This window comes from Phycicoccus sp. Soil802 (assembly GCF_001429605.1).
Taxonomy (GTDB): Bacteria; Actinomycetota; Actinomycetes; order Actinomycetales; family Dermatophilaceae; genus Pedococcus.
Genome location: NZ_LMSS01000003.1, coordinates 55,929 through 110,750 on the forward strand (window position 1 = coordinate 55,929; position 54,822 = coordinate 110,750).

Below are 54,822 nucleotides of genomic sequence, written 5' to 3' on the forward strand. Positions count from 1 at the left end.
GCTGCTCGCACCGGGCTTCTTCGAGCTGGTGCGGCTCCCGTGGATGACCAACCCGCTCGGCAACCAGCACGAGGCCGGCGCGATCGCCTGGGGCATCGGGGAGGCGCCGACCGTCATCCTCACCCTGCTCGTCGCCGTCGCCTGGGTGCGCACCGACCGCGCTGAGACCAAGCGCAAGGACCGGCAGGCCGACCGCGACGGGGATGCGGAGCTGGCCGCGTACAACGCACACTTGCAGGAGCTCAAGCGCCGAAACGAGAGGCGGCAGTGAACGTGCGGGATGCGGTGCTGCGGGTGGCCGTGGTCCAGATTGCGTATGGCGACGACGAGTCGATGGACGACCGGATCGAGCGGGTCGCCGCGCTGGTGCGCGCCCAGGCCGGCCACGACCTCGTGGTGCTGCCCGAGCTCTGGGCGCCGGGCGGGTTCTCCTATCGCGAGTGGGCTTCCCGCGCGCAGCCCGTCGAGGGCTCGATCGGGTCGGCCATGTCGGCCGCGGCCCGGGACGCCGGGGTGCTGCTCCACGCCGGCTCGATCATCGAACGAGCGAGCTCAGGCCACGAAGGCTCGAGCGAGGTGGGGTCCGATGGTCGTGGCCTCTGGAACACCTCGCTCCTCTACGGCCCGGACGGCGGGCTCGTCGCGGCATACCGCAAGATCCACCGGTTCGGCTTCGGCTCGGGGGAGCCGAAGCTGCTCGACGCCGGCGAGGACATCGTCGTGGTCGAACGAGAAGGTTTCAGCGCGGGGCTGTCGACCTGTTACGACCTGCGGTTCCCTGAGCTCTACCGTCGCCAGCTCGACGCCGGAGCCACCGTCTTCATCGTGCCGGCCGCGTGGCCGGCCGCGCGGGTGCGGCACTGGACGTTGCTGGCGCACGCCCGAGCGATCGAGAACCAGTGCGTCGTGATCGCCTGCAACACCGGCGGCACCCACGCGGGCACCGAGATGGGCGGCCACTCGCAGGTCATCTCGGCGAGCGGTGAGGCGCTCGCGATGGCCGGCTCGGGCGAACAGGTGCTCAGCGTCGACGTCGACCTCGACGCCATCACCACCTGGCGCGACCAGTTCCCGGTCCTCCAGGACCGCCGGCTCTGATGCGCGCGCGTCATCGGCTCAAGGCCCCACCGCTGGTCGGGCGCGGCTGGCTCAACACCGCCGGCGCGGCGCTGTCGCTGGAGGAGCTGCGCGGCCGGATCGTCGTGCTCGACTTCTGGACGTTCTGCTGCGTCAACTGCCTGCACGTCCTGGACGAGCTGCGGCCGCTGGAGGAGAAGTTCAGCGACTCGCTGGTGCTCATCGGGGTGCACTCGCCCAAGTTCGAGCACGAGGCCGACCCGGACGCCCTGGCGGCCGCCGTCGAGCGCTACTCCGTGCACCACCCGGTGCTCGACGACCCTGACCTCATCACCTGGCAGGCCTACACCGCCCGCGCCTGGCCCACCCTCGTCGTCATCGACCCCGAGGGCTACATCGTCGCGTCGATGTCCGGTGAGGGGCACGCGCACGGACTGGCGGTCCTCGTCGAGGAGCTCGTGGCCGAGCACACCGCCAAGGGCACCCTCCGTCGGGGCGACTCCCCGTATGCCGCGCCGCCGGCTCCCGAGACCGCGCTGCGGTTCCCCGGCAAGGCCGCAGTCCTCGACGACGGGTCGTTCCTCGTCTCCGACACCGCCCACCACGAGCTGGTCTGGCTCGAGCCGGACCTGGTCACCGAGCGACGACGGTTCAGGGAGGACCTCGCGGAGCCGCAGGGCGTGCTCGTGCTTCCGACTGCCACCGCCGACCGGGTGGGGTACGACGTGGTCGTGGCCGACTCGGTGCACCACCAGGTCAAGGGACTCCGGCTGGCCGACGGCGAGTGGATCCTGCTCGCCGGCACCGGCCGCCAGCTCCGCGAACGGTCCGGCAGCGGCCCCGCGCTCAAGCAGGACCTCTCCACGCCCTGGGACCTCGCCTGGTTCATCGACCGGGTGGTCATCGCCATGGCAGGCACCCACCAACTCTGGGCGCTGCACCTGGCCACCGACCCCCAGGACAACACGGTCGCGGTGCTGGGCGGCACGTCGGCAGAGGGGATTCGCGACGGGGCCGCGGACGAGGCGTGGTTCGCGCAGCCGTCCGGGCTCGCTGTCTCGCCGGACGGCTCCCGCCTGTGGGTCGCCGACTCCGAGACCTCGGCGCTGCGCTCGCTCGACGTCGCCGACGAGGGTTTCGTCGTCACCACCCACGTCGGCCAGGGACTGTTCGACTTCGGGCACCGGGACGGCCCCGCGGACCAGGCGCTGCTCCAGCACCCCCTGGGCGTCACCGTGCTGCCCGACGGGTCGGTGGCGATCAGCGACACCTACAACGGCGCGATCCGCCGGTTCGACCCCGCGACGTCGGAGGTCAGCACCCTCGCCACCGGCCTGCTCGAGCCGTCGGACGCAGTGGTCGAGCAGAGTGGGCGGGACGACGACTCGGATGGCTCGGTGCTCGTCGTGGTCGAGTCGGCCGCACACCAGCTGGTGCGGATCCCGTTGCCCGACAAGGCCCAGCGCGTCGACGGTCTCGCGCACCAGACCCAGCGCCCGCGCACCGAGGTCGCCCCCGGAGCGCTCACCCTGACCGTCCACTTCACCCCGCCCACCGGGCAGAAGCTCGACCACCGCTACGGCGACCCGACCCGGCTGATGGTCTCGGCCACCCCGGAGGGCCTCCTGCGTGACGGCGCCGGGAGCGCGCAGGGCCTGACCCGCACGCTGGTCCTCGACCCGGCGGCCGGGGACGGGGTGCTGCACATCTCGGTGCGGGCCGCCTCGTGCGACGGCGACCCGGTGACCGGTGAGGTGCCCGACCACGCGGCCTGCCATCTCTACCAACAGGACTGGGGCATCCCGGTCGTCCTGGTCGACGGCGCGACCGATCGCCTCGATCTCGACCTGCGTGGAGCGTGACTGACCCATCAGGGCTCAGCTCCGCCGGGAGTAGATGACGGACTTCTTCCCGTGGGCGTCGGTGTCGACTCGGTGCCAGTAGCGGGGATCGTGCGCTCGGCGGTGATGGTGTCCGCACAACGGCACCGCGAGCGCGAGGTCGGTGTGACCGCCGCTCGCCCACGGATCCTCGTGGTGCAGCTCGGACCAGGCGTAGGGCCGGTCGCATCCTTCCGCGGCGCAGGTGTCGTAGACCGTCGCGAGCGCGACCCGCTGAGCCTCGGTGAAGAAGCGCTCCTGCCGACCGAGGTCGAGCGGCACCGACCTGCCCCCGAGCACCGCCGGGACGATGCCCGCGTTGCAGGCGAGCCGTCGCGCCTCGCTGGCTGAGAGGTCGTGGCCGGTGTCGAGGTGCGCCGCTCCGAGTGATGCCTTGAGCTGCTCGTGGTCGACCGTCACGACCACCGTCGCCGCGACCTTGCCCGAGAGGGTGTCGGTGGGCAGGTGCTCGAGCAGCTCCACGAAGGCGGAGCCGTAACGGTGGGCCCAGTCGCCGTCGGCGGCGCGGAAGGCGTCCCAGGTGGCGTCGGCGGCCTCGGCTGCGGTCGTGGCACCGGCCGCCCTTGCTGCCTTGGCCGCCTGCTGGGCGAACCTCCGCGGCGAGGCGACATGCTGGACCGTCTTGACGAGGATCGCCGCGGCGAGGGTGGGCAGGGTGAAGTGGCCGCTGGTCGTGCCGTCGCCGTTCTGGTGCCAGGTGAGGCGCGACTTCGCCAGCGCCTCGTCCTCCTGGGTGCGCAGGACCTGGTCCTCGTGGGCGTCGACCTCCGCCTGCGACCGCTCGACCGCAGCCAGCGCCCGTCGGCCGTCGCGACGCAGGGTGCCGGGGTCGACGAGCTTGGCCCGGCGCACCAGCGCGGTCTCGATCGCGGTGCGCTCCGTGGCATCGAGGCCTTCCGGCAGCTGGGCGGTGGCCGTCGCGATCACCTGGGCGTGCTCGGTCGACACCGCACCGGCGGCCAGCGCCTCCCGGGTGGCGTCGAGGCCGTTGTCGAGGGCGGTCGCGAGGCGGACGTCGCGCGCTGCCTGGCTCCCATCGCGTCGCGTGCAGGCCGCCAGCCAGGCACCGGTACCGGTCATCCCCGACTCGGACGCCACCTCGGACCGGTCGGCCTCCGCGACCAGCGAGAGCCGCACCGCCTGCAACCGCGTGATCACCTTGTCCGCCATGCTCAGGGCGGCGCTGGCATCGGCGGCCCCGACCACGTCGCCGTGCGGCAGGCGATCAAGTGCCTCGTCGATCTCGCGCAGCACCTCGACCGTCCCGAGCGGGACGGCGTGGAGGGCGGCGGCTGAGGACATGTAGGCAACTGTAGTCGAACACGTGTTCGAAGACAAGCACGATCCACAGGAAGCTGGCCAGAAAGATGGTCAGGTGCGTGGCAGTGGGTGGGCGAGCCGGCCGAGCCAGACCCCCAAGGCCGGCCCGAGCCCGGAAGGGGCTGTTGGACCCGGGGTCGGTATGCGAAGAATGCGCCGCGTTGCCGCAGGTCAGGGCCTTTCGGCGGATAGAGTCGAGGCAACGGGCGACCAGTGCCCGCAATCCCCCAGGAGTGAAGCATGTACATCGGACTCGGCATCTTCCTGATCGTCGTCGGTGCGATCCTCACCTTCGCACTCAACGCGTCCACCGACGTGGTCAACCTCGAGGTGATCGGCTGGATCTGCATGGCCGCCGGCCTCCTCGCGATCCTGCTCTCACTCGTCGTGACGAACCGTCGTGGTGTCGGTGGTGGTGGCTACTCGGCCCGCCGGGTCAGCCACACCGACCCGGCCACCGGCACGCAGGTCGACGAGGTCGACGTCGACCGTGACGGTCGCGTCTGACACACCCACGCAGTTTCACCGCCACGGGGCGGAGGGGAGAGCTCCCCTCCGCCCCGTCGTGCGTGCCGCGCCCCCGCGGGTAGTGCTCCCCATCGACGGGTGCACGCCAGGTTCCTACCTTCGTCATCAGCAGCCGGTTCCACCAGGGGGACGGGCCGATCCGAAACACGAAGCAGGAGAACGCAATGCGCTCACTCACCCTCAGCCAGAAGCCGGTCCGGCTGGCCCTCGCCGGGGCCCTCGGCCTCTCGGTCGTCGCCGGTGGCGCGGCCATCGCCGATGCGGCCACGGGCACGATCCGGACCAGCGGGGCCACCCTCACGGTCCGCTCCGGCCCGGGCACCGGCTACCAGGCCGTGACCACGATCGCCAAGGGCACCAGGGTCGACATCAGGTGCCAGACCTACGGCACGACCGTCAAGGGCACCTACGGCACCTCGAACATCTGGGACAAGATCGGCACCGGCCGCTACGTCTCCGACGCCTACGTCTACACCGGTCGGGACGGCTTCGTCGCCCCCAGGTGCGGCGGCAGCACCCCGGCCCCGACCGGCGCGATCAAGGACGACTACCCCTACCGCGGCGCCACCTCCGGCGTCGACCCGTGGAACTTCTACAAGGGCCAGTGCACCTCCTTCGCCGCCTGGCGGGTTCGCCACAACCGCGGGGTCGCCTTCTCCAACTCCTACAAGGGCCAGCACTGGGGCAACGCCGAGCACTGGGACAACGCCGCTCGCGCCGCCGGCATCCCGGTCTACAAGTCCCCCAGGGTCGGTGACATCGCGGTCCGCAGCAGCGGCACCTGGGGCCACGTCGCCTACGTGGCCAAGGTCAACAGCGACGGCAGCTTCATGGTGGAGGAGTACAACCACGTGCGCTCCGACACCTACAGCTACCGCCGCGCCACGAAGGGCACCGGCAGCGAGCAGTTCAGCGACTTCATCCGCTTCACGTAGACGGACGCCCGGTCAGCCGTCAGGCTGAGACATCCGTTTGGCTCGCTGATCCGAACCACTGGTGAGTGCGCTCGTCCCCGGAGGGGAGGGCGGGACCACGACTCTGTCCAGACGCAGGGCAGGTATGCCGAAGGGCTGGCTTCCAGGGGAAGCCAGCCCTTCGGTCGTGCTGGGACCACGCGGCATACCTGCGTGGTGCAGTGAGGGACGCGTCAGAAGGCGGACTCGGGGACGTCCATCAGCGCGTTGTCGGTCGACTCGGCGATCTGGCGCTCGGCCGCGATCTTCGGCAGGACGTTGCGCGCGAAGAACGACGCGGCGGCGATCTTGCCCTCGTAGAAGTCGCGGTCCTTGGCCGAAACACCTTCCGTCCCAAGGGCCTTGGCGGCCACCGAGGCCTGTCGCAGCAACAGCCAGCCGATGATCAGGTCGCCGGCGGACAACAGGAGGCGGGAGGTGTTCTGGCCGACCTTGTAGAGGTTGGTGACGTCGCCACCGTCCTGCCGCGGGTCGGACTTCATCAGCTCACCGACCATGTAGCCGAGGATGCCCTGGACGTCCTCGAGGCCCTTGCCGAGCAGCTCGCGCTCGGTGTCGAGGCGCCCGCCGTCGGCCCCGAGGTCCTTGGCGAACTCCTGCACCTGCAAGGCCACGTGGGAGAGGGCCTGGGCCTTGTCGCGGATGATCTTGCGGAAGAAGAAGTCGAGGCCCTGGATGGCGGTGGTGCCCTCGTAGAGGGTGTCGATCTTCGCGTCGCGGATGTACTGCTCGATCGGGTACTCCTGCAGAAAGCCGGAGCCGCCGAGGGTCTGGAGCGACTCGGTGCCGAGCAGCACCCAGGCGCGCTCGGAGCCGACGCCCTTGACGATGGGGAGCAGCAGGTCGTTGACCCGGTTGGCCATCTCGGCCGGGGTGTCTGCGGCGATCGCCTCGGAGCCGGACTCGAGGAAGGCCTGGTGGACGGTGTCCTGCTGGGTCGCGGTGTACATCACCAGGGCGCGCAGGCCCTCGGCGTAGGCCTTCTGCGTCATCAGGGAGCGGCGGACGTCGGGGTGGTGGGTGATCGTGACGCGCGGCGCGGCCTTGTCGGTCTGCTGCGTCAGGTCGGCGCCCTGGACGCGCTCCTTGGCGTAGTCGAGCGCGTTGAGGTACGCGGTCGACAGGGTCGAGATCGCCTTGGTGCCCACCAGCATGCGCGCGTGCTCGATGACGCGGAACATCTGCGCGATGCCGTCATGGGTGTCGCCGAGCAGGGTGCCGACAGCGGGCGCCTTGTCGCCGAACGTGATCTCGCAGGTCGTGGAGACCTTGAGGCCCATCTTGTGCTCGAGGTTGGTGACGTTGGCGCCGTTGCGCTCGCCCAGCTCACCGGTCTCGAGGTCGATCTGGAACTTCGGGACGATGAAGAGCGACAGTCCCTTGGTGCCGGGGCCGGCGCCCTCGGGGCGGGCCAGCACGAAGTGGATGACGTTGTCGGTCATGTCGGACTCACCGGAGGTGATGAACCGCTTGACGCCCGTGACGTTCCAGGTGCCGTCGGCGTTCTCGGTGGCCTTGGTGCGGCCGGCGCCCACGTCGGAGCCGGCATCGGGCTCGGTCAGCACCATCGTGCAGTGCCAGCCCTTCTCGACGATCCAGTGGGCGAGCTTCTTCTGCTCGTCGTTGCCGAGGATGTAGAGGAGGTTGGCGAACGAGTAGGAGGCCGCGAACATCGCGATCGCCGGGTTGGCGCCGAGCACCATCTCGTTCATGGCCCACTTGAGGCTGGGGGGAGCGACGGTGCCGTCGAGCTCGGCCGGCACGTCGACGCTCCAGAAGCCGGAGTCGACGTACGCCTGGTAGCTCTTCTTGAACGACTCGGGCATGGTCACCGAGTAGGTCTGCGGGTCGTAGACCGGCGGGTTGCGGTCGGCGTCCGAGAAGGACTCGGCCAGCTCGTGCTCGGCGAGGCGCGACACCTCCTTGAGCATCTCGCGGGCGGTGTCCGGGTCCACCTCCGAGTAGTGGCCCTGACCCAGCACCTCGCCGCGGCCGAAGACCTCGAAGAGGTTGAACTCCAGGTCGCGCAGGTTGCTCTTGTAGTGGCCCATCGCGGGCACCTCCACGTCTCGAAACGTCGTTGTCGTCGTGCGTTCGTCCTGTACCGGCAGCGTGTACTGGCCGGTAACATCCATGATGCTACTGACGAGTAACGAATGCAAGGCGTCTGTGGGATTCCCCACCAAACGGACCACCCGGAGCAGGGCGATCGGGTATGCCGGGCCCGCACGGGAGGTGCCCGGGCGCCGGTTGGCGGCCACGCGGCATACTCACGAGGGTGAGCGAGGAACCGCAGGAGCAGCCCGCGAGCCAGTCCAGTGGCGCCGTGCAGCGGGCCCGCGCCGACCTCGAGGCGGGTCGGGAGTGGAAGGCGCGCGAGCGGCTGGTCGGCCACCTTGCCGCGGAGTACGACGCGGAGGCGCTGGAGCTGCTCGGTGAGGTGAGCTACGCCATGCGCGACCTGCCGGCAGCGGGGGCGGCGTGGTTCGGCACGACCCGGCGCGGCAAGGACGTCGACGAGTCGGTCGAGGCGTGGCGCGAGCGGCACGGGGACCACTTCGCCCAGATGTGGAGCAGCCTGCCGCGGTCGGTGCGCGAGCTCGAGGGCAACAAGCGGGTGGATGCGCTGCGGCGCCGCGCCGAGCAGGTCGGCAGCTCCGGCGGGGCCGGGGGGGCGAGCAGCCCGGCACCGCCGGGACAGCCGAGGCCGGGCCAACCACGGCCGGGCCAGGCCCGCGCCTCCTCGGCGGACGACTCCGGTGAGGGCACCGACGCGGCCACGGTCATCGCCCTCGCCCTGGGCGTGCTGTTCGTGGCGTGCGCCGTGATCGGGCTCGTCACCGTGCTCGGCTGGCTGGTGCCCGGATGAGCGGCGAGCCCTCGGTCAGCGTGGGAGGTCCGCCACTGGTGCGGCCGGCAGTGGTGGCGCAGGTGGCCGACTCCGTGCCCGTCGCGGTGGGGGAGGACTGCGTGCGGGTGGCGGTCGACGGGGTCGACGGGTCGGGCAAGACGGTCTTCGCCCACGAGCTCGCCGCAGAGCTGGCCGCGCGTGGCCGGTCGGTGGTGCGGGTCAGTGCCGACGACTGGCACCAGGTGCGCGAGCTCCGCTACGCCCGGGGCCGCACGTCGCCGGAAGGCTTCTGGCTCGACTCCTACGACTACCCGCGGCTGCGGGCCGAGGTGCTCGACCCGCTCGGGCCGGGTGGCTCGCGGGACTACCGGCCGCGGGGCCACGACCTCGAGACCGACGACGTGCTGACCGGTCCGACGACCCGCGCACCGGCCGGTTCGGTGGTGCTGGTCGACGGGCTGTTCCTGCAGCGGGCCGAGCTGGAGGGCTGCTTCGAGCTCGCGATCTGGCTGGACGTGCCGTTCGAGGAGACCGCCGCGCGGATGGCGGAGCGCGACGGCACCCCGCCCGACCCCGAGGACCCGACCATGCAGCGCTACGTCGGGGCCCAGCGCACCTACTTCGAGCAGCGCTCCCCGTGGACGCGCGCCGACCTGGTCGTCGACAACACCGATCTGGCCGCTCCCTTCGTCGTCACCGGCCGGTTCGACTGACCGGGGGCGGCTCACGCAGCCATGACTGACGCTGCCGTGACCGACGCTGTGCGCTCCGGCGTGGGTGCTTCGCCGTGTCGGTGCCCCGTGTCACCCTCGGGGCATGGACAACCTCTCGGACGTGCTGCTGCTCCGCGCAGTCCAGGCCTGGTGCGACGTGTGCCTGGGCGAGCGCATCCTCGTGCCGGTCGTCGACGAGCTTCCCGGTGGGTTCTGCTGCACGGTCTGCGACACCGCGGTCTTCTCGGGCCTGGACGACCTGCCCGCCGTCGCCGCACTGCGCCGCTCCGCCTGACCTGACGGCATTCGAGGTGAACCCGCCGGGATTCTCGGCCACGTTTACCTCGAACCGGGGAGCTCCAGGGCTTCGCCGAGGATCCGCGCGGCGTCGGGGAAGGCGCTGGGGTTGGGGCCGCTGTAGTTGAGCCGCAGGAACGGACCGGCCGGCTCGGCCGGGAACCACTCGGTGCCCGGCGCGATGAGCAGACCACCTCGTTCGCAGCGGGTCACGAGGTCGGTGAGGTCGGTGCCGTCGGGCAGGCGCACCCAGAGGTTGAGACCACCCGTCGGCACCTGCTCCACGTGGGCCTGCGGGGCGTGGGTGTGGAGGCTGTCGAGCAGCAGGTCGCGACGGGCTCGGAGCTGCTCGCGGACGCTGCGCAGGTGGGTCTGCCAGGCCGGCTGGGTGACCACGTCCAGTGCGGCGGCCTGGAGCAGGCCGCTGACGTACATCGAGTCGGCGCCGCGGTCCACCAGGATCCGCTCACGCGCGGGGCCACGGGCGATGACGGCAGCGATGCGCAGCGCGGGAGAGACGCTCTTGGTGAGCGAGCGCAGGTAGATCACGTGGCCCGAATCATCCTGCGCCGCAACGGGTCTAGGTGTCGAGGTGATCCCGAAGTCGTGGGCCCAGTCGTCCTCGACCAAGAATGCCCCGTGGTCGCGCACCACCTCCAGCACCTGCTCAGCGCGCTCGACCGACCACTGCGCGCCGGTCGGGTTGGCGTAGTTGGGCTGCCCGTAGAAGAGGCGTGCGCCGCTCTCCTCGAAGGCCCGGGCCAGCTCGTCGGGGTCCGGTCCGTCCGGCCCCGACGGGACCGGCACCACCCGCACCCCCGCCTGGGCCGCGGCGGTGATGGCGCCCCAGTAGGTCGGCGACTCCATGAGCACGGGCTGACCGACGGCGACGAGGGCACGGAAGAGCGAGCTCAGCCCGCTCTGGCTGCCGGGCAGCACGATGACGTCGCTGGGCGAGGGCGGCGTGACGCCGACCGGGCTCGCCGCCCCGAGCTCGTGGGCGAACCACGACTGGAGCTCGGGCAGCCCCGCGACGGGCGGCCTGGACAGCGTGGTGTCCCCGCGCACCGCGCGGGTGAGGGCGGAGCGCACCAGCCGCTCGGGCAGCAGCTCGCGCTCGGGATAGCCGGAGTGCAGGGCGATGATGTCGTTGGGCGCGCTGCGCATCGCGGTCGAGACCGCAGGGGTGCGCGACTGGGGTGCCCGCAGTGCCGCGGTCTGCCAGCCGTAGTCGGAGGGCCGCGCAGTCCGCACGGCCCGCACGAAGGTGCCGACCCCCGGCCGGCTCTCGACCAGCCCCTGCGCGGTCAGCTCGCGCAGCGCCCGCTGCACGGTGACCGGGCTGGCCTGGTGGCGCGCGACGAGGGTGCGGGTCGACGGCAGCCGCGCGCCGGGCGGGGCGTCCGCGATCCAGTCACGGAGTGTCGCCGCGATCCGTGAACTGCTATCGTCGTTCATGACGCAGCATAGTAGCGCTACTCTCCCGGCATCGCTGGTGCTACCCGCTCGTGCCTCGGTGGGCCTCTGGTGGGGTCTGGTCGGAGTAGCAGCCTTTTCGTTCACGGTCCCGTTCACGCGCGTGGCGGTCGGCGGCCTGTCGCCCCTCTTCATCGGGTCCGGTCGCGCTGTGGTGGCTGCCGTCCTCGCCGCCGTCGCGCTCGAGGCGACCCGCCAGCGTAGGCCGCGTGGTCGCCAGTGGACGCGGCTCGCCGTCGTGGGCGCCGGGGTCGTCATCGGCTTCCCGCTGCTGACGTCCTATGCGCTGACCACCGCTCCCGCGAGCCACGGCGCCGTCGTCATCGCCCTGCTCCCGGCAGCCACCGCCACGATGGCCGTGCTGCGCGGGCACGAGCGCCCGCCCGTGTCGTTCTGGGTGATCGCGGTGGTCGGCGCACTCGCCGCGATGGGCTTCGCGTCGGCCCAGTGGGGCGGTCTGGGCCAGCTGCGCTGGTCGGACCTGCTGCTGTTCGGGGCCGTGGTGGCTGCCGCGATCGGTTACGCCGAGGGTGGGCTGCTCGCCCGCGAGCTCGGGGCGTGGCAGACCGTGTCGTGGGCGCTCGTGCTCTGCTCGCCGCTGATGGTCGTCCTGGCTGTCCTGTCCATCAGCCACCAGGCTCCGTCGGCCACCGGCGTGCAGTGGGCAGCCTTCGCCTACCTCGGCGTCGTCAGCATGTTCCTCGGCTTCTTCGCCTGGTACCACGGACTCGCGATCGGCCCGATGGCCCACGTGAGCCAGGTCCAGCTCGTCCAGCCGGTCCTGTCCATCTCGTGGGCGGCGCTCCTCCTGGGCGAGGAGCTGACCTGGACCACGGTCGTCGGTGGACTGGTCGTGATCGCGTGTGCCGGCGCGGCCGTGCGGGTGCGACTCGGCATCCCCACGCTGCCCGGTGCGGGGAGAGGAGACTGACGCCATGTACGTGCCGCACGTCAATGCCCTGGACGACGAGCCGACGATCCGCGCCATGGTCGCGGAGATCGGCTCGGCGCAGCTGGTCACGACCGGTGCCGACGGCTACCCGCTGGCGACGCTGCTGCCGGTGGTCTGGCGCGGTGACACCGTCATCGCCCACTTCGCCCGGGCCAACGAGCACTGGAAGGCGATCGGTGCCGACCAGCCCGCGCTGCTCGTCGTGACCGGGCCGCAGGCCTACATCTCGCCGACCTGGTACGCGGCCAAGGCCGAGCACGGCCGGGTCGTGCCGACCTGGAACTACTCGGTCGTCCAGCTGACCGGGCGCGCGACGGTGCACGACGACGTCGAGTGGTTGCAGGGCGCGCTCGACGACCTGGTCGAGCACCACGAGGGGCATCGCGAGGCGCCGTGGCACCGCACGGATGCGCCCGAGAGGTACATCAGCGGCCAGCTGCGCGCCATCGTCGGGCTCGAGTTCGCGGTGGAGCGCGTGGAGGCCAAGGCCAAGCTCAGCCAGAACCGGTCCGACGCCGACCGCGCCGGGGTCATCGCGGGGCTGGACGCCGAGACGTTACCCGACGCCCACGCCGTCGCCGGGCAGATGCGGACCGGAGTGCTGCACCGCGCCTGAGCCGGCGGGCGGTCCTCAGCCGTCGCTGAAGGGGCCCGAGAACGTCGTGACCACCGGGCGCGGTGCGGTGTCGACGGCCAGCCGGAACACGTCGGGGCGGTGGTAGTGGCCGACCGGGTCGAACATCCGCCGCGCCGACTTGACCTTCCCGAGGTCGAGCTCGGCGACGAGCACCGCCTCCTCGTGGCGCGATGGTCCCGCGAGGACCTCGCCGTTCGGCCCGACGATGACGGTGTTGCCGGGCTCCACCCACTCGGGGTCGTCGGCGTCCACGCGCCACACCCGGTCGCGGTCGGGGAAGTCCTCCGGGATCTGGTCGACCCGCACACAGGGGTTCACGCCGATCACGAAGCAGCGGCCCTCGCGGGCGATGTGGCGCATCGTCGCGACCCAACCGTCACCTTGCGCGAGGGTCGGCGCGACCCAGACGTCGACGCCCTGCGAGTAGAGGTAGAACCGCGCGAGCGGCATGTAGTTCTCCCAGCAGATCAGCCCGCCGAGCCGCCCGAACGACGTCGGGTAGGTGTCGAGCGTCGAGCCGTCGCCCATGCCCCAGACGGTGCGCTCCGAGCCCGTCGGCATCAGCTTGCGGTGCTTGCCCATCAGTGAGCCGTCGGGAGCGAAGTAGAGCACCGTGTTGTAGATCGTGCTGCCGGTCGGCTCGCGCTCGTCGATCCCGATGACGAGGTAGACGCCGGCCTCCTTGGCCGCCGCGCCCATCCGCCGGGTCGCGTCGCTCGGCACGACCACCGCCTGGTCGGCCAGCAGCTCGAACCACTTCTCGTCGCCGTCCCAGATCGGCACCCCGTCGATCCAGATCGGCGTGCCCGGCACGAACGCCTCGGGGAACACGACCAGGTCCGCTGCACGCACCTCCGGGCTGGCCAGCAGTGCCTCGACCTTGGCGAGCGTCGCCGCACGATCCATGAGGACGTATGCCGCCTGCACGGCTGCAACGGTCAGCGTGGCCATCTCGGGCCTCCAGTCCTGCGAAGTGCGGCTCCCTGCTCCGACCACTCAGACGATGACCCTGCCCCGGTCCGCGGTCAAGGGTGGTCCTGGCGGACGCGCCACTCCTCTGCCAGCAGCGCGTAGAGATAGCCGTCCATCCACTCCCCCGAAGGGTGCAGGGCGTCCTTGACGGCGTGCTGTTCACGCCGCATGCCCACTCGCTCCATCAGCCGGTAGGAGGGGGCGTTGCCGACGAAGCAGTCAGCGGTCACGCGGTGCAGCCCCAGGTCCTCGAAGCAGATCCGCAGCGCTGCCTCGACCGCCTCGGTCGCGTAGCCCTGGCCGGTCTCCTCCGGTCGCAGGGCCCACCCGAGCTCGGCCTGGACGCCCTTGGCCCGATCCGCCAGCTGGGGAGGCGCCCACACGTCCCCGATCTTGATCATCAGGTCGCCGATGACCGCTCCCTCGCGCTCGATGACGAGCAACAGGTCGAGTCGTTCGGGCGCCGCGAACCGCTCGTGGAAGTCCTCCGGGGGCTCGCCGAGCCACTCGGTCACCAGTGACGAGCTGCGGTATGACAGAACGGCATCCGTGTCGTCGACCGTCGCCCTTCGAAGCGTCAGTCGCGCTGTGGACACCGGCCATTCGACGTCGGAGAGCTCTCTGGGCACGGTCCATTGTGCGCCACGGTCCAGTTCGTCGCGTCAGGTCAGCGCCAGAAGGTGGCGAGGTGCTCGGCCAGCGCGAACGAGCGGCTAGCCCATCAGCTCCGCGAGGCGAGCGATCCCGGGCGGACCGTACTTCGCGAGACGCTCGGTGGCGTCGTCGAGCGCCTGCGACGGGACGTAGCCCGGAGGGGTGCGCGCCGGGTTGAGGGCGACGCCGGTGGCCCACTCCTTGATGTCCGGCTCGGCGGTGTAGGCCGCGGCGTTGCGACTGCCGAAGACGATCATCTGCGCCCACTCCTGCAACGAGTTCCCGTAGACCGACGGGGAGCAGATCCGGTTCTTCTCGTCGTCGTCGTCGCGGGTCGCCTCGATGTAGCCGGTCACGGCCGCACCGAAGGAGGGGAAGCCGGCCCTGATCGCCTGGAGCGTGATGACGTCGGGACGCCAGACGGGGACGCGCCCGGGGTACTTCAGGCCGTCGGCGGCGCAGTGCACGACGAGGGCGTCCTTGGTGACGGCCACCGACCCGTCCCCGAAGGTGAGCCGCCCGCGGTCGACGGTCTGGATGTGCCCGCGCCGCACGACGTTCTCGAGGGTGCGCAGCTGGTCGAGCTCCCAGGTGGCCAGCGTCGGTGTCTTGGCCATGGTCGGCGTGACCGTGCGGTCGATGCGCAGCACGACGTCGCGCTCCTCGAGCCTCAGCATCACCTCGTCGAGGGTCTCCGCGCCGACCGCCGCCTCCACGATGTCGGCGCTCGCGCCCAGGAAGATCGCGGGGTCGGGCTGGATGAGGGCGCGGTTGTACATCCACGGTTCGCGGGCCCGCACCCAGCAGATCGAGTCAGGGTCGACGCCCCGCGAGAGCAGCCAGATGCAGGCGTCGGTCGCGGTCTTGCCGGCCCCCACGACGACGTACTGGCTGGGCGCCTCGTCGAGCTGCGCCAGCTCGTTGACGGGGATGAGCCGCACGTCGTCGGCGACGCCGAACGGGGCTGCCTTCTCGGCGGGGATGCTCGGGGCCAGGTAGCGGGCGTCGACCACCCGGCACCCGGGACCGACCTCGAACCGCTCGCCGGAGACGCGCGAGGTGAAGCTGCGGTCACCGGCATACTCACTGTTGGGGAAGAACTCGACGCGGCCGGTGTCGACCAGGCGGTCGAGGACCTTGGCGTAGTAGGCGCAGATCTCCGGCTGGCTGGCGCGCTCCTGCAGTCCCTTCTCGGGCCCGCGCTGCTGCAGCTGGCCGCCGCCGAGCAGGGTCGACGCGACCCCGTAGAAGGCGGAGGACTGGTGCAGCCGCACGAACGGGTACGCCGCGAGCCAGTGGCCGCTGACGCCGTGCCGGCGGTCGACCAGCGCGACGCGGACGTCAGCGGCGTGGTCGACCAGCGCATCCGTGAAGGCCATGCCCATGGCGCCGGCGCCGACGACGAGGTAGTCGACTTCGAGCGTGCGCGTCATGCATCCACGCTGTCACCGAGTGGGCCGCTCGTCCATGCTGCAGATGGATGAGGCGTGCTAGTCAAGGCGGGCTGTGGGCGCGGACGTCTCAGGCGTGGCGCGGGCCATGGCTCATGCGGGCAGCGCGGGGCTGGAGATTGTCAGGAGGCCGGTGCCGCCCCGGCCCGTCGCCGGACGGCACGAGCCAGGTGGCCCATGTTCGCCTTCTCGTCGCGACGCAGCATGACCAAGAACAGCGGGAAGGCCAGCCGCAGCCACCCGTGCGGGGTCGGCTCGAAGACAGCGTCCAGGCGAGTGCCGTCCTGCACCGGTTCGAGGTGACACGTGAAGGTCACCTCCAGCGGACCTCCGTTGTGCATCGTCCAGCTACGCGGCCGGTCGAACGCCACCGTCTCCATCTCGATGTATGGGCTGCCCTTCCACTTGGCCTTGTACCGCGTCCCCAGACCCACCGGGCCGTCGGTGAGCTTCTCCATGCTCTGGCACTTGGGGTTCCACTCGAGCTCCGCGCGATGGTCCGACAGGTAGTCGAACGCCACCTCCGGAGTGCAGGCCAGGATCACCGAGTTCCTGATTTCCGGCATGGTGCCCACCTCCCGATGGAAGCCAGTGTCACTACCTGTCACTCACTAGAGCACTCACTAGTGACATCTCTAGTAAACTCCGGCCCATGGCGACGGTCAAGGGGGCAGCGACCACCCGGGCGGAGCGGGCGCGTCAGACTCGCCGCCGGATGCTCGACAGCGCTGGCGAGCTCTTCCTCAGGGATGGGTACGCCGAGACCACGATGGACCGCATCGCCGATCGAGCGGGGGTCGCAGTCCAGACCTTGTACTACACCTTCCGCTCCAAGGGGCAGCTGCTCTGCGAGCTCGTCGAGGTGACTGCTGCGGGCGACGAGGAGGTTGCTCCCGTCGCGCAGCGCGCGTGGGTGGGGGAGATGCTCACGGCGACCTCCGGGCAGCGGGTCATCGCGCTAGCCGTGGAGCACGGAGCCGACATCTTCGTGCGGGCCGCGCCGCTCTGGCCGGCCGTCGCAGCTGCTGCGTCGGATCCGCACGTCGACCGCTACTGGGCGGGAGTGACCGCCGGCCGGCGGGCCGGCCAGGCCCGGATGGTCGCTCGGTTGGACGAGCTGGGCGCACTGCGTCCGGGACTCGACCCGGACCGCGCGACCGACGTGGTCGTCACGCTCTTCGGCCACGAGGCCTTCACCAGTCTCGTCACCCGCGCCCACTGGAGCGTGCCGGAGTACAAGGCGTGGCTGCTCACGACCCTTGCCCAGCAGCTGCTGCAGCGCCCCCGCCTGGCGCCGCGCGCCTACGCGGACCTGTCCTACAGCGCGCAGGTGACCAGGTAGCGCGGTCCAGCATCAGTCGAGGCCTTCGAAGAGGTCGGTCAGACGCAGACGAGGGTGCGGTTCCGCGGCATACGAGCAGTATCGGCTCGGGCCTCGTGGCGGCCTAGATCGCGGCGACGCCGGCGGTGACGGCGAGGGCGAGCCCGAACGCATAGGTGCCCATCGCTCCGGTCATCCGCGGCGCGGACTCGGCGGCGAGACTCGCGCTGCGGAGCATCGAGACGGCGTGCAGGAGTCGCGAGGCGGTCGCCAGGACGATGAGGCCCTGGGCCCACGGCTGCGGGGACTGCCAGCCGACGAGCAGGAACAGCGCGATGAGGGTCGGCACGTACTCGGCCGCGTTGCCGTGCGCGCGCTGCGCGATCAGCAGCGGGTCTGCGGGATCCGTTGGCATCTGGCTGCCTCCGCGCTTCGCGGCGTAACCACGGTTGAGCGAGACGTTGAATCCGAGGACGAAGATCGAGGCGGCCAGGACGGCCGAGCAGATGATGGCTGTGGTCATGACGGTTCCTTCCACGTGGGGTGGGTGAGTACGTGTGAGACGAGGTCGGCGCAGTAGGTCGTGCCGAGCAGGGCATCGGCCTTGCGGAGCGCGCCGGGTGAGGTCACGTTGACCTCGATGAGGTGCTCGCCGATGACGTCGAGGCCGACGCAGCGCAGGCCGTCTCGCTGCAGGGTCGGGGCGAGCCGAGCGACGATCTCGAGGTCGCGGTCGGTGAGCTCGGCCGGCCCGTCGGGGCTGACGATGCGGAAGTCGCCCGGCACCGGGTGCCGCAGGCTGGCGCCGACCGCGACGCCGTCGAGCACGTAGACCCGCTTGTTGCCGGCCTCGACCTCCGGCAGGTAGGGCTGCACGACGACCGCTCTCTGCCCACTGTGCGTGGAGGACTCGACGATCGACGCGAGGTTGGGGTCGCTGCTCGACACGAGGAAGACGCCACGCCCGCTGAAGCCGTCAACCGGCTTCAGGACGATGCGCTCGTGCTCGGCCAGGAAGTGCCTGATCGTCTCGGCGTTCGCGGTGACGACGGTCGGTGGCACGAGGTCGGGGAACGACAGCCCGAGCAGGTGCTCGCTGCAGGCGCGCAAACCCCTGGGGTCGTTGACCATCGCTGTGGGGGCGTCTGCCCTGTCTGTCCTGCCCACGAGGTCGAGGACATAGGTCGCCGCGAGGAAGTCGAGGTCGACGGGCGGCTCGAGGCGCATGAACACCGCCGCCACGTCGTCGATCCGCAGCTGCTCCTCGGGGCCGACGTCGTACCAGGGATCGGGAACGGTCCACCGGCAGCCGTCGGCCGGCGTCGAGGGCGCCAGCTTCAGCGCCCGCGCCCGAGCCATCGGGCGCCCGTCGACGATCTCGAGCTGCCGCGCCTCGGCAGCCCACACCTCGACGCCCATCTCCTGCGCGGCGTGCATGAGGCCGATGCTGGTGTCGAGGGAGGCATCGAGCCGGTCGAGCGGGTCGATGACGAAGAGCGTCTTCACGCCGCCACCTCCTTGGCGTTGACTGCCTCCAGGAGCGCGGTCGGGTCGGCCGTCTGCCACTGGTCCCAGTAGGTCGGGAGGGTGGGTCGCAGGAGCTCGAGCGCCCGACGGCGCGTGTCCGCGTCGTACATCAGCGCCCAGACGGTGCCCAGCAGCTCGATGGTCGGTCGCTGGGAGTCGAGGTACCGGAGCTCGAGGTACCCACCGCGCGGCCGGACCGGCGGAAAGAGCGTGTTCAGGTGGTAGCCGTCGTCCATCGCCTGCGGGATGGGGAGACGTGCGGCGGCGCCGGCGAACGCGGCATACGCCTCGATCGGATCGTGCACGTCGAGGTGGCGCCCGTCGTACCCGGTCCTGGCCGGGTCGATCCCCTGCCAGATGCGGGTGCGTGCGCGGTCGCCGCCGTAGGCCGCGACCAGTGCCGGGCCCGCGAGGTTGGCGACCAGCCACTGCTCGTGGCCGGCCCGGCCGGGCAGCAGGTCGACGCACACCTGCAGGCTCGCGGTGAGCCGCATCATCCGTCGCCCGGCGTCGCCGTCGTGGTCGAACAGCTCCTGCATGGCGAGGTAGCGCGGCGTCTGGAGGGTGAGCGGCACGTCGTCGAGTGATCGCCACGGGTCGACGCCGGTGAGCGCGACTTCCGTTGCGGCTCCGACGGTCGCGAGGCACCAGTCGACCTCGCGGAGCAGTGCGGGGATGGACCGCTGCGGGGGCAGGCTCAGCTCCACCTGCCCGCCGGGCTCGAGGGTCGGGTGCCCGCGACGAGCCAGCTCACCATCGAGCTCCGGTATGCCGTCGCGCACGTGCATCTCGAGCTCGACGCCGATCATGCGGGGTCCCGTGGCGGGGCGGAACGCCCGCTGGACCGCTTCCCTCAGGTGCGCTGACTCAGTCATCGGATCTCCTTATTTCACCGCAGTTGCACTGCGGCCAATTACCGATAGAGTGACGCTCGTGGAAGAAGGTGTCAAGAGGCAGTACCGGTCGGCCGCTCGGACGGCGGCCGCCGAGGAGACGCGCGAGCGCATCCGTCAGGCGGCGAAGGAGCTCTTCATCGCGAAGGGCTACCAGGGCACGACGCTCAAGGATGTGGCGGAGCGTGCCGGAGTGGGGGAGCGCACGCTCTACGACAGCTACGGCAACAAGTTCGGGCTGCTGCGGCACACCATCGCGATGTTGACGATGGGCGACGAGTCACGGGTGCCGGCCGCTGATCGGCCCGACGCAGTTGCGGCGCGCGAGCTGGACGACCCGCGTGCGGCTCTGGCCGCCCACCTCAAGCTCGGGACCGACCTGATGAACCGGGCCGGCGACCTGATCCTGATGGGCGAGGCCACTCCGGGCATGGACCCCGACCTGGAGCGGTCAGTGGCCCGCGGCACCGAGGCCGCCTACGACATCAATCTGCGGATGGCTCAGCGGCTCCACTCGCGCGGCGAGCTCAAGGCCGGGATGACCGCTGCGACCGCCGCAGACATCATGTTCACCCTGACGTCGCCGGGCGTCTTCAACACCCTGCGGCGCAGGCGGCGGTGGGGCCAGCAGCGCTACCAGGAGTGGGTCATCTCCTGTGCCACCCAACAGCTCCTGGCCTGACTTGGCCCGAGGGAGGGGAAACGCTGCAGGTCAGGGGCCTGTGCGGTGGTCGCGAGGCGTAGGGTCGCGCTCATGTGCACCGCTCGAGCCAGGAACTACCTCGACCAGCAGGGGGGGTCGCGATGGCCTTCCTGACCCGTTACTCGGACGATCCTTCCGCGCCGTCGGTCGGCTCGGCCCTGCGCGACCTCGCGGTGCGGGCGGCCGCCCCCGCTGTGGTGCTGTGGGTCCTGATCGTGGGCGGTGGTCTCTTCATCAAGGGGCCGCTCAAGGGGTTGAGCTCCGAGGACACGATCAGCAAGGACGTGCAGGAGACCCGCACCAGGACCTGGGACTCCATCACTATGGTCTTGTCCCACATCGGCAACACCGAGATCGTCATCGGGGTCTGCGTGGTCGCTGTCGGACTGATCTGGTGGCGCACCCGCGAGTGGTGGCGGGCGCTGGTGCCAGCCATCGCGATCTCGCTCCAGGCCACCGTGTTCGTCATCGCGACCGCGGTCGTGGGCCGGCCGCGACCCCACGTCCCGCACCTCGATCCCGCGCCGCCGACCTCGAGCTACCCCAGCGGACACGTCGGCGCGGCGACCGCCCTCTACGTGTCGTTCGCCTTGCTCGCCCAGTCGATCGAGCGGCCTGCGCTGCGACGCCTGGTCACGACGCTGTTCCTGGTGATCCCGGTGCTGGTGGCATACGCCCGGCTCTACCGAGGCATGCACCACCTCAGCGACATCCTCATCGGCGCCGCGAACGGCCTCGTCTGCGCCCTCCTCGCCTGGGCCTACCTCCGCCGCAAGGCCTGACCCGCTCGTCCGCAGGTCGTGCACCTCGACCGCGCTGAGACCTTCGTCATTTCGCCGCGCTGGCGGCCGGCTGTCAGCTGCCCGCGGAGTCCACCAGCTGCAGGTACTGGTGCACCTGCTGGATCGCGACGGACCCTTCTCCGGCCGCGGATGCCACGCGCTTCACCGACCCAGAGCGCACGTCGCCCACGGCGAAGACCCCGGGCATCGACGACTCGAACACGAAGGGCGCCCGGGCCGGCGACCAGCCGTCGCCGGCGACCCCGGTCACGACGAATCCGTAACGGTCGCGGGCGACCTGTGCGGGGAGCCAGTCCGTGAGCGGCGTCGCGCCGATCAGGATGAACACGGCGTCGGCAGGGAGGGTCTCGGTCGTGCCTCGCTCGAAGTCGTGCAGCGTGAGGCTCTCGAGCTCTCCGTCGCCCCTTCCGTCGACGATCTCGGTCCGGTAGCGGACGTCGATGTTGAGCTGTCCCTCGATCTCCTCGATCAGGTAGCGCGACATCGTTTCGGCGAGCGTGGTGCGTCGCACGAGGATCGTCACCTTGCGGGCGTGCGCGGCCAGGTGGACGGCGGCCTGTCCGGCAGAGTTGCCGGCACCCACGACGAAGACCGAACGCCCGGTGAACCGCTCCGCCTCGGAGGCGGAGGCGCCGTAGAAGACGCCTCGTCCGACCAGCTCGTCGAGTGACGGAAGGCCCAGTTTTCGATAGCTGACCCCCATGGCGAGGACGACGGCGCCGGTCGCGATCTCGGCGCAGTTCGACGTGGTCAGGTACAGCCGATCCGCGTCGCTGCGGATCGCCTGGGTCTGGCACATCTGCAGGAACGTCGTGCCGAATACCCACGCCTGCTGGTGCGCCCGGGTGGCGAGGTCGGCACCGGTGACTCCGCGCTGGAAGCCCAGGTAGTTGCGGATGAGCGAGCTCGACCCGGCCTGGCCGCCGATCGTCTCGCGTTCGATCACCAGGGTGCGCAACCCTTCCGAGGAGGCGTACACGGCTGCAGCGAGCCCTGAAGGCCCGGCGCCCACCACGGTGACGTCGTACTCGCGGGAGCCCTGGAGGCGGGTGCGCGCACCGTAGGCTTCGGCGATCTCGCTGTTGGTCGGGTCGACCAGGACCCGCCCATTGCGTTGAACGACGACAGGAACGCCGGTGTCGGTCTCGCGGACCTCCTCCAGGATCTGCCTTCCCGCCGGCGAGCCTGTTGGGTGGAAGACGAACGGCACCCGGTTTCGGCTGAGCAGGCTGCGCAGCTCTGAAGCGCGGGCATCGCCCGCCTCGGCGACGATCGTCAGCTCCCGTGACAGCGATGCGTCTGAGCCGACCCACTCGTGGAGGTTCTCCGTCACCGTCCGGTGGAACAGCTCATCGCCCGCCCGCCAAGGCTTGATCGCGTAGTAGTCGATCTGCCCGAGTCCGATGCCCCGGCGCAGCGGGTGGGCGGTGGCATCCATCGCCCACTCGCCCCACGAGATCAGGAGGAGCCGGCGGGAATGGGGGAAGAGCTCCTTTGCCTGGGCCAGGAGCTCACACCCCGTGCCGTCGGGTAGCCACTGGTCGGACAGGACCAGGGCTACCCGCTCGCCGGTCTCCCGCAGTGCGCTCAGCTGGTCCAGTGCCGAGGTGGCCGCCCGGGCAGTTCGGATCTGGTACGCCCGGCCGTATCGGTCGTTCAGCTCCTCGCCCAGGAGCGCGATGGCGTCCGGGTCGTCGTCGACAGCCAGGATCACCGGACGTTGCTCGGGCGGGTCGACGTCGCGCGGAGCCGGGAAGGGGGCCACGGCCCCATTGTGACGTCATCAAATCGTCAGCGACGAGTCCCGGCTTTCTTGCGACAATGAGGCCATGACCGAGCTCTCGACGGTGCCCGAGGCCAGCGAAGCGGCGTCGCGCTACGCGTGGGGCGAGGCATTCCAGCTCTTCGCGGCAGCGGACGCTGTCCAGCCGCTGGGTCCCGATGAGCTCGACCAGATGGCCGAATGCGCGTGGTGGATCGGAAAGATGCGCCACTGCATGGCGCTCCGTGAGCGCGCCTACGAGACGCACCTCAAGCTGGGCAACCCGCGCCGGGCTGCTCACGTGGCCATCGACCTGGCCCAGCACTACGGCGATCTCGGTGAACGCGGCACGGCCACGGCGTGGCTGCAGAACGCCACCCGCCTGCTCGACGGACAGCCCGAGAGCGCCGAGCACGGGTGGCTCAGCTTCGCGCGCAGCATCGCCGCCCGCGACGATGGCGACCTCGATGCGGCGGTCAAGCATGCCGCGCAGGCCGAGGCGCTGGGCTCACGTCATGGCGACAAGGACCTGTTCGCCCTGGGCCACGCTTTCCAAGGTATCGCCCTGGTGTACACCGACGACCCCGAACAGGGCCTGCCGATGGTGGAGGAGGCGACAGAAGGCGCCGTGGCCGGGGACCTGGGTGCCCGGGCGACCGGAATGATCTACTGCATGATGATCGCGGTCAACGCCCAGGTGGCCGACTGGCAGGCAGCCGGCCGCTGGACCGAGGCGGCCACGCGGTGGTGCGACCGGCAGGCCATCAACGGGTTCCCCGGGGTCTGCAGGGTGCACCGCGCCGAGATCCTGCGCCTGCGAGGTTTCCTGGCCGAGGCCCAGGAAGAGGCTCTGACCGCGACCACGGAGCTGGGCTCGTTCAACCTGATGTTCTCCGCGCTCGCCTTCCGGGAGCTGGGCGAGGTCCGGCTCAAGATGGGGGAGATCGACGCGGCTGAGGAGGCCTTCCGGCAGGCGGAGGAGATGGGTGTGACGCCGCAGCCGGGTCGCGCCCGGGCGCTCGTCCAGCGGGGTCGCCCGGGGGCCGCCGCCACCGCCCTGCGGCGGGTCCTCGGCAGCAAGGGCATGGGTGCCCTCGAGAGGGCGAAGCTCCTGCCCACCCAGCTCGAGGTGGCCCTGATGCTCGACGACCTCCCGACGGCGCGCATGGCCGCGACCGAGCTGGCCGAGATCGCCGTGAACCACCGGACCCCCGCCCTGCGGGCGATCGCCGACGCTGGCGAAGCCGCGGTCCAGCTCGCCCAGGGCGATCTTGCGGAGGCCGAGAGGGCGGCACGCAATGCGCACAAGCTCTTCACCGAGATCGACCTGACCTACGAGGCAGCCCGGGTCGCCTCGCTGCTCGGTCGCATCCACGAGGCCGCGGGCGACCTGGATCGTGCCCGGGCGCAGCACGAAGCCGCACTGACGACCTACGCCAGGATCGGGGCCGTGGTGGACGCCGCAGCCGAGCGGGCGGTCCTGGCCACACCCGGTCCGGCCTAGCTGCGGTCAACGGCTTCACCCTGACCTGCGCTCACCCGTTGCGTGGCGATGGCCCCGGCAGCCTGTGGCTATCGACGTCCACCCCTGCAAGCGGTCCAATGGTTCCGTGTCGAATGCCTCTCCCGTCACGACGGCCCGGGGGGTCGAGCGGACCTACCTGATGCTGTTGCTCGGTAACACCCTTGCCCAGGCGCTGATCTGGGGCATCAACACGATCTTCCTGCTCGACGCGGGCCTGTCGAACCTCGAGGCCTTCGCGGCGAACGCCTTCTTCACCGCAGGCATGGTGATCTTCGAGGTGCCCACGGGCGTGGTCGCCGACACGATCGGTCGCCGCGCGTCCTACCTGCTCGGCACGATCACCCTCAGCGCGGCGACGCTGGCGTACGTGGGGCTCTGGCACTGGCACGCGGCGTTCTGGCTGTGGGCCCTGGCGTCCATCGCGCTGGGGCTGGGCTTCACCTTCTTCTCGGGTGCGGTCGAGGCGTGGCTCATCGACGCCCTGGCTGCGGTCAACTTCACCGGCACGGTCGAGTCGGTGTTCGGCCGCGGTCAGGTGGTGGGCGGGGCCGCGATGCTCGTCGGCTCGCTCGGCGGCGGTGTCATCGCCCAGCACACGTCGGTCGGCGTTCCCTTCGTCCTGCGCGCCGCGATCCTCGCGGTCATGTTCCTGTTCGCGTCAGTGGTGATGCACGACATCGGCTTCACGCCCGACCCGCGTGGGCGCCCGCTGGCCGAGATGCGGCACATCGTCGCGACCTCCGTGGACCTCGGGTGGCGGGTCCCTGCCGTCAAGTGGCTGATGGTCGAGTCGCTGTTCACCGGCGGCGTGGCCATCTACGCCTTCTACGCGCTGCAGCCGTACCTCCTCGAGCTCTACGGCGACCCCCACGCCTACCAGGTTGCCGGTCTCGCGGCCGCGATCGTCGCGGGGGCCCAGATCCTCGGAGGGCTGATCGCTCCCCGCGTCCGCCGCCTCGTCCACCGCCGGACGAGCGCGCTGACCGCGATCTCGGCCCTGGGGACCCTGGCCCTGGCGCTCATGGGCTTGCTGCAGAGCTTCTGGGTCGTCATCACGCTGGTGAGCCTGTGGGGTCTGCTCTGGGCGGCAGCGATGCCGATCCGCCAGACCTACCTGAACGGCCTCATCCCCTCCAAGCAGCGGGCCACGATCTTGTCCTTCGACTCGCTGATGGGCTCCAGCGGTGGAGTCTGGGGGCAGCCGGTGCTGGGCAAGTCAGCGGACGTGTGGGGGTACGGCCCGTCATACGTGGTCGGTGCCGCGATCTCCGCTCTCGCGCTGCCGGCACTTCTTCTCTCGCGTCGCCAGAACGCCCCGGCCGACTGGGTCACGACCAGCCCCACCGCCCCCGGCGTGGCACCAACAACCCCGGCGGGATCAGAAGGCGCTTGACCTCACAGCATTCCCTGGCTGCGCGCCCGCTCCACGACCGATTCCAGGTCGAGGCCGTACGCCGAGCGGCCGGTCGCCGCAAATGCCGTCAGCCGCTCCGCGGCGCGTTCGAAGAGTCGTTCGGCTCCAACCCGATTGCCGCGGGCCGCATGCGTCATGGCAACGCAGACCTGCGCAAGCCCTTGCCACAGGTCGCGTTCGTCGACCGGTCCGGCCTTCCACCGCGCCTCCAGGACCTCATGGGCTGAGAACGGACGGCCTGCTGCCACGAGCTCGCGAGCCGTCTTCAGCGTCTCCAGGGGAGGCAGGGCCTCCTCCGACACCGGCTCGACGCCTTCGGCGCCATAGGGCAACGGGCGGCCCAAGGCGTCGCGAGGCCTGGCCTGGCGCGCGCGGCCTTCGATGTCACGGTCACGATCGGGTCCGGTCATACGACCAGTCTCCCAACAGATGGCGCCGCCGGGCGGTTCACCGAGGCGTCACCTCGCTGGCGCGCTTGCGAAGAACGCGTCCACCTCCTCCTGGTCGGCGCACCAACCCCACGCCTCGACGATGCGCGCGTCGTGGTCGAAGCGGAGGACGTGCCCACCCGTCGTGTCGAGCGCGCGGCCCAGCCTGCGTCCCTGGATGCGGCACACAGAGACCACGATCTCCTGGTTGGCGGCCAAGGACTCGACGGCGATCTGCCACTCCTCGAGCGGCTGCATGCGTGCGGGCATGTCGGTGAAGTAGGCGTCCTGCGAGTAGTCACCGGACAGGTCGGTGTCACCCGGAACGTGCCACACGAAGTCGCTCGCGAAGAACCGCCGTCGTTCCTCGTCGGTCGCGGCCGATCCGGCCGCGTAGAACGCTCTTGCTGCAGCCAGGTTGCTGCGCTGGGAGTCACCCACCACGCCATTATCGCCGCGTGCAGCCAGCGCTGGAAGGAGTCAGCGGCGCGCGGTGATGAGCCAGGCACCAGACCCAAGGCGCACGCCGTCCTCGCCCGCATGTGCGGCCATCACCTCGTGGAGGTTCGCCTCGGCCTGCCGCTTGCCGGCGTCGTCCAGCTTGTCGAACAGCCACCGCATCTGGCCGACCACGAACGCGGTTGCGGTGCCCGCGTCGGGCCCGAACCACAGCGGTTCGTCACAGGCCGCGAACACGACATCGGCCCAGCCGGCCCCGTGGAGCACGTCGCGCACCCGGTCGGGGTCACTGAGAGTGAACGGCCCCGGCGCATCGGGCGGCGGTGGAGGCATCGGCAGCACCCGCCCGATCGCTCCGAAGAACTCGCGGAGCCATTCGTTGTCCTCGATCCCGCGCCACACGAGCATCGCCAGCCGGCCGCCAGGTCGCGTCGCCCTGGCCAGGTTGGCGAACGCCATCGCCGGGTCCGCAAAGAACATCGTGCCGGTCCGGCTGGCGATCACGTCGAAGGACCCAGGCCCGAAGTCGTGCACCTGAGCATCGGCCTGCACGAAGCTCGCCGGGAGCCCGCCGGCCCGACCCCGCGCCACCGCGAGCTGGGCAGTCGACAGGTCGACGCCCAGTGCGGTCGCGCCCGGCGCCTGACGCACCACATCGATCGCGAGCTCACCCGAACCACACCCCACGTCGAGGATCCGCTCCCCCGGCTGTGCCCCGATCGCCGCCAGCAGGGTCGGCTGGTAGAGGGCGACGGAGGCGTTGTAGGTCGCTGAGTGCTCGGCCCAATAGGCCCCGTGCTCGCCATCCCAGTCGCGGAGGATCCGCGCGTTGCGTGGGTCGATCTCCAGCGTCATGTCGTCCATCATCGACGCCTCCTCGAATAGTCCCAAAGAGAGTATGTGATATTTTTAGTCCCGAAGGGAGGGTCATGTCAACCACACCTCCACGACTCACGACGACGACCTATGGCGTGCTCGGCCTCCTGGCGGTTCGCCCGCACTCGACCTACGAGCTCGCCAAAGCGATGGGCCGCAGCGTCGGCCGGGCGTGGCCACGCGCCCAGAGCAAGCTGTTCGAGGAGCCCAAGAAGCTGGTCAGCCACGGATATGCCAGCGCTCGCGAGGACTTCGTCGGTCGCCGTCCGCGCACCGTGTACACGATCACCCGGTCCGGCCGACGCGCGCTCGCCACCTGGCTCGCCGACCCCGGCGACGGACCAGTGCTTGAGTTCGAAGGACTGGTCAAGCTGGTGTTTGCGGACCACGGCACCCGCGACGATGCGCTCGCCACCATTGCCCGCGCCCGTGAGTGGGCAGTCGAGATGAATGCCGGAAGCCTCGAGGCCGGCGAGAGGTTCGTCGAGAACAGCGGGCTGTACGAACAGCGCCGCGCCACCACGCTGCTCTTCGGCGCCTTCTTCACTGACTTCTACGCGCTGGTCGCCACCTGGGCGGAATGGGCCGAAGCCGAGGTGGCCGGCTGGCCCGAGGACATCGCCAGTCACCGCATCCCGCCCGAGCGGATCCGCGAAGTGCTCGAACGGGCGCGCTGGTCCCAGCAACCGGATTGACGTACCCATGCCTTCGGCTTCGGCCCTCGCCGCGGTGGGGCGCCAGGTCGTAGGGTGGCGGCCGAGAGGAGGCGGCGATGGCCGATCCCGTGCGCGACATCATCGGGGACTACCAGGCCTTCGCCGCGCAGCAGGCCGAGCGCCTCCTGTCCCGAGGCATCGACATCCGCCCCTACGCGCTCAGCCACCTGGCCTTCCGAGTGCCGGAGTGGGACCAGTACGTGCACGTGCGGACCCTGCTGGAACGGCACGCGGTCGCCAATCGCGAGAACGTCTGGAACGGTCGCCCGATCTCCTTGATCGTCCCCGCGGTTCCGCTCGAGGTCCTGGACGGCAAGGCCGTCCCGCTCATCGAGCTCATCCCGCCTGTGCACCAGCGCGTCTACAAGATGGGGCTGGAGCACCTCGGCGTGGTGGTCGGCGACACCTTCGACGCCTTCGTCGAGACCCACAAGCCCGTCCTCACGGGACAGCAGTTCCAAGGCCCGAACAGCACACCGGACCCCGTCTACGTCCTGTTCGAGGACTTCACGCACGTGAAGTTCTATCGGCTCTCCTTGCGGGCATCCGTCGAGCTGGATGCCGGCCCGTTCGCTGACGGGTTCGACCACGTCGACGACTGGGAGCCCCAGCGACTCGTGACCGCGACCGGTCCGAACCCACTGCCGCGATGAGCGGCGCCTGCGGCTCGGCCCTGCTCGCAGAAGGGTCGTGACCATGGCCCGGGGATCGGATGGGCAGGCGCGCAGTCCGCGGCTGCCTCCGACCTGGTTCATCCATCTGGCGTGGCGCACCCACCGAGGCCTGTACCGAGTCTCGCGTGGGCGCGTCGGTCTGTGGCGACCCAAGCAAAACCGTTGGGGCACCTTGCGACTCACGACCACGGGACGACGATCGGGTCAGCCGCGAAGTGTGATCCTCGGGTACTTCGAGGACGGCCCGAACCTGGTCACGTTGGCGATGAACGGTTGGGCCGACGGCGAGCCTGCGTGGTGGCTGAATCTCCAGGAACAGCCGGTCGCCGCGGTTGACCTCGCCGGCGGTGGGGGCACCGTGAGGGCACGCGCGGCCGAAGGGGAGGAGCGTGATCGGCTGTGGGCGCGATGGCGTGAGATCGACACCCAGCTGGATGCGTATGCCGCGCTGCGCACCACTGAGACTGCGGTCGTGGTCCTCGAGCTCGTCCCCAAGACCAGCTAGCGCGGCGCACTAGGCGCGATGGCCGATGACAGGGACCGCCGGCCCGGTCCACCATGAACAGCACCAACGAAGCGGCTGCATGAGGAGGACCAGTGCTGTTCCACATCACGCAGGTTCACAGTCCTGAGCTCTGCCCCCGAGACGAGGGCGGCTCGAACTCGCTGTATGACGACAGCGTCGAGGGGGTCACGCTGATCGGTCGCTACGGCGCGAACGCCCAGCACACCCTCTTCCTGGTCGTCGAGGCCGACGACGTCAACGCCGTGCACAAGTTCCTCTGGCCCGGCTTCAAGCGCTGCACCAGCACGATCACGCCGGTCAGCGAGATCCCCGTCCCGAAGGACTGATCCAGCCGCAAGGGCAACCCGGCCCGAGGCGGCACGCACGCGGCATACCGCGCGACGGAACACCGCAGTCAGCGCCACGTGATCGCGGCGGCAGCGCAGCACGTGCCTGTCCGTTAGTTGCCGGTTCAGTGGCCGTTCAGGCCGTCGAGGCTCAGCCTTCTGGCTGCATCTCCATGCATACCCACGAGGGGACCGTGGCTGGACCGTGGATGGTGCTCTACTCGGCGGGCCCGACTTCGGCCGATATTTGACAGAAAGCATCCACATTTCATGATCTCTCTTCGCCGCCGCCTGCTTGCCGCAGGTGTCACCGTCAGCACCATGACGGCCGCGGCCGTCATCGCAGCCACTCCGTCCGCCGCCGCCATCACCACTGACACGGCCCAGACCTTCTTCGCCACCGGGAGCGTCCAGACCTGGACCGTGCCCGCTGGAGTCACGCAGCTCTACGTCGACATCGCCGGTGCGCAGGGCGGCGCGGCATACGGCGGAGGCTGGGGCGGAGCCGAGCTGACCGGCACGATCTCCGTGACCCCGGGCGACACGCTCCACATCATCGCCGGCAGCATGGGCCGCGACGGCGTGAGGTTCGGTGCCGGGGCCGGCGGTGGCGGCGGGTCATTCGTCTACACCACCGCGGACCAGAGCGGCATCCTGGCTGCGGCGGGCGGCGGCGGAGGCGCGGGATCGAACGTGTTCCCCTTCGAAGCCAGCACCAGCACCTCCGGCGTGGCAGGTGGCAACGGCGGTGGCGCTGGAGGCACCAGCGGCAACGGCGGCGGTGCCGGCACCGCCGGCGGTGGCGGCGGGCTGCTCAGCAACGGTGGCAGCGCCCAGGGCGGCGGCGGCCAGTCCGTCGCGAATGGTGCGTCCGGCGGCTCAGGCAGCTATGGAGTCGGCGGCTTCGGCGGTGGCGGCGGGTCGACTGGCTTCGCAGGCGCCGGCGGTGGCGGTTACAGCGGCGGCGGTGGCGGCCGATACAACGGCAACAACGGCGGCGGTGGCGGCGGCGGGTCCTACTTCGCGGGCACGCTGACCGGTGCGGTCTCCGGCCACGGCGGCCACGGCATCGTCACGTTGTCCTACCCCGCACACCTCACCGCGAGCTCGCCCGCGGCCGGGCTTCCCGGTTCCTCCGTGACCATCGACGGCACCGGGCTCGCGGGAGCGACCGTGACCATCGGTGGATACGCCGCCCCGGTGACGTCTTCGAGCGACACCCAGGTCGTGGTCACCGTTCCCGCGCCCCCGACGCCCCCCAACGGAAGGCAGAACGTCGCCGTGACCACGGCGGGCGGAGTCACCCTCCCCGCGGTCGGGGCGTTCACCTACCTGACAGGCGCGCCGGTGTTCACTGCGGCAGCCCCCACCACCGGAACCGTGGGGGAGGCGTACTCGTCCACGTTCACCGCGTCCGGCTACCCCGACCCCACCTTCACCGTGTCCAGCGGAACGCTGCCGGCAGGGCTCACCCTGACCAGCGCCGGAGTGCTCTCCGGCACTCCGACCAGCGCCGGGACCTCCACCTTCACGGTCACCGCGAGCAACGGTCTCTCCCCCGACGCGGTCAGCAGCCTCCAGACGATCACGGTCGACCAGGCCCCGCAGGCCATCACGTTCACCACGGTCGCGCCCAGCGCTGCCGTGCTGGGAGACACCTATCCGGTCGCGGCCACCGGCGGGGGTTCGGCCAACCCGGTGACGCTCTCCATCGATGCGGCCAGCACCTCTACGTGCTCGATCAGCGGTTCGACCGTCACCTTCGACCACGCCGGCACCTGCGTCGTGGACGCCGACCAGGACGGCAACGCCGACTACCTGACCGCTCCTCAGGCCCAACAGACCATCGCCGTCGGCGTCGTCGCACAGGCCATCACCTTCGCTCCCCTCACCTCCCCTGCGACCGTGGGCAACACCCAGAGCCTCACCGCGGTGGGAGGCGCGTCGGGCAGCCCGGTCACCTTCACCGTCGCACCGGCCACGACCGGCTCGGCCTGCTCGATCGTCGGGACGACCCTGTCGTTCGACCAGGCCGGCACCTGTGTCGTTGCCGCCAACCAGGCTGGCAGTGCCGACTACGCCGCTGCCCCTGAGGTGAGCCAGACCGTGACCGTCGCGCTCGCGCCGACCTCGCTGTCGGTTGCCCTCAGCCCGGCCACGTCGGTCTTCGGCCAGACCGCAAGGGCAACCGCCACCGTGGGCGGTGGCCAAGCTGGGAACGTCCAGTTCTCCGTCGACGGCACCGTCCGCGGAGCACCCGTGACCGTGAGCAACGGCAAGGCGACCAGCCCCGCGCTGGGGACCCTCACGCCGGGCGCTCACCAGGTCGGGGCGGTCTTTGCGCCTCTCCAGGCGACGAAGTACGCACCGTCCAGCGCAACGCCTCAGACGCTGGTCGTCAACCAGGCTGCGACGACACCGACCATCACCGTGCGAGCCAGCAGCATCACGGCCCGGATCGCCCCGGTGGCACCGGGCTCGGGTACCCCGAGCGGTACGGTCAGGTTCACCGTCGACGGCACCTCGGTCGGGACTGCGACGCTTGCCGCAGGAGTCGCAACGCTGAGCTACTTACTCCCCACCAGCAAGGCCGACGAGGTTGCCGTCCAGTACCTGGGCGACGCCAGGTTCCTCGCCTCGTCCGCCACCACCACCCGGCACAACCCGACCATCACGGCGAAGGTCACCAGCGCGTACCCGAAGAGCAAGAGCGGGTGGTACCGCAGTGCGGTCACGGTGAGCTTCACCTGCACGCCGAACGGCGCCGACCTGGTCGCCGCCTGCCCGCAACCGGCCACGCTCGGCAAGAACGGCGCCGCGCAGTCCGTCTCCCGCACCATCCTCGCTGAGGACGGTGGTGCCGCGACCGTCTCGGTGACCGGCATCAACGTCGACCAGACCCGCCCGACGGTGGCGGTCACCGGAGTCTCGACTTCGGCGCCGTACTTCGCCACCGCACCGGCCGGGCGCTGCTCGGCTCGTGATGGGCTCTCCGGCGTTGCGTCCTGCACCATCAGCCGGCGGGTCAGCGGCGGCAGCGCCGTCTACACCGCGACGGCGACGGACAAGGCCGGCAACGTCTCGACGACGCGGCTCACCGCCAAGGTGTCCACCTTCGTGATCCAGGGCGCGACCTTCAGCAACGGCATGTACGTGGTGCACCCGGGTCGCACCTACACGATGCTGGCCGCCGCGACGAGCCAGCCGCGGTATGTCGACGCCATGCCCTACCCCAAGGCGCCGCGCGGTCTGGACAACAAGTTCTACTGGACCGGCACCAACCGGTGGGCCCTCGGCGTGACCTTCAGCACGGTGATGCTCCACCAGCGCACCTGGAACATCGGCATGCGAGTCGGTGACCGGACCCAGGTGCTGACGGTCCAGGTCGTCCGCTAGGCGAGGTCGGAGCGCTTCGGCACCTGAACCACGAGGAAGAGGACCCCGACGGAAAGCGTCGGGGTCCTCTTCCTCGTGGATCGACTCGTCGAACGCTGAGCCGACGGGCCGCCAGAGACGGGCCCTCGGACGACGCGATGGCCCACCGAGCGCGTCGGGCGGTGCGCAGCGCCTACGGAGCGGCGTCGAGAGCCCCGAAGCCGTCGCCGTCGCCTGACCTGCCGACCTGGGCGTGGGCCGGCACCCCCGCCCGGCCGAGGAGTCGGATGAGGACGGCGACGGCCGCGAGCCCGACGGCGACGATCGCCAGGGTCAGCAGGCTCATCCCGAGCCAGTTCGACTGGAACGCCTGCGGGACCAGGCGACTCGGCACGGCGGTGACGCCGATGAACGCACCCCACAACCCGGCATACGTCCCGATCATGTTGCCGGCGTGGGCACGGATGTTGCCACGCCGCGCGTTCCACAGACCCAGGCTCAGGGTGACGATCGTGAACGCGCTCAGGCCGTGGATCCACGAGAAGCTGCCGGGGCGCAGCTGCTGGATCCAGAACGAGCTGAACGCTGTGAAGTACATGAGCACCAACCAGATCCAGCCGATCGTCCGGTGCGGGCGGTCACCCCGCTTGCGCCGCAGCACGTTGACGGCGCCGAACACCATGGCGAACGACGCAGCGAACGCATGGATGGCGATAAGGACGTTCCACGAGTGGTCCACGAAGGCTCCTGTTGGATAGTGACACTATCCACTGTATGCCGCGTGCCTCGCCCCGCGCAACCGCACCTCCCAGCCGCGTCAAGCCGCGGCCCCGGGGCTAGAGGTACTGGCCGGTCGGCCCGCTGTCGCCGGTGTCGGGCCGCAGCCCCGGGGGCGCGGCCACGCCCGGCCCGCCCTCGGGGGCGTGCCCGGGGGGCAGTGCCCGGCGGATCTGCTGGAGCTGCTGCTGGGCGGCCATCTGCTGGGCGAACAGCGCGGTCTGGATGCCGTGGAACAAACCCTCCAGCCAGCCCACCAGCTGTGCCTGCGCGATCCGGAGCTCGGCGTCCGTGGGTGCCACGTCGTCCTTGAAGGGCAACGCGATCCGCTCCAGCTCGTCGATCAGCTCGGGCGCGAGACCGTCCTCGAGCTCCTTGATCGAGCGCCGGTGGATCTCCGCGAGCCGGACCCGCCCCGCCTCGTCGAGGGGCGCGTTGCGCACCTCCTCGAGGAGCTGCTTGATCATCGAGCCGATCCGCATCACCTTGGCCGGCTGCTCGACGAGGTCGGCCGGGTTGGTGGGGCCGTCCTCGCTGTCGTGGTGGGGCGCGACGCCCATGCCGTCCTGGGTCACGACGACGACGCGTTGCTGTCCGTCCTGGTCGCTCCCGGGCTGACCGCCCGCGTCGTCCTGCTGGTCATGTGGCTGCTGGCTCATGCCTTCCATCCTGCCCCACGACGAGAGGTGCGCCGTCCTAGTCGGCGCGCCGAGTCATCGCCGGCGCCCTTCGGATCGCCAGGGCCGACAGGGCCCCGGCGAGCAGGGGAACCCCGAGCACCACCAGGAGGAGTGGGGTCCACGGGATGGCCAGGTAGGGCCCCGTCACGTGGTCGACACCGGTGACGGAGTCGTACTCGTAGCTCCGAGTCAGGGGATAGGTGATCGCGATGCCCGGCACGAGCCCGACCGCGATGCCGAGGACAGCACCGATGAAGCCGACCACCATGGCCTGGGCCGCGGCGAAGGCCCGTCGGGTGCGACGGGTCGCGCCCACCGCCGCGAGGGTGCCGGTGTCGGCCTGCTGCTCGGCCATCGACAGGGCGGTCGAGATCAGCGTGACGATCAGCAGGAGCAACGCTGCGACGGCCATCATGATCTTCATGACCTTCTCGTCGTAGCGCTGGAAGCCGCGCTCGACGTGGAGCCCGCCCTCGTCGCCCACCAGCTCGTCGAGCTGCTTCTCGGTGGCCTCGTCGATGGCGCCGCCGTCCGGGGCGTGCAGCAGGACCATGGTCTGGAAGGTGGGCCAGCCCAACCGCTTGGCCGTCTCCGGGGTCACGAAGGCTCCGGTCTGGGCCGGCATCGCACCAGTGCGTCCAGTTGGTGCCACCGCGACCACCGGGAGCTTGGCCGTCGCGGTCGTGACGACGTTCGTGGGCGAGTAGCTGCTCTGGTCGATCACGAAGGTGCCGTGGGCGACGGTGAGGGTGGGCACCTTCGCCAGCGCGGGCACGCCGACGGCGATCCCACCCTCGTCGATGACCCGACCCTGTGCCTCGGTGAGCCGCAGCCGGGCCTTGATCTCGCTGGCCGGGAGCACGCCGATCTGTCCGTTGTCGTAGGACAACGTCCCGAGGGCGCCGCAGGCCCCCTCGGTGGAACTGTGGTCGAGCGTGTTCTGGACGGTGCACCCCTGGGGCACGCCGGTCACGAAGGGCTGCGGCCGCTGCGCGTCGGCCGCCGACGGCCCGTAGGGGTCCTCGGGCCCCCGGAGGAGGAGCAGCGGGGTGCTGCGCACGGCTCCCCCGACCTTGCCCAGCGCGGCTCCGACCGCGAGCTGCGTCTCGGTGTCGCCGGTGTAGATGGTGCCCTCACCCGGCAGGGCCTGGGGCTGGTAGGTCGCCATCTGCTGCTTGGTGTCGCTGGCCAGCCCGATGCTGAAGGCAGTCAGCGCGACGACACCCGCGAGGATCGCGGCCACCGTGGGAGTCGACCGGCTGCGGTGCCGAGCGGCGTCGCGGATCGCGATCCGGGGAGCCACCGGGAAACGCGCGGCGAGCGCGCCGAACGCGACGAGGATCGCCGGCACGAGCAGGAGGGTGCCGAGCACCAGTCCGACCGCGCCGACCGCGACACGGAAGTCGCCGCCGGCCTGCTGCTGCGCTGCGGACAGGACCACGGCCCCGCCGACCAACGCGAGGACGAGGCCGACGACCGGGACCACCTTGTTGAGCCTGGGCGACACGCTCTGGCCGCGCATCACGCCGATGATGTCGAGCCGGCCCAACCGCAGCGAGGGCAGGAGGGCTGCCACGACCGCGCTGAGCACGGCGCAGGGGACGAGGATGGCAAAGGCGCCCCACGGGATGTCGAGGGCGATCGAGGCGAAGGACGACTCGGGGTGGGTGCTGACCCACCACCACAGGCCGGCCCGCACGGCGAGGGTCCCGAGGACCACGCCGCCGAGCGCCGAGATGACGCCGAGGACGAGGGCCTGGGCCAGCACGGTGCGCCGCAGCTGGCGGGTCTCCGCGCCGTTGGTGGCGGCCAGGGCGAGGGTGCGCCGCTGACGGGTGGCGCTGACCGCGAAGGCCGGGCCGACCAGCAGCGTGGTGAGGATGAACAGCATCACGCCACCGATGACCGCGATCATCCGGCCGGTGTCCTGGGTGAAGCTGTCCTGGGGGCGGAGCTCGGGCGGCAGCGCGCTCTCCGGCGGCGGGTCCTCGAGGACGGCACGGCTGTAGACCGTCAGGCCGTAGGTGTTGAGCCGCTGGACGTCCTCCCACGTCACCGGACCACCGCCGACCACCACCCACGACCCCGGCGCGCCGATGCCGGCGCTCTCGGCTCCGGCCCCGTCGGGCATCGACGGCACCACGAAGTCGGGCATGCCGCCCCACTCCAGCAGCGCACTGGCGGTGCCGACGACCTGGACCGAACGCTCCGTGCCGCCCGCGGACAAGGTCACCGAGCCGGAGCGCGGCATTCCCTTGCGCTCACCGGCTGGGGTGATGACGATCTCGTCCGGCCCGTTCCCCCAGGAGCCCGAGCTGAGCCGGGCCTTGTCGCCGAGGTCTGCCACCCGCGGGTCCACCACCAGGCCGGAGACGCGGACACGACGCTCGCCGACCACGAGCCGCATCTGCGTCTCCCCGACGGCAACGGCCGTCCCGCCCCCGACCAGCCGGCCGATCGCTGCGGCGTTGTCCGGCGCCGCGGCGTCGGCGGAGAAGCCGGGGATCGTGGCGGCCGGGTTGTCGTCACTCCACCCGGTGCCACCTTGGTTGGGGTCCGGGGTCTGTTGGATCTTCCCGGCCTGGGGGCCTTGGACCAGCGCCTGGCCGGGTCCCATCCGGGCCGTTATGAGGTCGCCCGCGTCAGCCTGCTCAGTGGCGCCCAGGGTTGCCGCGCCGGCCAGCAGCCCGACCGGGATGGCCACCATCAGGAAGACGAGGATCGACCGCCCCTTGTGCCGACGGACGTCGCGCCTGGCCATCCGCAGGGCCACCCGCCAGGACGCCCGCCACCGGGAGAGCCGGGAGCTCTTCACGTCGCCGCGGTCAGCGTCCTCCGGAAGGCCGGCGGGTGCCTTGGGTTCCATCAAGGTGGTCACGGCCGGTGCCTCAGGCAGTCGGCTCGAGGAGCGCTTCGGCCGTCTCGGCCGAGCCGGTGCTGTCGACGACCACGCCGTCGCGCAGGAAGACCACCCGGTCGGCCCACGCCGCGTGCCGCGCCTCGTGGGTGACCAGCAGTCCCGCCGCCCCGGCGTCGCAGCGCTCGCGCAGGACGCGGAGCACCCCCTCGCCGGTGTGCGAGTCGAGCGCCCCGGTGGGCTCGTCGGCCAGGACCAGCCGCCGGTCGCCGACCAGGGCGCGGGCGATGGCGACCCGCTGCTGCTGGCCGCCGGACATCTTGTCGGGGTAGCGGTCGGCGAGCTCCTGCACGCCGACCATGGTCAGCGCGTCGACGGCGCGACGGCGGGCCCGGCTGACCCGCTGGCCGTCGAGCTCGAGCGGGAGCGCGACGTTCTCGACCGCGGTCAGTGACGGGATGAGGTTGAAGTCCTGGAAGACGAACCCGACGCGGCGCCGCCGGAGCCGGGCCAGCGCGTCGCCCTTGAGGGTGCCGATGCTCTGGCCCTCGATGAGGACCTGTCCGCTCGTGGCGGCGTCGAGCCCGCCGGCGAGGTTGAGCAGCGTGGACTTGCCCGAACCGCTCGGCCCCATGACGGCCACGAGCTCGCCGGCCCGGACCGCGAGGCTGACCCCGGCCAGGGCACGGACGGCCGTGCCATCGGTGCCGTGCACCCGGGTGACGTTGTCGAGCCGGAGGATGGCCTCGTGGTCGGTCCGGGGTGTGGTGTCGCTGCTGCTCATCGTGGTGCCCCCTTGGTCGTCGTGCTCTGATCACCTGCGATGGCCCCCATCGCAGGGTCGGTCGTGGTCGCCGTGGTGCCCGGGGTGGCGCTCGCGGGCCGCCGCGGGCGGTTCGCCTCGCGCACCAGCCGGGCCTCGACGTGGTCGAGCCAGCGGACCTCGGCCTCGCCGGCGTAGATGAGGTTCTCGAGGACCAGCAGCCAGGCCAGGTCGACCTGTCCGTCGCCGTCCTCGGCCGCCTCGTGGTGGGTGGTCGCCCGCTGCTTGAGGCGGGTGAGGTCCTGCAGGTGACGCAGGGTCGCAGTGCGCTGGGTCTGGACGACGCGGTGCACGTCGACCCCCTCCACGGTGACGGCGAGCGCGAGCTTGATGACCAGCTCGTCGCGCGGGGTCGTCTCACGGGTGACCGGGGAGACCCACCACCGGGCGACCTCGGCCTGTCCCGCGCGGGTCAGGCGGTAGGAGATCCGTCCTTCGGCGTCCTCGCCGATCGCCTCGACGAGCCCGTCCCGCTCGAGGCGGGCGAGCGTCGTGTAGACCTGCCCGACGTTCAGGGGCCAGGTCCCCCCGGTCCTGGCCTCGAACTCGGAACGCAGCTGCGCGCCATACATCGGCTCTGTCGCCAGCAGGGCCAACAGCCCCTGTTTGACCGACACGCGGCGCCCCGATCCCCTTGGTGGTGTCCCCTACATACCCAGTATCACTACTGGTGAGGAGATGTATACCGAGTATCCCGAGGGCTCGTCAAGCCATTCCCGACTTCTGGCCACAGATGTCCCACGCGAGGCCCTGGGCTGGCGCCACCTGCCACACCGGTGGCCAGAAGTGGGGAAGGAGGGTTGCCTGCCTCAGCGGGCGAGCAGGACCGCGGCGAGGGCGAGGACGCCGGGGAGGGCCTGCACCAGGAGGATCCGGCGGCTGGCGGTGGCCGCTCCGTAGAGCCCGGCGACGACGACGCAGAGCAGGAAGAAGACCTGGAAGCCGAACCGCAGGTGCTCGGGCCCGACCAGGCCCCAGACCAGGCCCGCGGCGAGGAACCCGTTGTAGAGCCCCTGGTTGCCGGCCAGCGTCTTGGTCTGCTGGGCGAACTCGGGGGTCAGCCCGAAGGCGGCCTGTCCACGCGGGGTGGTCCACAGGACCATCTCCAGCACCACGATGTAGACGTGGATGAGGGCGACCAGGGCGACGAGCACGGTGGCGACGGCGGTCATGGCGTCAGTCTCCCAGAGAGGTGGTCAGCAGGATCTTGCCGATGTGCCCGCTGTCCTCGAGCTCGCGGTGCGCCTCGCCCGCGTCGGCGAGCAGGTGGCGACCGTGCACCACCGGCACGACGCGGCCGGACTCGACGAGCGGCCAGACGTGCTCCCGGACCGCCGCGACGATGGCGGCCTTCTCGTCGGCGGGCCGGGCCCGCAGCGAGGTGGCGATGACCGCGACCCGCTTGCGCAGCATGAGGCCGAGGTCGACCTCCGCCTTGCCCCCGCCCTGCAGCCCGATGACGACCAGTCGGCCGTTGACGGCGAGGGCCTCGACGTTGCGGGAGAGGTACTTCGCGCCCATGTTGTCGAGGATGACGTCGACGCCCGCGCCACCGGTCGCCGAGCGCACCTCCTCGACGAAGTCCTGCTCGCGGTAGTTGACGAGGATCTCCGCACCCAGGGCCCGACAGGCCTCGAGCTTGGCGGCCGAACCCGCTGTCACCGCGACCCGCGCGCCCACCTCGCGGGCCAGCTGGATGGCCATCGTGCCGATGCCCGACGAACCACCGTGGACGAGGAAGGTCTGGCCCGGGAGCAGGTTGGCCGTCATGAACACGTTGGACCACACCGTGCTGACCACCTCCGGGAGCGCAGCGGCGTCCTCCAGCGAGACCCCCGCCGGCACGGGCAGGAGCTGCCCGGCCGGCACGCACACGAGCTCGGCGTAGCCGCCACCCGACAGCAGGGCGCACACCTCGTCGCCCACGGACCACCCGTCGACGCCGTCGCCGAGGGCGTCCACGGTGCCGCTGACCTCCAGCCCGGGGTAGTCGGGGGCGCCCGCCGGTGGTGGATAGAAGCCCATCCGCTGCATCACGTCGGCGCGGTTCACGCCGGCCGCCGCGACGCGGACCCGCACCTCCCCGGGTGCGGGCTGGGGGTCGGGGACGTCGGCCAGGACGAGCGCGGACGCGTCGCCGGGCTCCGGGATGGTGATCGCCTTCACGGGTCGAGCCTATGGCGGGCCCGGTCGAGGTCTGCGGCGGTGTCGACGTCCAACGAGGCGTGGTCCCCGACCGACACCGTGACCGTGCTCAGCGGGTCGAGCAGCCGCATCAGCGGGGTGCCGGCTGCGGGCTGTGGCACCGCTGCGCGCAGCGCTGCGGTCCGGTATGCCGCGAGCAACGGTTGGAGGCGTCCGTCGCCGTCGCGACCGATCACCGCGTCGAGCTCGGGGGACCGGTCGAGGGTGGCCACGAGCTCGGGAGCGGGCCCCGCGGCATACGGCATGTCACCACCGAGCAGGACGAGGACGGGACCGTCGAGCAGCACCAGCGCGGCCGCGATCGCGGCCACCGGGCCGCCACCGGGTGGGTCCTCGCGGCACCAGGTGACGGGTCGGTGTGTGGGTCTGGGCTCGCCGACGCAGACGACCGGCCAGTCGCCCGGGAGGCCGTCGACCAGGTGGTCGAGCAGGGAGCTGCCCGCGAGGTCGGCCCGGGTCTTGTCGCCGCCGAACCGCCGTCCGGTGCCCCCGCACAGGACCACCGCGGTCGGGGCTGGGGAAATGGTGTCTGCCGAGGTCACGAGCCCATTCTGGTGGGTCGAGGGGGGTGCTGCGGGGGTTCCGGGAGAGGGCGCCTCGGGTCTAGGTTGACGAGATTCGACCGCACTCGAAGGAGAACTGATGACGCTCGAGAGAAGGACGTTTCTGAAGGGGAGCGCAGCGGTGGCAGGAGGCGTGGCGATGGCCGGGCCGTTTGCCGGACTGGTGGCAGGCCCTGCCGCGGCGATCGGTGCAGCGCCGTTCCGTGGCCTGCGCGCGACGCCCGACCTGCGCGACGGCAAGGTGCGGCTGCACCTGCCCGAGGGCTTCAGCTACCGCTCGTTCCATGACACCCAGGCGGTGCCGCCGCCGCTGGTCGACGGCAAGACCATGCCCGGACGGCACGACGGCATGGGGGCCTTCGAGGGACCGGACGGAGCCGTGACCCTGATCCGCAACCACGAGGTCGCCGGCAGCGGGACCCCGTTCGGGGCGGTGGGGTCGTGGACCTACGACACGGGTGCTCGAGGTGGCTGTGTGCACGTCGACGTCACCGGCGAGGGCGAGGTCCTCGGCGAGCACACCGCCATCAACGGCACCGCGAACAACTGCTCGGGTGGGCAGATGCCCTGGGGCGCCTGGGTGACCTGCGAGGAGACGGTCAACGGTCCCGACGTCGGACCGGACTTCACCGGAGCCTCGAACGCGGGTTTCGCGAAGAAGCACGGCTACGTCTTCGAGGTCCCGGTCACGGGCCGCTCGGCGGCGATGCCGATCACCCAGGCGGGTCGGTTCGCCCACGAGGCGGTGTCGTTCGATCCGCGTGAGGGTCGGCTCTACCTCACCGAGGACAACTTCGCCTTCCCGTCGGGCTTCTACCGCTACACGCCGGGGACCAACCCGATGGAGAGCGGCCACCTCGACAACGACGGCCACCTGCAGATGCTGGCCGTCAAGGGCCAGCCGAACGCCCACCTCGAGGGTCACCAGGACAAGGGCGCCGTCTACGACGTCGAGTGGGTGGACATCGCCGACCCCGACCCGACCTTCACCCCCGGGCCAGGCGGCGTGCTGCCGACGAACGACTCCGCACTGGTGGCCGTCGGCGACCAGGGTCGGGCCCTGGGCGCAGCCGGCTTCTCCCGGCTCGAGGGCCAGATCTACGACAACGGCGTCGTCTACTTCACGTCGACGCAGGGTGGTGGCGACGCCGAGACCGGACCCGAGCTCATCGCGGGGTACGGCAACGGGTTCGGCCAGGTGTGGGCCTACGACACCCGGTCGGAGAAGCTCCGCCTCGTCTACCAGTCGCCGGGCAAGCAGACCTTCGACTTCCCCGACAACATCACGGTGAGCAACCGCGGCACCCTGGTCGTGTGCGAGGACAGCAACCAGGACAACTACATCCGCGGCCTGAACAAGGGCGGCCAGCTCTGGGACATCGCGCTCAACCGGGCGGCCAACGCCATCGGCACGCCGCGGTTCGACGACGAGTTCGCGGGCTCGACGTTCAGCCCGGACAAGTCGACGTTGTTCGTCAACATCCAGGCCAGTGCCGGCCTCACCTTCGCCATCTGGGGGCCGTGGCACACGATCGGCGTCTGAGCGCTGCCGCCGCCGGCCGGCCCGCGAGGGTCAGCCGGCGGCGGTGGGCTGCCGCGGCGGGCAGCTGGCGGTGGCGAGGTACTCGAAGTGCCACCACTCGTTGTCATAGGTGCGACAGATGCCGTAGGCCGCGCCGTGCGCCTGCAGCCACGTCGCCGCCGCCTGGGGGTGGACGTCGACGGCGTAGCCCTTGACGTGGGCCGACTTCAGCGGCGCGAGCACCCACTTCGACGCCTCGGCGCGTGAGCCGTACCGGGCGACCGCGCGGTCGAACAGGATCTGCTGCCACTGCTCGCTGCGCCACGCCGACCTGATCTCGGGGGTCAGCCCGTCGGCCCGGGCGTCAGCGAAGGCGCGCGTGAAGGCGGCAGCCGCAGGTGCCTGCATGTTCGTCGTGCCCGGGACTGCCGCCGACAGGGCGAGGCTGGTGGTCGGCGTGGGGATGCGGTCGGTGACCACGGGCTGAAAGCCGTTGGCAGCACTGCCCTTTGCCTTGTTGCTCGGACCCGAGCTGGTCGACCGGACCTTCGGTGTCGGCTTGGCGGACGACTGCTTCGCCTGCTTGGCGGAGCGACCCCCGGCAGGTGCGCTGCTCGATGGGCGGGCAGCCGCGGAGGTGTGGCCGTCGTCGTCGCCGTGCCACGCGGCATACCCGGCGGTCGCGGCCGACGCGACGAGCAGCGCGGTGACGAGGAGGGTGCGGCGGAGGCGCTGGCGGCGTCGCCGCCCCGCCGACACGTGTGTCGTCGTGCCCATGACCTCACCCCCGTCGCCGCGGTCGCCTCGATTCTGGCAGCCGAGCGGGTGAAGTCAGTGGACCCCGCCGATGCGGGCCGACAGCGTGGCGGCGGCACGGGACACCGCGGCGACGAGCCTGGCGCGCTCGGTCTCGTCGACGCCGTCGCGAGGGAAGGTCAGGGCGACGCCTGCGACGGGGTGGCCGGTGTGGTCGAGGACGGCCTGGGCCACCGAGGAGAGGCCGGCACTCACCGAGTCGTCCTCGGTGGCGTAGCCGCGGGTGCGGACGGCGGTCAGCTCGCGGCGCAGCTCGCTGACCGACGTCGGCCCGTGGCCGTCGCGCTGGACCAGGGCGTCGCGGTGCGGGAAGAGGGCCCGTACCTGCGCGGCCGGCAACCGCGCGAGCATGGCCAGCCCACTGGCGGTCAGCGTCGCCGGCAGCCGGACGCCGACGTCGGTGACGAGCAGCGGGCGTCCGGGGGCGCGCTCCTCGATGACGTAGAGGACGTCGCGGCCGTGCAGGACGGCGAGGTGGGCGTTGTGGGTGGTCTGGTCGACCAGCCGCCCGAGCAGCGGCCGGGCGATGCGCTGCAGCGGCGCCTGCCGCTGGTAGGCCGAGCCGAGCTCGAAGGCGGCCACGCCCAGCCCGTAGCGACGCTCCTCCTCCAGGTGCGTGACGAAGCCGGCGTCCCTCAGCACCGCGAGCAGGTGGTACGTCGTCGAGCGGGGCAGGCCCAGCTCGCGCGCGATCGAGCCGGCGGGGAGCGGCTCGGTGTGCCGGGCCAGCAGGGTGAGCAGGGTCAGGGCGTGCCGGGCGGCGGGTGCGTTGGCCACCTCCGCAGTGTCTCAGGTGCGAGACGGTGCGGTATGCAGTGCCGTCAGGCGCGGGTGACCAGCACCCCGTCCTCGTCGGCGAACAACCGCTGCCCCGGCGCGAAGTCGACGCCTCCGAAGCTGACGACGACGTCGCGCTCGCCGACCCCGTCCTTGGCGCTTTTGCGCGGGTTCGAGCCCAGCGCGAGCACGCCCAGGGGCAGCTCGCGCAGGGCGGCGACGTCGCGCACCGCGCCACGGATCACGACGCCGGCCCACTCGTGGGCGACCGCGCTGGCGGCGATGAGGTCACCCATCAGGGCCGACTCGAGCGAGGCGCCACCGTCGACGACCAGCACGCGCCCGGCACCCGGCTCGGCCAGGGTGGCCTTGACCATCGCGTTGTCACGGTGGCAGCGGATCGTCGTGAGCTCGCCCTCGAACGAGAGGTGGCCCCCGTAGTGCCGGAGCTGGAGGGAGCAGGACTGGAGCTCCTCGCCCCGCTCGTCGTAGAGGTCGGCCGTCGACACCGTGCCCATCAGCTGGCCGTCACTCCTTGGGGGCCTTGACCGCGAGCACGGGTGCCTCGGCCTCGAGCAGCACGGTCTGGGCGGCGCTGCCCATGATCAGCTTGCCCACCGGCGTGCGACGTCGCAGGCCTATGACGATCAGCTCGGCGTTCGTCTCCTCCGCAACCCGGAGCAGCTGGTCGGCCGGGTCGCGGGCCTCGATCGCCTGGGCGACCTCGTGCTCCACCCCCGACGCGTCCAGCTTGGCCTTGACCGCGTCCCAGTCGGCCGCCGAGGCGTACCGCGGGTCGACGAGTGCGTCGCCGCGACTGACGTTGAGCACCACGAGGCGGGTGCCCCGCAGGGTGGCCTCCTCGATCGCGCGGTCGAGGGCCGCTTGACCCTCTGGGCGGGGCACGTAGCCCACGACGATCGCCATGGTCACTGACCTTCCTGGTTGGCGGACTGGGGGGTCAGGTGCGGCACGTGGTGCGTGCCGTCGCCGTCGCCGTCCCCGGCCCGGCTGGAGCGGATGCGGTCGATGACCACCGGCGCCACGACCAGGATGACCGCGATGACGTAGACCGTCACCGAGAACGGCGTGTTGACGAGCCCGGAGAGCTGGCCGTCGCTGATCTGCAGGGCCTGGCGCAGCTGGTACTCCGCGACCGGTCCGAGGATGATGCCGATGATCGCGGGCACCACGGGGAGGCCGTACCGGCGCATGAAGAACCCGAGGATGCCGATGATCAGCAACAGCCACAGGTCGAAGGCCGACGTGTTCGTGGCGTAGGCGCCGATGCTGGCGAAGAACAGGATGCCCGAGTAGAGGTAGGGGCGGGGGATGTTCAGCAGCTTGGCCCAGACGGTCGCCAGGGGCAGGTTGAGCGCGAGCAGGATGGTGTTGCCGATGAACAGGGACGCGATGAGCGCCCACACCAGGTCCGCGTGGTCGCTCAGCAGCCGCGGACCCGGGTCGATGCCGTAGCTCTGGAAGGCGCCCAGCATGACGGCAGCGGTCGCGGTCGTCGGGATGCCGAGGGTCAGCAGCGGGACGAGCCCACCAGCCGCAGAGGCGTTGTTGGTCGCCTCAGGGCCCGCGACGCCCTCGATGGCGCCGTGGCCGAACTCCTCGGGGTGCTTGCTGAGCTTGCGCTCCAGCGCGTAGGACAGGAACGTCGGGATCTCTGCGCCACCGGCGGGGATCGCGCCGAACGGGAAGCCGATCGCGGTGCCCCGCAGCCACGGCTTCCAGGAGCGGCGCCAGTCCTCCCGGCCCATCCGGGCGCCGTCGACCTTCACGACCTCGGCGTGTCCGCGACGCAGGTGGGCCGCGACCCACAGTGCCTCGCCGACGGCGAACAGCCCGACCGCCACGACGACGACGTCGATGCCGTCGGCCAGCTGCGGGATGCCGAGGGTGAGTCGCTGCTGACCGCCGGCGGACCGGTCGATCCCGATGGTGCCGATGAGCAGGCCGATGCCCAGCGAGGCGAGCCCGCGGATCTTGGACGACCCCAGCACGGTGGTGACCGCGATGAAGGCCAACAGCATGATGGCGAACTTGTCCGGGGCCCCGAGCTTGATCGCCAGCTTGACGATCTCCGGCGCCAGCAGGGCCAGGCCGAGCGTGCCGATCGTGCCGGCGATGAAGGACCCGATGGCAGCCGTGGCGAGGGCTGCCGCTCCGCGACCCCTCTTGGCCATCTTGTTGCCCTCGATGGCGGTGATGACCGACGCGCTCTCGCCGGGGGTGTTGAGCAGGATCGAGGTGGTCGAGCCGCCGTACATGCCGCCGTAGTAGATGCCGGCGAACATGATGAACGCCTGGGTCGCCTCGAGGCGCAAGGTCAGCGGCAGGAGCAGGGCGATGGTCATGGCCGGGCCGATGCCGGGCAGCACACCGATGGCGGTACCGAGCACGACGCCGATCACGGCGTAGAGCAGGTTCACCGGCGTGAGGGCGGTGCCGAAACCGTCGATGAGGGCGTTGATGCCGTCCATCACAGAATTCCCTTCAGCAGGCCGACGGGGAGCTTGATGTCCAACCCGAGGAAGAACAGGTACCAGGACCCCACGGACAGCAGGATCGAGATCAGGGCCATCCGCACGTAGTGCCGAGCGCCGAGGGCGAAGGTCGTCCCGAAGAACAGGATCGCGCCTGAGATCGGCCAGCCCACGCGCTCGATGAGCAGCGCATTGGCCACGAACGCCCCGACCAGGAGTCCGATGGTGCGCCAGTCGCTGCCGTGCGAGAGGTCGACGTCCTCGCCGCCCTCCGCCTCTCCGCGTCCACCGCGCGCCAGGTCGATCACGAGCAGCACGGCCATCGCGACCAGGAGCACGCCGACGACGATCGGCATGGTCTTGGCGCTGACCGGCCCGCGTGAGGCCGTGTCGGTGAGGCTCAGGCCGTCGACGATGGCCCAGCCGCCGAGGACCAGCAGGAGGAGGGCCACCCCGTACTCGGAGCGGCCCTCCTTCTGCGTGGCCGTTGCCGTTGGCGTGGAAGACATCAGGCCAGGCCCAGTTCCTTGAGGATGCTGGAGACGCTCTCGTTCTGGGCGGTGAGGAAGGTCTTGAACTCGTCACCGGTCTGGAACGCGTCGGTCCAGCCCTGCTTGGCCAGGGTGTCCTTCCACTGCTGGCTACCGTGCATGGCGGTCACGAGGTCGACGTACTGCTTCGTCTTGGCCTCGCTGAGCCCGGGAGGGCCGACGATCCCGCGCCAGTTGGTGAACTCGAGGTCGACACCGAGGCTCTTCAGCGTCGGGGCGTCCACGCCCTCCACCGGCTCCGCGCTGGTCACGGCGAGGATCTTCACGTCACCCGACTTGGCCTGCTCGGCGACCTCGCCGATGCCGGTGGCTGCGAACGCCACCTTCTTGCCGAGCACGCCGGTGAGCAGCTCGCCGCCACCGTCGTACGCGACGTAGTTCACGTCCTTGGGCGTGACGCCCACGGCCTTCGCGAGCAGCATCGGGGTGAGGTGGTCCGGGCCGCCGGGGTTGGAGGCGCCGCCCACGGGCAGCTTGCCCGGGTTGGCCTTCCAGGCGGCGACGAGCTTGTCGAGGGTGTCGTAGGGGGAGCCCTTCGGCACGACGATGGCCTCCGACTCCTCGATCAGCTTGGCGATCGGGACGGTGTCGTTGAGGGTGGCCTTCGACTTGTTCGTGTAGACGGCCCCGACGACGCCGAGCCCCATCTGCATGAGGATGTCGTCGTTGCCCTTTTCGTTGACGAGCCGCTGCAGCCCGACCGTGCCACCCGCACCGGCGGAGTTGAACACCTCGATGCTCTCGGCGAGCTTGGCGTCCTGCATGGCCTTGGCCGCGAGGCGGGCCGTCGTGTCGTAGCCGCTGCCGGGGGAGTTGGGGACGAGGATCCGCAGACCCTTGACGGGTCCGGAAGAGCTGCTGGCGTCGGACGACGCGTCGTCGCCGCTCACGCCACAGGCGCTGAGGGCGAGACCGGCGACCGTGGCGGCTGCCACGATCTTGATGGGGGTCCGTACACGCACGGGAGACTCCTTTGTCTGAGGGGTGTTCGTGGCACACGGTGCCCGGCTGTGGGCCTGCTGTCACGGTTAGGTGCGCAAACTCTGTTTCGTCCTTTGTGCTCACGGGCTGCTGGCCCGACGGCGGCCGCCCCGACACAATCAGGGTGTGGAGGTTCGATGGCGCGCCCGGCTGGCGGCTCGACGCTGGCCGTGGCAGCGTCGCTGGACGCTGGCCAGCCGCATGCTCGCGATGCAGCTCGGGATCGTCTGCGTCGTCCTCGTGGGGGTGGCCGCGGTCTCGCTCGCGCAGTCCGACGCCAGGGCACGCGACACCGAAGGCCGTCGCGCGCTGGCGATCGCGGAGCGTCTTGCCGTGACTGCGGGGGTGCGCGAGGCAGCCGCGTCGGGTGGCCGGGAGTACCTGGGCCAGGCCACGTCGGTGGTGGAGTCGGGCCGCACCTTCTCCAGCTCGACCACGGTGCTCCTGGCGCTTCGTGACCGACGGGTGATCGCTTCGAGCGACGCGCTGCCGCGGGCCCCGCTCTACCTCCAGGAGACCGATGCCTTCGACGGACGGTCGTGGGTGGGGACCGAGCAGGGCACCGGTGCGGCCTTCGCCATGGCGCCGATCATCAACGTCGACAACCGCGAGACCGATGGCGTGGTGGCCGTCGTGCGGGCCTACCCCTCCGTCCTCGACAACCTCGCTGCTGCGGTGCCGAACCTGTTGACCTACCTGGGGATCGCGAGCCTGCTCGGCGTCGCCGGGTCGCTCCTGCTGGCCCGTCGCGTCAAGCGCCAGACCCTCGGCCTCGAGCCGCGTGAGATCGCCGGACTGGTCGAGCAGCGCGAGGCCCTGCTCCACGGCATCAAGGAGGGCGTCCTGGCCGTCGACCTCGACCACCGGATCACGATGGTCAACGACGAGGCGGCGCACCTGCTCGGCATACCCCTCACCTCCGGGGGCCGCACGCTCCAGGAGGTCGACGCCACCGGACGGGCTGCGCTGATCTTCACCGAGGCGGTCGAGCTCACCGACCACGTCATGCCCGTGCGCGGCCGGGTGCTGACCGTCAACCGGATGCCGGTCCGCAGCCGCGGGCGACACATCGGCTGGGTGGCCACGATGCGCGACCGCACCGAGATGCTCGAGCTGCAGCGCGAGCTCGACCTCACCAAGAGCACCACCGACACGCTGCGCGCGCAGGCCCACGAGTTCAGCAACCGGATGCACGTCGTCAGCGGGCTGATCGCGCTGGAGGAGTACGACGGTGTGCGCAACTACGTCCGCCAGATCACTGACGACTCCACGACCCTGACCACGAATGTCGTGACGCGGGTGCAGGATCCGGCCGTCGCAGCGCTGCTCATCGCCAAGGCGAGTCAGGCGACGGAGCGCGGGGTGGACCTCGTCGTCGACCCGTCCAGCGACGTGCCCCAGCTCGACGACGCGCTCGCGGCCGACGTCAACACCGTGATGGGGAACCTCATCGACAACGCCTTCGACGCTGCGGCGGGCAGTGACTCGCCCACCGTGCGGGTGGCGCTGGCGCACACCGGGGAGGCCGTCACCGTGACGGTGCGGGACAGCGGCCCGGGCGTCGACTCGACGATCGGCGAGATGGTCTTCGACCGCGGCTTCACCACCAAGTCGACGGCCACTGCCCAGGAGCGCGGGATCGGCCTCGCGATCGTCCGCGTGATCTGCCGCAACCGTGGCGGCGACATCGTGGTCGGCAACGACGAGGGTGCGGTCTTCGTGGCGACCCTGCCGGTGCTGCTCGGTCAGGGCGTCTCGTGATCTCGGTGCTCGTCGTCGACGACGACTTCATGGTGGCGCGCCTGCACTCCAGCGTCGTCGCCCGTGAGGAGGGCTTCGAGGTCGCCGGCATCGCCAGCACCGGCAAGGACGCCCTGCGGGCGGTCGAGGCCACCCGGCCCGACCTCGTGCTGCTCGACATCTACCTCCCGGACATGACCGGACTGGAGGTGCTGCGTCGGTTGCGGGAGGGCGGCAGCGAGGACCTGGACGTGATCGTCATCAGTGCCGCCCGCGACCTCGACACACTGCGAACCGCCTTGCGCGGCGGCGTTTTCCACTACCTCGTGAAGCCCTTCGAGATCGAGTCGCTCCAGCAAAGACTGCGTGAGTATGCCGTGCACCGGGCCGAGCTGGATGACCTCACCGAGGTGGGTCAGGAAGACGTGGACCGGGTGTTCCGGGCCGGGGCCGTCGTCCGGTCCGGGGTAGGCCTGCCCAAGGGCATCAGCCCGGAGACCACCGACCTCGTGCTGCAGGCGCTCGAGGCGGCCGACGAGGACGGTCTCTCCGCCACCGAGTGCGCCGAGTCCACCGGGCTGTCACGCAGCAGCACCCGGCGCTACCTCGAGCACCTGGTGTCGGTGGGCCGGGCCGAGATGCGGCCGCGCTACGGCGCCGCGGGTCGGCCTGAGCGGCGCTACCGGCTGCGCTGAACGCCGTTTTGCCAAGGATCCAGCGTCAGTCGGACCGGTCGAGCCGGTCCGCGATGGCGTTGAGCGCGGTGTCGCGGGCCGCGAGGACGTGTGCCTCGGCGAGTGCGCGAGCCCGCTCCGGGTCGCGCGTCACCAGGGCCTCGAGGATCTGGCGGTGCTCGGCCAGGGCGGCGGTGCGACGCTCCTGCGACTGGTTGGTGAAGGCGCGGTAGCGAGCCATCTGGCCGTCGACCTGGGCGTGCAGCCTGGACGCCCACCCGTGCCCGGCGATGTCGCCGATGGTCAGGTGGAAGTCGTGGCCGGCGTTCATCGCGTCGGTCGGCAGGTCGACCAGCGCGGCGTTGCGCTCGACCAGGCCGCGCAGGGTGGCGACGCCGTCGTCATCGAGCCGACTCGCGGCCTCGGCCGTCATCAGCCCCTCCAGGGAGGCCCGCACCGAGTAGAGCTCCTCGATCTCGCGGGCGCTCAGCGGACGGACCACCATGCCTCCGGTCGGGAGCTGGTCGAGCAGGTCCTCGGCGAGCAGCAGCCGCAGCGCCTCCCTCAGGGGGGTGCGGCTGACCTGCATGCGGGTGGCGAGCTCGGGCTCGAACAGGCGCTGCCCCGGCTTGAGCTCGAGGTCGAGGATCTGCCGGCGCAGCTCGGTGTAGACGAGCTGTCCGCCGGACGCCCGGCGCGGGCGGTCCACCATCTGGTCTCCGTTCTCGATCTAGTTGCATACTTGTATACAAGTATGCTTTCCTCTCCTCAGTCTTGCACAGCCGAACCGAGGAGGACGAGTGGACTTCGCAGCGAGCGACCTGTCGCGGTTCGCCACGGACGTGCTGGTCGCGGAGGGAGTCCCCGAGGCCGACGCCGCCCTGCTGGCCGACTCGCTCGTCACGGCCGAGCTGTGGGGTCACGCCTCGCACGGCATGCTCCGGCTGCCCTGGTACGTCACCCGCCTGCGGTCCGGGGCGATGGAGCGCACCACCGCAGCCGAGGTGGTCCGCGACGGTGGCGCGGTAGTGGTGCTCGAGGGGGGCCACGGCATCGGCCAGGTGCTGACCCAGCGGGCGGTCGAGCTCGGGATCGATCGCGCCCGCGTCCATGGCATCAGCGGGGTGGCCATCCGCAACTCCGGTCACTTCGGCACCGCCGCGTACTTCACCCGCCAGGCCGCCGAGGCGGGTTGCATCGCCCTTCTGATCACCAACGCCAGTCCTGCCATGGCCCCCTGGGGCGGCCAGGTCAAGGCGATCGGCACCAACCCCTGGTCCATCGCCGCCCCGGCCGGCCGCCACGGCGTGGTCGTGATGGACCTCGCCAACACGGCCGTCGCCCGCGGCAAGGTCTACCTCGCGGCCGAGCGCGGCGAGGCGATCCCCGAGGGCTGGGCGGCCACTGCAGACGGGACCCCGACCACCGACCCCGCCGAGGCCATCGCCGGCCTGATCCTGCCGATGGCCGGACCCAAGGGCTACGTCATCTCGTTCATGATGGACGTCCTCGCGGGCGTGCTCACGGGCAGCTCCTTCGGTGACGGGGTCGCCGGTCCCTACGACCCCGACCGCCGCAGCGGGGCCGGCCACCTGCTCATCACCATCGACGTCTCCGCCGTGTCCGACGCGGCCGAGTTCTCGGCCCGCATCGAGGCCCTGGTCGACCAGACCCGCGGGGGTGAGCTCGCCGCCTGGGCGGACGAGATCCTCGTCCCCGGCGAGCTCGAGGACCGCACCCGAGCGCGGTTGGCCGCACACGGCATACCCCTGGCTGCCACCACGCGGGACGCGCTGGCGACGCTCGGCCGGGAGGCCCGCGTCGCCCTGCCTGCCCCGCTCACCCCGACTGGACCGGAGGTCCTCGCATGATCGCCCTCGTCGTCTCCCTCGACGTCGTCCCCGGCCGCCTCGACGAGTTCTCCGAGGCCATCGCCACCAATGCCGAGCGGTCGTTCACCGACGAGCCGGGCTGCCTCTACTTCGACGTGGTGCAGGACCTGGCCGACGACCACCACTTCGTGTTCTACGAGCTCTACGCCGACGAGGAGGCCGTCACCGCCCACCGCGCCGCTCCGCACTTCGCGCAGTGGCGGGCTGCTGCCGACCGGTGCGTCGTGCCGGGCAGCCAGGTGAACACCCTTGCCGCGCACCGGTTCCACCACTCGCAGGGGGAGTCGTGAAGCTCCTCGTCCTGCCCGGTGACGGCATCGGTCCGGAGATCACCGACGCCACGGTCGCGGTGCTCGGGGCGCTCGACGACCAGCTCGGGCTCGGCCTCGAGCTCGAGCAGCGCGACATCGGGCTGGCCTCCCTGGCGGCCGTCGGCACGACCCTGCCCGACGACGTGGTGGCCAGGGTGACCGAGGTCGACGGCACCGTCCTCGGCCCGGTCTCGCACTACGACTACCCGGCCCGCGACCAGGGCGGGATCAACCCGTCCGCCGAGCTGCGGACGCGGTTCGCGCTGCACTCCAACATCCGCCCCTGCCGCTCCGTGGACGGGTTGAGCGTGCTGCGCACCCCGATGGACCTCGTGATCGTCAGGGAGAACACCGAGGGGTTCTACGCCGACCGCAACATGTATGCCGGTAGCGGCGAGTTCATGCCCGACGAGGACTCGGCGTTCTCGATCCGCAAGGTCACGGCACAGGCGTCCCGACGGGTGGCCAGGACCGCGTTCACGCTGGCCCGCTCCCGGCGCCGACACGTCACCGCGGTGCACAAGGCCAACGTCCTCAAGCTGTCGGACGGCCTGTTCCTGCGGTGCGTCCGCGAGGTCGCCGAGGAGTTCCCCGACGTCGAGCTCCGTGAGCTGATCGTCGACGCGGCTGCCGCCAGGCTGATCCGCGACCCCGGGTCGTTCGACGTCGTGGTGACCACCAACATGTTCGGCGACATCCTCAGCGACGAGGCCTCCGAGCTGTGCGGCAGCCTGGGCCTCGGTGGGGCGGTCAACGCCGGCGACGGGATCTGTGTCGCGCAGGCCCAGCACGGGTCGGCCCCCGACATCGCCGGGCAGGGGATCGCCAACCCGGTCTCACTGATCCTCTCGGCGGGCATGCTGCTCGACTGGCACGGTGCCCGCTCCGGGAGGCCCGAGCTGCGCGGCGCGTGGGACCACCTCGACCGCGCCGTCACCTCCGTCGTCGCCGACCCCGCCACCCGCACCCGCGACCTCGGCGGCTCCCTCGGCACCGCCGACTTCACCCGCGCCCTCATCGACGCACTGACCCACATGACGCCGACCCAGATGGCACCGACCCAGGAGGTCTCCCGTGGCTGACCAGCCGCTCGCCCCCAACCTGCTGATCCGACCCGACGCGGTCCGTCCGTTCGACCGCGGCAACGGCGTCGTCACGATCCCGTACGTCGGGAAGTGGAACTGCGAGACCAACCGGGTCACGACCGGTCAGACGCAGTTCCAGCCCGGCACCGGCCTGCCTCTGCACAGCCACAACGTCGAGGAGTCGGTGCTCGTCCTCGAGGGCGAGGCGGTTGCCGAGATCGGCGAGGAGCGTTTCGACCTCGAGGCCGGCGAGGCGACCTGGGTGCCGGCTGGCATCCCGCACCGGTTCTACAACCGCGGGGAGGGCGTCATGCGGATCTACTGGGTCTACGGCGGCCGCGACGTGACCCGCACGATCACCGCGACGGGAGAGACCTTCGAGCACCTCTCGGAGAGCGACCGTGGGGGGTTGAGCACCCCGTGAGCGCCGACGTCACCACCACCGGCACGGTCTCGACCAGCACGGTCACGACCACCAACCCCGCCGACGGGACCACGCTGGCGAGCTATCCGTCGATGGGTCCCGCCGAGGTCGAGCAGGCTGTCGCGCTCGGTGCCGACGCGGCCCGCGGCTGGGGCCGGGTCCCCGTCGCCGACCGCGCGGCGCTGCTCACCCGGTTCGCCGCCCACCTGCGCGCCGACGCCGAGCGGTATGCCGCCCTGGTCACCGCGGAGATGGGCAAGCCCTTGGCGCAGGCGCGGGGAGAGGTCGAGAAGTCGGCGGTCACCGCCGACTACTACGCTGCGAGGGCCGCGACGATCCTGGCTCCGCGAGAGGTCGAGATCGACTCTCCCGCAGGGGTTTCCGCTTTCGTCACGCCCGAGCCCCTGGGTCTCGTGCTGGCCGTGATGCCGTGGAACTTCCCGGTCTGGCAGGTGATGCGGTTCGCGATCCCCACCCTGGCGGCCGGCAACGGTGTGCTGCTGAAGCACTCGCCCAAC

General features: G+C 71.0%; 58 protein-coding genes (2 of these 58 running past the window's edge). 28 read left to right on the plus strand and 30 right to left on the minus strand.

Annotation, left to right across the window (positions count from 1 at the left end; translation table 11 throughout):
* The 3 genes in view from ASG91_RS06785 to ASG91_RS06795 are tightly spaced (each overlapping or abutting the next) and all read left to right on the plus strand, a layout consistent with a single transcriptional unit that may run on beyond the window.
* On the plus strand, positions 1 to 271 hold the final stretch of the coding sequence (locus ASG91_RS06785) for a cytochrome c oxidase assembly protein (RefSeq protein WP_056921892.1). 1,733 nt of this gene lie to the left of the window's left edge; the window shows 271 of its 2,004 coding nt (coding positions 1,734-2,004); its start codon lies beyond the left edge, outside the window; its stop codon occupies positions 269 to 271.
* Positions 268 to 1,098, plus strand: a complete 831-nt coding sequence (locus tag ASG91_RS06790; protein WP_371262033.1) for a carbon-nitrogen family hydrolase — start codon at positions 268 to 270, stop codon at positions 1,096 to 1,098. The genes ASG91_RS06785 and ASG91_RS06790 overlap by 4 nt, the downstream gene beginning before the upstream one ends.
* A complete protein-coding gene (locus ASG91_RS06795) occupies positions 1,098 to 2,939 on the plus strand; it encodes an NHL domain-containing thioredoxin family protein (RefSeq protein ID WP_056921893.1) in 1,842 nt (613 codons plus the stop codon). Before ASG91_RS06790 ends, ASG91_RS06795 begins: the two co-directional genes overlap by 1 nt.
* A gap of 15 nt (positions 2,940 to 2,954) precedes the next feature.
* Here ASG91_RS06795 and ASG91_RS06800 read toward each other — a convergent pair whose 3' ends face one another.
* Positions 2,955 to 4,280, minus strand: a complete 1,326-nt coding sequence (locus ASG91_RS06800; RefSeq protein ID WP_056921894.1) for an HNH endonuclease signature motif containing protein — start codon at positions 4,278 to 4,280, stop codon at positions 2,955 to 2,957.
* A 258-nt stretch (positions 4,281 to 4,538) separates the two neighbouring features.
* Between ASG91_RS06800 and ASG91_RS06805 the strand changes: the two genes are divergently transcribed.
* Entirely contained in the window at positions 4,539 to 4,805 is a 267-nt protein-coding gene (locus tag ASG91_RS06805; protein WP_157581679.1) for a DUF6458 family protein, read from the plus strand.
* Positions 4,806 to 4,990: 185 nt separating this feature from the next.
* Positions 4,991 to 5,761, plus strand: coding sequence for a CHAP domain-containing protein (locus ASG91_RS20575; RefSeq protein ID WP_157606172.1), 771 nt, complete (start codon positions 4,991 to 4,993; stop codon positions 5,759 to 5,761).
* A 212-nt stretch (positions 5,762 to 5,973) separates the two neighbouring features.
* Here the strand turns inward: ASG91_RS20575 and ASG91_RS06815 are convergent, their stop codons facing one another.
* Complete coding sequence (locus ASG91_RS06815) at positions 5,974 to 7,851, minus strand: acyl-CoA dehydrogenase (protein ID WP_056922300.1); 1,878 nt, start codon at positions 7,849 to 7,851, stop codon at positions 5,974 to 5,976.
* A gap of 227 nt (positions 7,852 to 8,078) precedes the next feature.
* Between ASG91_RS06815 and ASG91_RS06820 the strand changes: the two genes are divergently transcribed.
* The 3 genes from ASG91_RS06820 to ASG91_RS06830 all read left to right on the plus strand — a co-directional run bounded on the left by ASG91_RS06820 (position 8,079) and on the right by ASG91_RS06830 (position 9,659).
* Entirely contained in the window at positions 8,079 to 8,669 is a 591-nt protein-coding gene (locus tag ASG91_RS06820) for a DUF6584 family protein (protein WP_157606175.1), read from the plus strand.
* Positions 8,666 to 9,364 (plus strand): uridine kinase, encoded by a 699-nt coding sequence (locus ASG91_RS06825; protein WP_056921896.1) that lies wholly within the window; start codon positions 8,666 to 8,668, stop codon positions 9,362 to 9,364. Before ASG91_RS06820 ends, ASG91_RS06825 begins: the two co-directional genes overlap by 4 nt.
* Before the next feature lie 103 nt (positions 9,365 to 9,467).
* The gene (locus ASG91_RS06830; protein WP_056921897.1) at positions 9,468 to 9,659 is read left to right on the plus strand and encodes a hypothetical protein; all 192 of its coding nucleotides are present in this window, start codon (positions 9,468 to 9,470) and stop codon (positions 9,657 to 9,659) included.
* A 44-nt stretch (positions 9,660 to 9,703) separates the two neighbouring features.
* Here ASG91_RS06830 and ASG91_RS06835 read toward each other — a convergent pair whose 3' ends face one another.
* Complete coding sequence (locus ASG91_RS06835; protein ID WP_056921898.1) at positions 9,704 to 11,119, minus strand: PLP-dependent aminotransferase family protein; 1,416 nt, start codon at positions 11,117 to 11,119, stop codon at positions 9,704 to 9,706.
* Here ASG91_RS06835 and ASG91_RS06840 point away from each other — a divergent pair.
* Positions 11,118 to 12,068 carry a DMT family transporter gene (locus ASG91_RS06840; RefSeq protein ID WP_056921899.1) on the plus strand — a complete coding sequence of 317 codons (951 nt, stop codon included), beginning with the start codon at positions 11,118 to 11,120 and terminating at the stop codon, positions 12,066 to 12,068. The genes ASG91_RS06835 and ASG91_RS06840 overlap by 2 nt on opposite strands.
* Before the next feature lie 4 nt (positions 12,069 to 12,072).
* Positions 12,073 to 12,705 (plus strand): FMN-binding negative transcriptional regulator, encoded by a 633-nt coding sequence (locus tag ASG91_RS06845; protein ID WP_056921900.1) that lies wholly within the window; start codon positions 12,073 to 12,075, stop codon positions 12,703 to 12,705.
* 15 nt (positions 12,706 to 12,720) lie between these two features.
* Here the strand turns inward: ASG91_RS06845 and ASG91_RS06850 are convergent, their stop codons facing one another.
* The 4 genes from ASG91_RS06850 to ASG91_RS06865 all read right to left on the minus strand — a co-directional run bounded on the left by ASG91_RS06850 (position 12,721) and on the right by ASG91_RS06865 (position 16,369).
* The gene (locus ASG91_RS06850; protein ID WP_056921901.1) at positions 12,721 to 13,677 is read right to left on the minus strand and encodes a carbon-nitrogen hydrolase family protein; all 957 of its coding nucleotides are present in this window, start codon (positions 13,675 to 13,677) and stop codon (positions 12,721 to 12,723) included.
* Positions 13,678 to 13,751: 74 nt separating this feature from the next.
* Complete coding sequence (locus tag ASG91_RS06855) at positions 13,752 to 14,327, minus strand: GNAT family N-acetyltransferase (RefSeq protein WP_056921902.1); 576 nt, start codon at positions 14,325 to 14,327, stop codon at positions 13,752 to 13,754.
* Between the two features lie 84 nt (positions 14,328 to 14,411).
* Complete coding sequence (locus ASG91_RS06860) at positions 14,412 to 15,785, minus strand: NAD(P)-binding protein (RefSeq protein WP_056921903.1); 1,374 nt, start codon at positions 15,783 to 15,785, stop codon at positions 14,412 to 14,414.
* Positions 15,786 to 15,925: 140 nt separating this feature from the next.
* Positions 15,926 to 16,369, minus strand: coding sequence for an SRPBCC family protein (locus ASG91_RS06865; RefSeq protein ID WP_082593977.1), 444 nt, complete (start codon positions 16,367 to 16,369; stop codon positions 15,926 to 15,928).
* An 86-nt stretch (positions 16,370 to 16,455) separates the two neighbouring features.
* Here ASG91_RS06865 and ASG91_RS06870 point away from each other — a divergent pair, with 86 nt between their 5' ends.
* Positions 16,456 to 17,145: a TetR/AcrR family transcriptional regulator gene (locus ASG91_RS06870; RefSeq protein WP_056921905.1), complete on the plus strand. Its 690-nt coding sequence runs from the start codon at positions 16,456 to 16,458 to the stop codon at positions 17,143 to 17,145.
* A gap of 103 nt (positions 17,146 to 17,248) precedes the next feature.
* On the opposite strand, the gene ASG91_RS06875 is transcribed toward ASG91_RS06870, so the two are convergent.
* The 3 genes from ASG91_RS06875 to ASG91_RS06885 are packed head-to-tail and all read right to left on the minus strand — an operon-like array spanning position 17,249 to position 19,526.
* Positions 17,249 to 17,647 carry an MAPEG family protein gene (locus ASG91_RS06875; protein WP_056921906.1) on the minus strand — a complete coding sequence of 133 codons (399 nt, stop codon included), beginning with the start codon at positions 17,645 to 17,647 and terminating at the stop codon, positions 17,249 to 17,251.
* Positions 17,644 to 18,630: a glutathione synthase gene (gshB, locus tag ASG91_RS06880; protein WP_056921907.1), complete on the minus strand. Its 987-nt coding sequence runs from the start codon at positions 18,628 to 18,630 to the stop codon at positions 17,644 to 17,646. Before gshB ends, ASG91_RS06875 begins: the two co-directional genes overlap by 4 nt.
* On the minus strand, positions 18,627 to 19,526 hold the full coding sequence (locus ASG91_RS06885) for a glutamate-cysteine ligase family protein (protein ID WP_056921908.1): 900 nt from the start codon (positions 19,524 to 19,526) through the stop codon (positions 18,627 to 18,629). Before ASG91_RS06885 ends, gshB begins: the two co-directional genes overlap by 4 nt.
* Positions 19,527 to 19,584: 58 nt before the next feature.
* On the opposite strand from ASG91_RS06885, the gene ASG91_RS06890 reads away from it, so the two are divergent.
* Together ASG91_RS06890 and ASG91_RS06895 are read left to right on the plus strand one after the other, a co-directional pair.
* Positions 19,585 to 20,226, plus strand: coding sequence for a TetR/AcrR family transcriptional regulator (locus ASG91_RS06890; RefSeq protein ID WP_056921909.1), 642 nt, complete (start codon positions 19,585 to 19,587; stop codon positions 20,224 to 20,226).
* A 122-nt stretch (positions 20,227 to 20,348) separates the two neighbouring features.
* Positions 20,349 to 21,029: a phosphatase PAP2 family protein gene (locus ASG91_RS06895; RefSeq protein WP_056921910.1), complete on the plus strand. Its 681-nt coding sequence runs from the start codon at positions 20,349 to 20,351 to the stop codon at positions 21,027 to 21,029.
* A 73-nt stretch (positions 21,030 to 21,102) separates the two neighbouring features.
* Here ASG91_RS06895 and ASG91_RS06900 read toward each other — a convergent pair whose 3' ends face one another.
* Entirely contained in the window at positions 21,103 to 22,815 is a 1,713-nt protein-coding gene (locus ASG91_RS06900; RefSeq protein ID WP_056921911.1) for an FAD-dependent oxidoreductase, read from the minus strand.
* Between the two features lie 64 nt (positions 22,816 to 22,879).
* Between ASG91_RS06900 and ASG91_RS06905 the strand changes: the two genes are divergently transcribed.
* Positions 22,880 to 24,316, plus strand: coding sequence for a hypothetical protein (locus ASG91_RS06905; RefSeq protein ID WP_056921912.1), 1,437 nt, complete (start codon positions 22,880 to 22,882; stop codon positions 24,314 to 24,316).
* 160 nt (positions 24,317 to 24,476) lie between these two features.
* The gene (locus ASG91_RS06910; RefSeq protein ID WP_082594036.1) at positions 24,477 to 25,730 is read left to right on the plus strand and encodes an MFS transporter; all 1,254 of its coding nucleotides are present in this window, start codon (positions 24,477 to 24,479) and stop codon (positions 25,728 to 25,730) included.
* A 2-nt stretch (positions 25,731 to 25,732) separates the two neighbouring features.
* Here the strand turns inward: ASG91_RS06910 and ASG91_RS06915 are convergent, their stop codons facing one another.
* From ASG91_RS06915 to ASG91_RS06925, 3 genes are read right to left on the minus strand one after another with little or no spacing between them, the layout of a single operon-like run.
* Positions 25,733 to 26,161: a DUF309 domain-containing protein gene (locus ASG91_RS06915; RefSeq protein WP_056921914.1), complete on the minus strand. Its 429-nt coding sequence runs from the start codon at positions 26,159 to 26,161 to the stop codon at positions 25,733 to 25,735.
* 48 nt (positions 26,162 to 26,209) lie between these two features.
* Positions 26,210 to 26,620 carry a nuclear transport factor 2 family protein gene (locus ASG91_RS06920; RefSeq protein WP_162257512.1) on the minus strand — a complete coding sequence of 137 codons (411 nt, stop codon included), beginning with the start codon at positions 26,618 to 26,620 and terminating at the stop codon, positions 26,210 to 26,212.
* A 39-nt stretch (positions 26,621 to 26,659) separates the two neighbouring features.
* Positions 26,660 to 27,505, minus strand: coding sequence for a class I SAM-dependent methyltransferase (locus ASG91_RS06925; RefSeq protein ID WP_056921916.1), 846 nt, complete (start codon positions 27,503 to 27,505; stop codon positions 26,660 to 26,662).
* A gap of 104 nt (positions 27,506 to 27,609) precedes the next feature.
* Between ASG91_RS06925 and ASG91_RS06930 the strand changes: the two genes are divergently transcribed.
* The 5 genes from ASG91_RS06930 (at position 27,610) to ASG91_RS21155 (ending at position 33,152) form a co-directional block, all read left to right on the plus strand.
* Complete coding sequence (locus ASG91_RS06930; protein WP_200961251.1) at positions 27,610 to 28,209, plus strand: PadR family transcriptional regulator; 600 nt, start codon at positions 27,610 to 27,612, stop codon at positions 28,207 to 28,209.
* A gap of 77 nt (positions 28,210 to 28,286) precedes the next feature.
* Positions 28,287 to 28,883: a VOC family protein gene (locus tag ASG91_RS06935; RefSeq protein WP_056921918.1), complete on the plus strand. Its 597-nt coding sequence runs from the start codon at positions 28,287 to 28,289 to the stop codon at positions 28,881 to 28,883.
* A 43-nt stretch (positions 28,884 to 28,926) separates the two neighbouring features.
* Positions 28,927 to 29,409 (plus strand): nitroreductase/quinone reductase family protein, encoded by a 483-nt coding sequence (locus ASG91_RS06940; protein ID WP_056921919.1) that lies wholly within the window; start codon positions 28,927 to 28,929, stop codon positions 29,407 to 29,409.
* 92 nt (positions 29,410 to 29,501) lie between these two features.
* Entirely contained in the window at positions 29,502 to 29,756 is a 255-nt protein-coding gene (locus ASG91_RS06945; protein ID WP_056921920.1) for a DUF3303 domain-containing protein, read from the plus strand.
* A gap of 270 nt (positions 29,757 to 30,026) precedes the next feature.
* Positions 30,027 to 33,152, plus strand: coding sequence for an S-layer family protein (locus ASG91_RS21155; protein WP_200961252.1), 3,126 nt, complete (start codon positions 30,027 to 30,029; stop codon positions 33,150 to 33,152).
* Positions 33,153 to 33,324: 172 nt separating this feature from the next.
* On the opposite strand, the gene ASG91_RS06955 is transcribed toward ASG91_RS21155, so the two are convergent.
* The 8 genes from ASG91_RS06955 to ASG91_RS06990 form a co-directional block, all read right to left on the minus strand.
* Entirely contained in the window at positions 33,325 to 33,870 is a 546-nt protein-coding gene (locus ASG91_RS06955; protein ID WP_056921922.1) for a DUF2306 domain-containing protein, read from the minus strand.
* 97 nt (positions 33,871 to 33,967) lie between these two features.
* Positions 33,968 to 34,567, minus strand: a complete 600-nt coding sequence (locus ASG91_RS06960; protein WP_082593979.1) for a bacterial proteasome activator family protein — start codon at positions 34,565 to 34,567, stop codon at positions 33,968 to 33,970.
* A 37-nt stretch (positions 34,568 to 34,604) separates the two neighbouring features.
* Positions 34,605 to 37,466 carry an FtsX-like permease family protein gene (locus tag ASG91_RS06965; RefSeq protein ID WP_157606184.1) on the minus strand — a complete coding sequence of 954 codons (2,862 nt, stop codon included), beginning with the start codon at positions 37,464 to 37,466 and terminating at the stop codon, positions 34,605 to 34,607.
* A gap of 10 nt (positions 37,467 to 37,476) precedes the next feature.
* Entirely contained in the window at positions 37,477 to 38,229 is a 753-nt protein-coding gene (locus ASG91_RS06970; protein ID WP_056921925.1) for an ABC transporter ATP-binding protein, read from the minus strand.
* On the minus strand, positions 38,226 to 38,885 hold the full coding sequence (locus ASG91_RS06975) for a PadR family transcriptional regulator (protein ID WP_082592257.1): 660 nt from the start codon (positions 38,883 to 38,885) through the stop codon (positions 38,226 to 38,228). The genes ASG91_RS06970 and ASG91_RS06975 overlap by 4 nt, the downstream gene beginning before the upstream one ends.
* Positions 38,886 to 39,077: 192 nt before the next feature.
* Complete coding sequence (locus tag ASG91_RS06980; protein WP_056921926.1) at positions 39,078 to 39,440, minus strand: DUF1304 domain-containing protein; 363 nt, start codon at positions 39,438 to 39,440, stop codon at positions 39,078 to 39,080.
* 4 nt (positions 39,441 to 39,444) lie between these two features.
* The gene (locus tag ASG91_RS06985; protein ID WP_056921927.1) at positions 39,445 to 40,434 is read right to left on the minus strand and encodes an NAD(P)H-quinone oxidoreductase; all 990 of its coding nucleotides are present in this window, start codon (positions 40,432 to 40,434) and stop codon (positions 39,445 to 39,447) included.
* A complete protein-coding gene (locus tag ASG91_RS06990) occupies positions 40,431 to 41,015 on the minus strand; it encodes a molybdenum cofactor guanylyltransferase (RefSeq protein WP_162257513.1) in 585 nt (194 codons plus the stop codon). Before ASG91_RS06990 ends, ASG91_RS06985 begins: the two co-directional genes overlap by 4 nt.
* 100 nt (positions 41,016 to 41,115) lie before the next feature.
* On the opposite strand from ASG91_RS06990, the gene ASG91_RS06995 reads away from it, so the two are divergent.
* Positions 41,116 to 42,579: a PhoX family phosphatase gene (locus tag ASG91_RS06995; protein ID WP_056921929.1), complete on the plus strand. Its 1,464-nt coding sequence runs from the start codon at positions 41,116 to 41,118 to the stop codon at positions 42,577 to 42,579.
* Positions 42,580 to 42,609: 30 nt separating this feature from the next.
* Here the strand turns inward: ASG91_RS06995 and ASG91_RS07000 are convergent, their stop codons facing one another.
* The 7 genes from ASG91_RS07000 to ASG91_RS07030 are packed head-to-tail and all read right to left on the minus strand — an operon-like array spanning position 42,610 to position 48,159.
* Positions 42,610 to 43,335, minus strand: coding sequence for a D-alanyl-D-alanine carboxypeptidase family protein (locus tag ASG91_RS07000; RefSeq protein ID WP_056921930.1), 726 nt, complete (start codon positions 43,333 to 43,335; stop codon positions 42,610 to 42,612).
* 54 nt (positions 43,336 to 43,389) lie between these two features.
* Positions 43,390 to 44,151: an IclR family transcriptional regulator gene (locus tag ASG91_RS07005; RefSeq protein ID WP_056921931.1), complete on the minus strand. Its 762-nt coding sequence runs from the start codon at positions 44,149 to 44,151 to the stop codon at positions 43,390 to 43,392.
* A gap of 44 nt (positions 44,152 to 44,195) precedes the next feature.
* On the minus strand, positions 44,196 to 44,669 hold the full coding sequence (gene rraA, locus ASG91_RS07010; RefSeq protein ID WP_056921932.1) for a ribonuclease E activity regulator RraA: 474 nt from the start codon (positions 44,667 to 44,669) through the stop codon (positions 44,196 to 44,198).
* 10 nt (positions 44,670 to 44,679) lie between these two features.
* Positions 44,680 to 45,078 (minus strand): universal stress protein, encoded by a 399-nt coding sequence (locus ASG91_RS07015; RefSeq protein WP_056921933.1) that lies wholly within the window; start codon positions 45,076 to 45,078, stop codon positions 44,680 to 44,682.
* A gap of 2 nt (positions 45,079 to 45,080) precedes the next feature.
* Positions 45,081 to 46,643 (minus strand): tripartite tricarboxylate transporter permease, encoded by a 1,563-nt coding sequence (locus tag ASG91_RS07020; protein ID WP_082592258.1) that lies wholly within the window; start codon positions 46,641 to 46,643, stop codon positions 45,081 to 45,083.
* Entirely contained in the window at positions 46,643 to 47,155 is a 513-nt protein-coding gene (locus tag ASG91_RS07025; protein ID WP_056921934.1) for a tripartite tricarboxylate transporter TctB family protein, read from the minus strand. The genes ASG91_RS07020 and ASG91_RS07025 overlap by 1 nt, the downstream gene beginning before the upstream one ends.
* Positions 47,155 to 48,159 carry a tripartite tricarboxylate transporter substrate binding protein gene (locus ASG91_RS07030; protein WP_056921935.1) on the minus strand — a complete coding sequence of 335 codons (1,005 nt, stop codon included), beginning with the start codon at positions 48,157 to 48,159 and terminating at the stop codon, positions 47,155 to 47,157. Before ASG91_RS07030 ends, ASG91_RS07025 begins: the two co-directional genes overlap by 1 nt.
* A 145-nt stretch (positions 48,160 to 48,304) precedes the next feature.
* Between ASG91_RS07030 and ASG91_RS07035 the strand changes: the two genes are divergently transcribed.
* Positions 48,305 to 49,939 carry an ATP-binding protein gene (locus ASG91_RS07035; protein WP_371262034.1) on the plus strand — a complete coding sequence of 545 codons (1,635 nt, stop codon included), beginning with the start codon at positions 48,305 to 48,307 and terminating at the stop codon, positions 49,937 to 49,939.
* Entirely contained in the window at positions 49,936 to 50,613 is a 678-nt protein-coding gene (locus ASG91_RS07040; protein ID WP_200961253.1) for a response regulator, read from the plus strand. The genes ASG91_RS07035 and ASG91_RS07040 overlap by 4 nt, the downstream gene beginning before the upstream one ends.
* A 25-nt stretch (positions 50,614 to 50,638) precedes the next feature.
* Here the strand turns inward: ASG91_RS07040 and ASG91_RS07045 are convergent, their stop codons facing one another.
* On the minus strand, positions 50,639 to 51,304 hold the full coding sequence (locus ASG91_RS07045) for a GntR family transcriptional regulator (protein WP_056921937.1): 666 nt from the start codon (positions 51,302 to 51,304) through the stop codon (positions 50,639 to 50,641).
* Between the two features lie 88 nt (positions 51,305 to 51,392).
* Here ASG91_RS07045 and ASG91_RS07050 point away from each other — a divergent pair, with 88 nt between their 5' ends.
* The 5 genes in view from ASG91_RS07050 to ASG91_RS07070 are tightly spaced (each overlapping or abutting the next) and all read left to right on the plus strand, a layout consistent with a single transcriptional unit that may run on beyond the window.
* On the plus strand, positions 51,393 to 52,463 hold the full coding sequence (locus tag ASG91_RS07050; protein WP_056921938.1) for an Ldh family oxidoreductase: 1,071 nt from the start codon (positions 51,393 to 51,395) through the stop codon (positions 52,461 to 52,463).
* Entirely contained in the window at positions 52,460 to 52,774 is a 315-nt protein-coding gene (locus tag ASG91_RS07055; RefSeq protein ID WP_056921939.1) for a putative quinol monooxygenase, read from the plus strand. Before ASG91_RS07050 ends, ASG91_RS07055 begins: the two co-directional genes overlap by 4 nt.
* Entirely contained in the window at positions 52,771 to 53,877 is a 1,107-nt protein-coding gene (locus ASG91_RS07060; RefSeq protein ID WP_056921940.1) for an isocitrate/isopropylmalate dehydrogenase family protein, read from the plus strand. Before ASG91_RS07055 ends, ASG91_RS07060 begins: the two co-directional genes overlap by 4 nt.
* Positions 53,870 to 54,304 carry a cupin domain-containing protein gene (locus ASG91_RS07065; RefSeq protein ID WP_056921941.1) on the plus strand — a complete coding sequence of 145 codons (435 nt, stop codon included), beginning with the start codon at positions 53,870 to 53,872 and terminating at the stop codon, positions 54,302 to 54,304. The genes ASG91_RS07060 and ASG91_RS07065 overlap by 8 nt, the downstream gene beginning before the upstream one ends.
* Positions 54,301 to 54,822, plus strand: the beginning of a protein-coding gene (locus ASG91_RS07070) for an aldehyde dehydrogenase family protein (RefSeq protein WP_056921942.1). 906 nt of this gene lie beyond the right edge of the window; 522 of the gene's 1,428 nt are visible here — the first part of the coding sequence; it begins with the start codon at positions 54,301 to 54,303; the stop codon falls past the right edge of the window. The genes ASG91_RS07065 and ASG91_RS07070 overlap by 4 nt, the downstream gene beginning before the upstream one ends.

What these genes read in the sequence shown, in the direction of transcription:
- ASG91_RS06795 (WP_056921893.1), top strand. Translation starts at nt 1,098, where the DNA reads ATGCGCGCGCGTCATCGGCTCAAGGCCCCACCGCTGGTCGGGCGCGGC.
- ASG91_RS06800 (WP_056921894.1), bottom strand. Translation starts at nt 4,280, where the DNA reads ATGTCCTCAGCCGCCGCCCTCCACGCCGTCCCGCTCGGGACGGTCGAG.
- ASG91_RS06805 (WP_157581679.1), top strand. Translation starts at nt 4,539, where the DNA reads ATGTACATCGGACTCGGCATCTTCCTGATCGTCGTCGGTGCGATCCTC.
- ASG91_RS20575 (WP_157606172.1), top strand. Translation starts at nt 4,991, where the DNA reads ATGCGCTCACTCACCCTCAGCCAGAAGCCGGTCCGGCTGGCCCTCGCC.
- ASG91_RS06815 (WP_056922300.1), bottom strand. Translation starts at nt 7,851, where the DNA reads ATGGGCCACTACAAGAGCAACCTGCGCGACCTGGAGTTCAACCTCTTC.
- ASG91_RS06825 (WP_056921896.1), top strand. Translation starts at nt 8,666, where the DNA reads ATGAGCGGCGAGCCCTCGGTCAGCGTGGGAGGTCCGCCACTGGTGCGG.
- ASG91_RS06830 (WP_056921897.1), top strand. Translation starts at nt 9,468, where the DNA reads ATGGACAACCTCTCGGACGTGCTGCTGCTCCGCGCAGTCCAGGCCTGG.
- ASG91_RS06840 (WP_056921899.1), top strand. Translation starts at nt 11,118, where the DNA reads ATGACGCAGCATAGTAGCGCTACTCTCCCGGCATCGCTGGTGCTACCC.
- ASG91_RS06835 (WP_056921898.1), bottom strand. Translation starts at nt 11,119, where the DNA reads ATGAACGACGATAGCAGTTCACGGATCGCGGCGACACTCCGTGACTGG.
- ASG91_RS06845 (WP_056921900.1), top strand. Translation starts at nt 12,073, where the DNA reads ATGTACGTGCCGCACGTCAATGCCCTGGACGACGAGCCGACGATCCGC.
- ASG91_RS06850 (WP_056921901.1), bottom strand. Translation starts at nt 13,677, where the DNA reads ATGGCCACGCTGACCGTTGCAGCCGTGCAGGCGGCATACGTCCTCATG.
- ASG91_RS06860 (WP_056921903.1), bottom strand. Translation starts at nt 15,785, where the DNA reads ATGACGCGCACGCTCGAAGTCGACTACCTCGTCGTCGGCGCCGGCGCC.
- ASG91_RS06865 (WP_082593977.1), bottom strand. Translation starts at nt 16,369, where the DNA reads ATGCCGGAAATCAGGAACTCGGTGATCCTGGCCTGCACTCCGGAGGTG.
- ASG91_RS06870 (WP_056921905.1), top strand. Translation starts at nt 16,456, where the DNA reads ATGGCGACGGTCAAGGGGGCAGCGACCACCCGGGCGGAGCGGGCGCGT.
- ASG91_RS06875 (WP_056921906.1), bottom strand. Translation starts at nt 17,647, where the DNA reads ATGACCACAGCCATCATCTGCTCGGCCGTCCTGGCCGCCTCGATCTTC.
- ASG91_RS06885 (WP_056921908.1), bottom strand. Translation starts at nt 19,526, where the DNA reads ATGACTGAGTCAGCGCACCTGAGGGAAGCGGTCCAGCGGGCGTTCCGC.
- ASG91_RS06895 (WP_056921910.1), top strand. Translation starts at nt 20,349, where the DNA reads ATGGCCTTCCTGACCCGTTACTCGGACGATCCTTCCGCGCCGTCGGTC.
- ASG91_RS06905 (WP_056921912.1), top strand. Translation starts at nt 22,880, where the DNA reads ATGACCGAGCTCTCGACGGTGCCCGAGGCCAGCGAAGCGGCGTCGCGC.
- ASG91_RS06910 (WP_082594036.1), top strand. Translation starts at nt 24,477, where the DNA reads ATGCTGTTGCTCGGTAACACCCTTGCCCAGGCGCTGATCTGGGGCATC.
- ASG91_RS06915 (WP_056921914.1), bottom strand. Translation starts at nt 26,161, where the DNA reads ATGACCGGACCCGATCGTGACCGTGACATCGAAGGCCGCGCGCGCCAG.
- ASG91_RS06925 (WP_056921916.1), bottom strand. Translation starts at nt 27,505, where the DNA reads ATGATGGACGACATGACGCTGGAGATCGACCCACGCAACGCGCGGATC.
- ASG91_RS06935 (WP_056921918.1), top strand. Translation starts at nt 28,287, where the DNA reads ATGGCCGATCCCGTGCGCGACATCATCGGGGACTACCAGGCCTTCGCC.
- ASG91_RS06940 (WP_056921919.1), top strand. Translation starts at nt 28,927, where the DNA reads ATGGCCCGGGGATCGGATGGGCAGGCGCGCAGTCCGCGGCTGCCTCCG.
- ASG91_RS21155 (WP_200961252.1), top strand. Translation starts at nt 30,027, where the DNA reads ATGATCTCTCTTCGCCGCCGCCTGCTTGCCGCAGGTGTCACCGTCAGC.
- ASG91_RS06960 (WP_082593979.1), bottom strand. Translation starts at nt 34,567, where the DNA reads ATGAGCCAGCAGCCACATGACCAGCAGGACGACGCGGGCGGTCAGCCC.
- ASG91_RS06970 (WP_056921925.1), bottom strand. Translation starts at nt 38,229, where the DNA reads ATGAGCAGCAGCGACACCACACCCCGGACCGACCACGAGGCCATCCTC.
- ASG91_RS06980 (WP_056921926.1), bottom strand. Translation starts at nt 39,440, where the DNA reads ATGACCGCCGTCGCCACCGTGCTCGTCGCCCTGGTCGCCCTCATCCAC.
- ASG91_RS06995 (WP_056921929.1), top strand. Translation starts at nt 41,116, where the DNA reads ATGACGCTCGAGAGAAGGACGTTTCTGAAGGGGAGCGCAGCGGTGGCA.
- ASG91_RS07000 (WP_056921930.1), bottom strand. Translation starts at nt 43,335, where the DNA reads ATGGGCACGACGACACACGTGTCGGCGGGGCGGCGACGCCGCCAGCGC.
- rraA (WP_056921932.1), bottom strand. Translation starts at nt 44,669, where the DNA reads ATGGGCACGGTGTCGACGGCCGACCTCTACGACGAGCGGGGCGAGGAG.
- ASG91_RS07015 (WP_056921933.1), bottom strand. Translation starts at nt 45,078, where the DNA reads ATGGCGATCGTCGTGGGCTACGTGCCCCGCCCAGAGGGTCAAGCGGCC.
- ASG91_RS07020 (WP_082592258.1), bottom strand. Translation starts at nt 46,643, where the DNA reads ATGGACGGCATCAACGCCCTCATCGACGGTTTCGGCACCGCCCTCACG.
- ASG91_RS07025 (WP_056921934.1), bottom strand. Translation starts at nt 47,155, where the DNA reads ATGTCTTCCACGCCAACGGCAACGGCCACGCAGAAGGAGGGCCGCTCC.
- ASG91_RS07045 (WP_056921937.1), bottom strand. Translation starts at nt 51,304, where the DNA reads ATGGTGGACCGCCCGCGCCGGGCGTCCGGCGGACAGCTCGTCTACACC.
- ASG91_RS07055 (WP_056921939.1), top strand. Translation starts at nt 52,460, where the DNA reads ATGATCGCCCTCGTCGTCTCCCTCGACGTCGTCCCCGGCCGCCTCGAC.